The organism is Nocardia sp. NPDC004278, from assembly GCF_053602975.1.
Map to the genome: position 1 here is coordinate 8,816 of NZ_JBSGEQ010000018.1, position 57,671 is coordinate 66,486.

A 57,671-nucleotide genomic window follows, 5' to 3' on the forward strand; every position below is an offset into this window, starting at 1 on the left:
CCATTGACCGAACACGGACTCGACCCACACCAGACCGGGTCCATTGACCGAACACCGACTCGACCCACACCAGACCGGGTCCATTGACCGAACACCGACTCGACCCACACCAGACCGGGTCCATTGACCGAACACGAACTCAACTCACACCAGCCCCGGTTCTAACCGAACACTGACTCCATGCACACCCGGACTGGTCCGATACGTCGCCGCCCGTGGGAGTTCGGTGCGCTGACGCCTGGGGCGGAAGTCGTTACGGTGGAGATATGGAGTTCGCGACGTCTTCCTTCTCCGAGAGCCTGCGCCGATACGCCCCAGAACTCTTGCCCAGCAGCCATTTCGGCAATGCCACGGTGAACGGCCGGGACATCGCGCCACACGGCACCACGATTGTGGCCGTCGCCTACCGCGGCGGTGTGCTGCTCGCCGGTGATCGGCGCGGCACCATGGGAAATCTCCTGGCCAGCCGGGATATGGAGAAGGTGTTCATCACCGACACCTATTCGGCGGCGGGTTTCGCGGGCACGGTGGGCATGGCCATCGAGATGATCCGGCTGTTCGCCGTCGAGCTCGAACACTACGAGAAGATCGAGGGTGTCGGGCTGACATTCGAGGGCAAGGCGAACAAGCTGTCGAAGATGGTGCGCGACAATCTGCCTGCCGCACTGCAGGATATGGCGGTGGTCCCGGTTCTGGTCGGCTACGACCTGAGCGCCACCGATCCGGAGAAGGTCGGACGGATCTTCTCCTACGATGTCGTCGGCGGTCGCAGCGAGGAGCGGTTCGGCTACACCGCGGTGGGCTCCGGTTCGCTGTTCGCGAAGTCCTCGCTGAAGAAGACCTACCGCCGCGGTATCGATGAGGACGCGGCGCTGTGGATCACCGTCGAATCGCTCTTCGACGCCGCCGAGGACGACACCGCCACCGGCGGACCGGATCTCACCCGGGGCATCTATCCGACCGTGGTCGTCATCAATTCCGATGGCGCCGTGGAGGTTCCCGCGGACCGACTCGCCGAGATCACCCGCGCGCTGGTCGAGCGTCGTGCCGCGGCGGCACATGATTGAACGCCAGGGGTGGTATTCGGTCGTGGAAACGACCGAATACCACCCTGTCTCGTGCCTGCTCGAAGGCGACAGCTGATCTCGTCAGCACATGGGTAACTCATCGGGGACGGGCTAACCCAGCCACCGCCTGCCCGCCACCCGCCAACGCCACGGTCGTCGCACTCGAGTCTGGCGCCTAAATATTCGGGGAGGCGAGATCAGCGCTCCAGGATCGCGACGACGCCCTGGCCGCCCGCGGCACAGATGGAGATCAGCGCGCGGCCGGATCCCTTCTCCGCCAGCATCTTCGCCGTGGAGGCGACGATGCGACCGCCGGTCGCGGCGAACGGGTGACCCGCGGCGAGTGAGGAACCGTTGATATTGAGCTTGCTGCGATCGATCGAACCGAGCGCGCCGTCCAGGCCGAGGCGCTCCTTGCAGTACTGATCCGACTCCCACGCCTGCAGGGTGGCGAGCACGACCGAGGCGAAGGCCTCGTGGATCTCGTAGTAGTCGAAGTCCTGCAGGGTCAGGCCGTTTCGAGCCAGCATGCGCGGCACCGCGTAGGTGGGCGCCATCAGCAGCCCGTCGGGGCCGTGGATGTAATCGACCGCGGCGACCTCGGAGTCGACCAGATGTGCGAGCACCGGCAGGTTGTGCTCGGCGGCCCATTCGTCGCTGGACAGCAGTACCGCGGAGGCGCCGTCGGTGAGCGGGGTGGAGTTGCCGGCGGTCATGGTGGCACCGCCCGCCTTGACCCCGAAGACCGGCTTCAGGGTAGCCAGCTTTTCGATGGTCGAGCCGGGGCGCAGGTTGTCGTCGCGGGTCAGGCCGAGGAACGGGGTGATCAGGTCGTCGAAGAAGCCGCGGTCGTAGGCGGCGGCCATATTCTTGTGCGACAGGTAGGCCAGTTCGTCCTGGGCCTCGCGTGAAATGCCGAATTCCTTGGCGGTAATGGCGGCGTGCTCACCCATGGACAGCCCGGTGCGCGGTTCGGCATTGCGCGGGATTTCGATGCCGAGCATGCCGGGGCGCAGCTGGCCGACCAGCTTGAGGCGGTCCTTGGTGGTCTTGGCGCGGTTCGCGTCGAGCATCCACTCGCGCATCGCATCGCTGACCCCGATCGGGGCATCGCTGGTGGTGTCGGTGCCGCCGCCGATACCGACCTCGATGCGTCCGGCGGCGATCGCGTCACCGACGGTGACAACCGCCTGCAGGCCGGTACCGCAAGCCAATTGGAGGTCGTGGGCCGGGGTGTAGGGCGACAGCTTGCTGCCGAGCACGCTCTCGCGGACCATGCCGTGCTCGCCGACGCGCTTGAGCACCGCGCCGCCGACGACCATGCCGAGGCGTTCGCCCTGCAGGCCGAACCGGCTGACCAGCCCGTCCAACGCGGCGGTGAACATGTCCTGGTTCGAGGCGTGGGCATAGGCCTTATCGGAGCGGGCGAACGGAATCCGGTTGCCGCCCACGATGGCGATCGGGCGCGGGGCCTTCTTTGCCGTGCTCTTCGCTGAACGGGCTTTGGTTGTCACTCGAGTCTCCAAGGTCTCGTCGGGTGCCCGGTGGGCCGTTCGGCGCGGAAGTGTCCGCGCAGATCGGCGCCCCGTCGCGGTTGGTTTACTTTAAACTTACTCTGGAGTAAGTTTATTGTCGACACCGTACCCCCGGAAGTCTGCGTAAATTCGCGCCGGGGCATGTAGTGAGTGCGCAGACCATTCGGCAGGGCGCGAGCCGAAACCACGACACACGAGACACAGAAAAGGGAGAAACAGTGGCCGTCAGCAAGAGCAAGGGTGCTCCCAACCTCTACGGATCGTTCGTACACTCCGCTCCGGGCCAATTCCTGGCGAGCAAGCTCGGCTTGCCGCAGCCGGAGAACCTGCGCCGCTATCGGGCCGGTGAGCCGCCGCTGCCCGGTCCGGTACTGCTCGGCGGCAAGGGCCGGGTCGCCGAACCCGTGCGCACCCTGCTGTCGGACTACACCTTCGCCGATGCGCCCGCCGCCGGGCAGAAGTACGGCGCGCTGGTGTTCGACGCGACCGGCGTCGGCTCGATCGAGGATCTGTCGCAGCTGTTCGAATTCTTCCAACCTGCCATGCGCAGCGTTGCCGCATCCGGTCGCATCGTGGTCATCGGCACCACGCCCGAGCTGACCGCGAGCGTCGACGAGCAGATCGCCCAGCGCGCGCTCGAGGGCTTCACCCGCAGCGTCGCCAAGGAACTGCTGCGCGGCGCCACCGCCCAGCTGGTGTACCTGCATCCGGAGGCGTCCGCGACCGCGTCCGGACTGGAATCCACGCTCCGCTTCCTGCTTTCGGCCAAGTCGGCATTCGTCGACGGTCAGGTCATCCGGGTCGGCAAGGCCGATGCGGTGGCCCCGGCCGCCTGGGACAAGCCGCTCGACGGCAAGGTCGCCGTGGTCACCGGCGCCGCGCGCGGCATCGGCGCGACCATCGCCGAGGTATTCGCCCGCGACGGCGCGACCGTGATCGTCGCCGATATCCCGGCCGCCGGTGAGGCCCTGTCGGCCACCGCGAACAGGGTCGGCGGCACCGCGCTCGCACTCGACGTGACCGCGTCGGACGCCGCGGAGAAGTTGGCCGAATTCGCCACCGAGCGCTTCGGCGGCATCGATATCATCGTGCACAACGCGGGCATCACCCGTGACAAGCTGCTCGCCAATATGGACGAGGGCCGCTGGAAGTCGGTCATCAACGTGAATCTCGCCGCACCGCACCGCATTACCGAGGGGCTGGTGGCGCGTGGCGCGCTGCAGGAAGGCGGCCGCGTGATCGACGTTTCCTCCATCGCGGGCATCGCGGGCAACCGCGGCCAGACCAACTACGGCGCCTCCAAGGCCGGTGTCATCGGCATGGTCAATGCCGAGGCGCCGAAACTGGCCGAGAAGGGCATCACCATCAACGCGGTCGCGCCCGGCTTCATCGAAACCGCCATGACCGCAGCCATTCCGCTGGCCACCCGCGAGGCCGGTCGTCTGATGAGCTCGCTGCTGCAGGGCGGGCAGACCGTCGACGTCGCCGAGACCATCGCCTACTTCGCCAGCCCGGCGTCGAATGCGGTGAGCGGCAATGTGGTTCGGGTCTGCGGACAGAGCCTGATCGGAGCATGATGACGGAAATGATCACGCTCACCGAACCTCCCAAGAACAGCAGCCTGTTCGTCAAGGCCGCGCTGGGTGCGGTACCGGTGCCGCTGATCTCGGCACGCAAGTCGACCGTGCCCGATCGCGTCGTGCGGCTGGACGGGCTGCGGGTGGATCCGGATCACCTGGCCGCGTACTGCCGCGCGACCGGGCTGCGGTTCGGTGATTCGCTGCCGCTGACCTACCCGTTCATCCTCAGCTTCCCGCTGGCGATGCAACTGGTTGTGGCACGCGACTTTCCGTTCGTCGCGGTGGGTGCGGTGCACGCGCAGAACCTGATCGAGCGCACCCGCGAGATCTCGGTGAGCGAGCCGCTGGACTTCAAGACGCACATCGAGAACCTGCGTGAGCACCCGAAGGGGCTGCTCGTGGATGCGATCACCGAGGTGAGCGTCGGCCGGGAACTGGTGTGGCGTCAGGTCACCACCTTCCTGCACCAGCAGCGCACCTCGCTCTCCGGTGAGCCGAAGCCCGAGCCGAAGCCGGAAGAGGTTCCGCCGCCGCCGATGCGGACCATTCGGGTCGATCAGAAGACGATCACCCGGTACGCGGCCGCCTCCGGTGACCACAACCCGATCCATACCTCGGCCCTGGGCGCCAAGGCCTTCGGATTCCCGAGGGCGATCGCACACGGCATGTGGTCGGCCGCGAATATCCTCGCCAATGTCGAGGGGCGGATCCCGGAAAAGGCGACCTACGCGGTCAAATTCGGCAAGCCGATTCTGCTGCCGTCCACGGTGAACGTGTACGCTGATAAGGCCGAAGGTGGCTGGGATCTGGCCTTGCTGCACCCGCAGAAGGGGTACTCGCATCTGACGGCCACCCTGCGCTGAATTCGATCGCTCACGGAGCCGCATCCGATTTCGGATGCGGCTCTGCGCGTTTCACGATGCTCGAATTGCGACATGTCCGTATACGAGACGGTCCGCCGGTCGCCCCGACGGGTACCGCGAGTTCGCGGAGAGCTACTACGAAGTCGCGGTGGCTCTCGGCGCTGTCGCCCATATCTTCAGCCTCGGGCCATTGACGGACGAGATCGTCGCCGCGTCGAACCCGGATCTCGGTCTGGCCGACTTGGCCGCGGATATCGACGAAATCGACTATTCGACTACCCAGATGGGGTGATCAGCAGCCGCAATCGCAGCCGCAGTCGCCACAGTCGCAACCGCAGTCACAGCAATCGCAGCAGTCGCCGCAGTCGCAGCAGTCGCAGTCGCAGTTCTTGATCCAGGCATCCTTGCGTTGGCCATTGCAAGGGTTGGTGTGATCGGCGCAGCAGGCGTAGCCGGTGCAATAGACGCCGAGGACCAGTGCGAGGGCCTCGCCGATGCCGGGGCGGCGGACCGGTGGGCGCTTTTCGAAGTCGGGCGGCGGGGCCGGGTATTGCGCGGTGGCGGTGTGGCGGGACACGTTGCAGGCGTGGGCGGTTGCGCCGATGCCGCGGCCGACTCGGCGGACCAGGGCGTGCAGTGGGTCGAGCAGCATCCAGCGGATGGTGGGGATCTGGTCCAGTTGGACCTCGGCGACCGCCTTGCGCAGCTGCGAATCGGACTGCCGCAGAAGGTCGTAGGCCTCCGGCATGGTGGTTCCGGTGGCGGCGAGTGGGTTGAAGCGACCGCGCGTCCGATCCTCATCGAAGTCATCGACGGCATCCGTGAGGTGTGCGATTCGGCCGAAATGCCTACCGGCCTCTCGCAATGCGGCGATGTTCTCTGGACGATCGGCCAACACCGCGGTGTGGGCGAACAGTTCCGCAGCGCAGATCTGCGTCGGGGCGGTCAGATCGTCGAGAGAGATTGCGGGAGCCAGAGTTTCCAGGTGCGCCTGCGAATTGATCGCGGCAACAAGTGGTTCCACATCCAGGCCGATCAGCGACGCCTGCGATCGTGCGCGGTCCGCCCAGCGGCTCGACACCTTCGTCATCGGACGCCGGGTGAGCGCGGTGCCGTCACCGTCATCGACGTGATCGCGAATCTTGGCCGATCCCAACAACAGTGACGCGATGGAAGCCAGCAGCACCCCCGGTGAATCCGCCGCCGCCACCTCCGCCCGGCGCATCCCGCGCAGCGCACACGGTCCGGCCGTGGTCCGCGCCATCGGACCCGACAGCTGCGCCTCGGTCAGCACACTCAGCACAATCGCATCGGTATTGGTCGCCGCCCGCGCCAACTGCCCATGCCCATCCCGCAGCCCCAAACACAGCCCGCACATATGCGTGCGCCACTCGGCGGAATCGATCCCATACTTCTCGGCCCCATGCGAACACGGCCGCAACATCCCGAACAATTCCGCCCCGTTCCCCGGCCACTGCGCCGGTCCCTATCTTCGACCACCCGCACTCTCGCAGCCCACCAACACAGCCGCAAGCCGAGCCACCCCACCGGCTGCCACCAAGCGAGTCGCCCGGAGATTTACCCCGGCCACCTCAATACACCCGCTGGCTACGCGACCAACGATTTTCCTCACCCGGCCCCAGCGGCTCGTCTGCACCGTCCCCGCCGAACCCAGCGGCTGCTACTCGGCCTTCTTGCGGCCCGCAAGACCGCGCCAAGCCAAATCGTCGAGGAGGTCTACGGCCTCGGATACCTCGATGCGGCCGCTGGCTACTCGGTCGGCGATTGCTTCGCCAGCGCCGATGACGGCTACCGCGACTACGTCGAAGTTGGTGCCGGGTTCGGCGTGTTTTGCACTGGATTCGAGGAGTTTGGCGGTTAGTTCGATGACTCGTTCGCGGGCGTTCTCGATTTCCGAGGCGAAGGCTTGCTGGCCGATTGCCTGGCGGTAGAGGACCTGCCAGGAGTTGCGGTTGCGGTCGACGAAGCCGAGGAAACCCTCGAGGGCTGTGCGGACCTGCTCATGCGGGGACAGCTGGGGGTTGCCCGCCGGTGCTACCGATTCGATGAAGCGCAGCCCCTCCCGCTGGATGCAGGCACGGAACAATTCATCCTTGGAGCCGTAGTACAGGTACAGCATCGGCTTGGAGATCTTCGCCTCGGCGGCGATCGCGTCCATCGACGTGTCGTGGAACCCCCTACGCGAGAACACCTCGACCGCGGCGTCGAGCATCTGCTGCTCACGGACCGCCCGAGGAAGTCGCTTCGTCCCGCCCGCCATTCACTCTCCTACCATGGTGAAGCTTTTATATTACTCCAAGGTAAGTTCGGCGGGTCGGATTGCGCGTTCGCAACTTCACCACGCTGGGCGACGCTGAGCTCCTTCCTTAGGACCGCGATGTCCTTGGATTTGCTGACACAGCTGTGCAACCGTCCAGCAGAGCGATACTACGGGCATCCTCCGACAACGCGGCTGTACAACATACGACGACGGCCCGCAGCTTCTGCTCGCAGGTCGCCCGAAAGGGTCAGCAGCGATTGCTTGCCGTCACTCGAACGGGTCCGCGGCGGCTACTCGCCAGTCGCGCCAAAACGGCAGCTCAGCAGGTCTGCAGCGCACCCTTGTACCGCGCCATCCGCAGCACCGACTCGTCGACCCGAGCCGCGCTCAGCCGACCATTCGACACCGCCTGCTCCAGCCGGTCCAGCACCTGGGGCACCGCATCGGTGGTGATCCAGAGCGCGCTATCCGCACCGGCGACCAGCGCGGCCTCGACCGCATCCTCGATGCTCATCCGGCTGGTGATGGCGGCCATACCGCCGAGGTCATCGGTGAAAATCGGGCCCTGGAACGGGGCGGCGCCATAGCCGGTGCCGTCGCGCAGCAGCGACATCGCCTGCGGGCTGATGCTGGCGGGCACATCGGGGGTGGTCAGGTCGGGTACGTCGAGGTGGCCGACCATCACGGCGGCGCCGGAATCGATGAGATTGCGGAACGGAGCCAGGTCGACATTCTGCAGCTGGGACAGCGGCGGGGTGCGCACGGCACCGGTATGCGAATCGCCCGATCCGGAACCGTGCCCCGGGAAGTGCTTCATGACCGTGCCGACACCGACCTCCTTCATGGCGCGGATGTAGACGTCGGCGTACTCGGTGACCACTGCGGGGTCGTCGGAGAAGGAGCGGTCACCGATCACCGAATCGTCGGGCTGGCTGCTCACATCGACATCGGGTGCGAAGTCCACCGTCACGCCCAGATCCTTCAGCGCCCGGCCACGGGTCACGGTGGCATCGTGGAACTGCTGGGCGGTCATGGTCTGGGCGGTCGCCCGAGCCGATGGCGCCGCACCGATCAGGTCCTTGGCTCGGGAGACGCGGCCGCCCTCCTCATCGATGGTCACCATCAGCGGCACCTTGGCCACCGCCTTGACCTGTTCGATCAGACCACTGCCCAGCAGTGACTTATCGGTCCATCCGCCCACGAAAATGCCGCCGACCTGGGAGGTGCGCACCACATTCGTGGCATCGTCGGCGCCGGTGACACCGACTGTCAGGAGCTGGCCCAACTTCTCTCGCAACGTGAGTTTTGCGAGGTAGTCGGCATCGCAGCCGCGCTTCACCGGGCTGGTGGCGGGTGTGGTGGCACCGGTCGCAGCTCCGGTCGTGAGGCCGGGGGTCGCCGATGGCGACGGCGCGGAGCTGGAGTCGCCGCTGGAGCAGCCGGTCGCGACGGCGGCGAGGATTGCGAGCATGACGAGAGGCGTCTTTCGCATGTGTCCACGGTAGTCGGCGCGCTCGGGTCGATCCGACTCAGGTAGTGCTAGCGGCGAGTCGCTGGGTCCTGCGGGCCAGGTCGGATATGCGGCTGCCGTCGTAGCCGAAGACCGCACTGTGCAGCCGGTCGTGGAACGGGTCGGTCCAGTGCGCCGGGATGGCGGTGCCGACCAGGATTCCGGCGACCGAGCCCGCGGTGGCGCCGTTGGAGTCGGTATCGCAACCACCTTGTACGGTGAGCCCGATGGTGCGGGTGAAATCGCCTGCGCCCCAAAGCAATCCGGCGGTGACGAGGCAGGCGTTCGGAACGGCGTGCACCCAGTTGTAGTGGTCGTGGCGGCGGTGGATGGCCGCGACGGCCCGCTCCCAGGACATGCCGCTTTCCCGGTCCGCGATAACCTCCGCGACCGCGGCGGACAACCTCGAACCTTCCGGAATGCATTGTTGGGCAATGGAAAGCGCAGACGCTATGCCGTCGGCGGTGAAGGCGGCAGCGACCAGTGCGGCCGCCCACATCGCCGCGTAGACACCGTTGCCGGTATGTGAGAGTCCGGCGTCGCACGCGGCGAGTGCGGCAGCGCGCACCGGATCACCCGGACTGATATAGCCGAAGATATCGGCGCGAATCATCGCACCGATCCACTCGCGATACGGATTTCGATACCGAGCCACCCGCGGCGGGGCCAAGCCGTTGATCAAATTGCGGTAGGCGACCCGCTCCGCGGTGTAGGTCTGCAGGAACGGCAGATGCTCCAGCCACGCGTCCGCAACATCGGATCGGGTGAAATTCTTTCCGCACGTTTCCAATAGATGCAGTCCGAGCACGGTGTAATCGATATCGTCATCGCGCGGAGCTCCGTCGATACACCCCTGCACCGATACCGGCCAGCTCGGATTCAGCGGATACTCCGTCGACGGCGGTAATAATGCGGGCACATAGTCGGTCAGCGGATAGGCGCGGGCGCGTTCGAGATAGCCGCGTATTCGCGCAGGCGTCCAGACGAATCCATTCTCCAGCGGTTTACCGAGTGTGCAGCCCACACAGCGTCCGAGCCAGCCACCGTGAATCCGCTCGAACAGTTCGGCATCGGATAAATCCGAGACCACCGACTCGATTGCTTGCGACGCAGTCGGTTCGGGCAGATCCGACTCGTCATAACTCCAGCCGGGATCGCGCTCGGCGGTTTCGAGCCGGTCGAATAGCGTCCAGCACGCCGCAGGGTCGGCATGATCGGCGGTGGCAAGCGTGCGCACATCCGACTCGAACTCGGCCACCAGATAGCCCGATTCGAGCCGTTGCCGCCATTCGTAATACAGCAGCGTCCGTGGCTCGATCTCATGCCTGCCGAAGAACACCAGTTCGTTCGCATTGGACATATGCGCAGATTATCCGCGCGCGGCACACCGCGGGGCAGGCTGGTCCGGAGTAATGTTGTGGCGTAGCCATGTGACTCCCATCAGGAGGTCATCGTGCCGTGCGATCTAATGCTCATCGCCTATGACGGCTCCGAGAATGCCAAGCGGGCCATCGAATACGCAGGCCGATTTCTCTCGGCGAATAGAGCCGTGGTGCTCACCGCGTGGGAACCGATGGTGCGCCAGGCCGCTCGGCTGTCCGGACTCTCGGGTGTGATGCAGCCGGAGTGGGTCCCCGATGAGGAGATCGAGGACATCGCCTATGTCGACGCGCGCCATATCAATATCGAGGGCGTCCGCCTCGCCAAACTCGCCGGGCTCAATGCCGAGGCGCGCACCGCCGAATGCACTTCCACGATATGGAACGCCATTGTCGAAGCCGCCGACGACCTCGACGTCGACATCATCGTGGCGGGCACCCGCGGCGCCACCGGCATTCGCGCCCTGATACACAGCAGCGTCGCCGACGCCGTACTCAAGCACTGCCACCGTCCGGTGCTCATGGTGCCGCCCGGCAGGGAGCCGCGCCGCTGAGATTTGGATCGCTCGAGTGGCTTCGCGCGGGGTTTGCGGGGTTAGGGTCGAAGGATCATGAACGGTTTCTTGCTCGCCCAGCCCGGTGGAGTGGTCCGTGCCTCGGGGACCCGGGTCGCCTTCGAGGAGGTGGCGCGGGCGGTGGCGGCGCTACGAGACGGATCCGCGGAGCTGATCGTCGGGGCACTGCCGTTCGATCCGCGGAATCCGGCCGCGCTGAGCGTGCCCGAGCAGGCGCAACGCACCGTCGGGCCGTGGCGGCCCGCGGCGCTGCCCGAACTGCCCGCCGTTCGGGTCATCACCGAAATACCAAGTCCGGCCGAACATATCGCACGGGTGACGAAACTGGTCGAGCAGTTGCAGGATCCGGCGCAGCCGCTGCGCAAGGTCGTCGCCGCCCGCTCGGTACTGGCCGAAGCCGATAGTGCGCTGGATCCGGAGCTGGTCGCGGGACATCTGCTGACCAGGCATCCGCACGCGAATGTGTTCGCGGTCGATCTGACCGCCGCGGGTCGCCCCGGCGCGACACTGGTCGGCGCCACCCCGGAGGTTTTGGTCGCACGGCACGGCGCCACCGTCACGCTGCACCCGCTCGCTGGCACGCTGCCGCGCCTGGCCGATCCGGATGCCGATGCCGCACAGGCGCGAGAGTTGTTGTCCAGCACCAAGAATCGCGACGAGCACGCCTTCGTCATCGAATGGATCCGGGAGGTGCTCGCGCCGGTCTGCGCGGAACTGACCATCCCGGACGGCCCGCAGCTGATCAATACGCACGAGGTCTGGCATCTGGCCACCCCGATCACCGGCCGTCTGCGCGATCCCGCGACAACCGCACTCGACCTGGCCATCCGGCTGCACCCCACTCCCGCGGTGTGTGGCACGCCGACCGATCTCGCCCTCGACACGATCGCCCATATAGAAGAGGAGCGCGGCTTCTACGGTGGCGCGGTCGGCTGGTGCGATGCGCACGGCGACGGGGAATGGGTGGTCGCGATCCGAAGTGCGGAACTATCCGCCGACGGTCGTTCGATCCGCGCCTTCGCGGGCGGCGGGATCGTGGCCGCCTCGGATCCGCATGCCGAATTGGACGAGACCACCGCGAAGCTGCGCACCTTGCTGGGCAGTTTGCACTGCGCGATTCCGAGCGACTGAGGTCATTCGATTCGGCTATCGGCGGGTTGACCGTATGTGATCGAGCCCCGCCCTGCTAGGTTGGCCCGGAATGTGCCTGCATCGATGTATTGGAGTGCCGCGATGAAGTTTGCTGTCCCTGGTGTTGCGAGTGCGGTCGCTGGCGCCGTTCTGGGTGCGGTCGCGGTGTTCGTCATCACGATGGCAGTGCAGCAGAACACGCGGCCGAATATCGAGCGCTCCGACTCCAACTCCTCGCTACTCAACAACGTTGAGTACGGCAGCCGCTGATCCACAGCAGTTCGAACGACCGTCGCGGAGGCGATAGCACGACGCGTCGACTCGACGGTTCCCCGCTCGGCAGGCGCTGGTTCGTCGGGACCGTGGTCGCGGCGTTCCTGCTCACTTTTCTGCAGGCGCCCGGCCTGACGGTCGCCGACACCAAATACGATCTGGCGCAGAATCCGCTGGGCTTCCTCGAACGCGCCGCCCACCTGTGGAGCAGTCAGGCCCCGATGGGGCAGGTGCAGAACCAGGCCTACGGATACTTCTTTCCGCACGGCGCATTCTTCTCGGCCGGGCATGTGCTCGGTCTGCCCGCCTGGGTGACCCAGCGGATCTGGTGGGCGTTGCTGCTGCTCGCCGGGTTCTGGGGCATCGTCCGGCTCTGTGAAACGCTCGGCATCGGCCGTCGCGGGTCCCGGGTGGTGGCCGCGACCGCGTTCGCACTCTCACCGCGGGTGCTGACCACGCTCGGGTCGATCTCATCGGAGACGCTGCCGATGGTGCTCGCGCCATGGGTGTTGCTCGCGCCCGCCGCATTGGGCACCGCCTATCGCACGCACAAGCGCGGCGGTGCCGCCTCGCCCGCCGGGAGTGCGCTGGCGCTGGCGCTCATGGGCGCGGTGAATGCGGTGGCAACGGTCGCCGCATTTCTGCCCGCACTGCTGTGGTGGGCGTCGTATCGGCCGAACCGGCGCTGGTGGCGATTCACCCGGGCCTGGATTCCGCTGCTGGTGCTTGCCACCTTCTGGTGGGCGGTGCCGCTGCTCGTGCTCGGCAAGGTCAGCCCGCCGTTCCTGGACTACATCGAATCCTCGGGTGTGACCACGCAGTGGGCGTCCCTTGGTGAGGTGCTGCGCGGCACCGACAGCTGGACGCCGTTCGTCTCACCGGAGCGCATCGCGGGTGCGGTGCTGGTGACCCAGCCCGCGGCGGTGCTGGCCACCGGACTGCTCGCGGCGGCGGGTATGGCCGGGTTGGCGATGCGGTCCATGCCGTATCGGGGGCGGCTCGCGCTGATCCTGCTGGTCGGATTGGTCGGGATCTGCGCCGGATATGTCGGTGAGCTGAGTGGGCCGTTCGCGGATTCGGTGCGGGTATTCCTGGATGCCGGTGGCGCGCCGCTGCGCAATGTGCACAAGTTGGAGCCGCTGATCCGGATTCCCCTGGTGCTCGGCCTGGCTCAGCTGCTGACCAAGGTGCCATTGCCCGCGTCGGTTCCGATGCCGGTGTGGCGCAGCGCCTTCGCCCATCCCGAACGGGACAGGTCGGTCGCGGTCGCCGCATTGATCCTCACTGCGCTCGCACTGTCCACCTCATTGGCCTGGACCGGGAAACTGGCGCCGCGCGGGGCCTACGACGAGGTGCCCGGGTATTGGAAACAGACCGCGCAGTGGATGTCCGACCATGCCTCCGATACCCGGGCTCTGGTGGTGCCCGGCGCGCCCTTCGGCAGCCAGGTGTGGGGACTGACGCGTGATGAGCCGCTGCAGGCACTGGCGAGCACGCCGTGGGCGATCCGCGACGCGGTGCCGCTGAATCCGCCGGGCACCATCCGCGCGATGGATTCGGTGCAGCGGTTGATCGCCGACGGCAGGCCGTCGAGCGGTCTCGCGGCAACGCTGACCGAGCAGGGCATCGGAATCCTGGTGTTGCGCAATGATCTCGATCCGGATACCGCACGCTCGACCCGGCCGATACTGGCGCATCAGGCGATCGACGGTTCACCCGGATTGCACAAGGTCGCCGAATTCGGCAATCCGATCGGGACGGCCGTCATCTCCGACCATCTGGTCGTCGACGGTGATCTGCGGCCCGCCTATCCGGCGATCGAGATATACCGGGTCGAGGCACGGCCGCCGGGTACGCCCGTCGAAATACACAGCGGCACCGGCGCTCCGACGTCGTTCCCCGGCGCATACACGGTGCCGCTGGCCGAGGTCGAGACGATGCAGGGCGGGTCCGAGGTACTCGAACGGCTGCATCGTGATGCCGATACCGCGCCGAGGCTGCTCGCATCCGATGCAACCGCCGCCGGACTGCCGATCGGGCCATTGACCGTCACGGATACGCCGATGGCGCGGGAGGCCGATTTCGGCAAGGTGGACAACCACAATTCGGCGCTGCGCGCACCGGACGATGCGCGCCGCACCCATAATCTGGTGCCCGACTATTCCGTCCCAGGCGCGGAGTTGGTGCGCGGGGAATGGTCCGGCGCGACGATCACCGCATCGAGTTCGGCCGCCGACGCCACCCAGTTGGGCGGATCCGCGCCGGGCAGTTCGACCGCCGCCGTCGTCGATGGCGATCCGTCGACCGCGTGGATCAGCAATGGCGCCGAACACGCACTGGGACAGTGGCTTCGGCTCGATCTCGACCACCCGATCGGCACCGGACTGCTGCAACTGACCACCAGTGCGGCGGCCATCGGCGACCCGGTGAAATGGGTCGAGGTGCGCACCGCGCACGGCAGTGTCTCGGCCCGGATTCCCGAACCCGGTGCACCGGTGTCGATTTCCTTGCCAGCTGGGCAGACCGACTGGCTCAGCATTACCGCCATCCGTACCGCAGACGGCACGCGGGGTGGGCAATTCGGCATCAGCGAACTGACCCTGGACGATTACACCGTCCGCACCGCGCCGGTCCGGGTCGACATCCGGCATCGGACGGTATTGCCGCCCACCCCGGCGGGCGCGCAGGTCCATGCCTGGGATCTCGGACAGGAATTCCCTGGTCGCAGTGCTTGTTTCGATGCACCGGACCGGGTTCGGTGTAGTAAGGGACTCGCCCTGGCGCCAGAGGAGCCCGGTGCGTTCGAACGCACGCTGTCGGTTCCGGAACCGATGACCGTCACGCCGGAGCTGACGGTGCGAACTCGACAGAGCCCCGAACTGGAGGCGCTGCTGACCGACCAGTCGCGTCCCGTGGCGCGCGGCAAGGCCGATGTCGGCGATCTGCGCGGTTCGGCCTTCGCGGCCACCGATGGGGATCCGCGGACGAGTTGGACGGCGCCGGAGGATTCGGTGCGGAACCTGGCAGGCGGCAAACCAACGCTCGAGCTGGAACTGCCCGAACCCGCTTTGGTCACGGGGCTGGAATTGACACCGTCACTCGGTGAACTGCCCGCCGCACCGCTCGCGGTGGCGGTAAATCTCGGCAATGGCCCGCAGGTTCGCGAACTCGAGCCGGGCAAGCCGACTCGAATCTCATTGCAGCCCACGGTGACCGATCGCATCGAACTGAGCATCCAGAGTTGGCGGCCGGTACTCGATCGCACCGCGCTGGGCTTCGCCGTCACACAACCGCCCGGGCTCGCCGAGGTGTCGGTGCTCGGACCGGAGTATCCCGCGCCCGCCGGGCCCGATCGGTTGATCACCATCCCGTGCGCGCAGGGTCCCACGATTGCGCTCGGCGGACGGTTCGTGCATACCACCGTCACTGCGACGGCCGATGAATTGCGTTCCGGTGCACCGGTTCCCGCGCGGGTGTGCACGAATTCGGAACTTCCCACAGATTCGGTCGGCGCCGATGAGATCGCGGTACCCACCGGGCGAGCCGATGTGACGGTCGCGCCGACCTCACTCTTCTCCGTCGACCGACTTCGCCTGAACCGCACCGATTCCGCCGCCACCGGTATCGGCCGATCCGATCACGGGAAACAACTGCTCGTCCTGCCGCTCAGCACCAATGTCGGATGGCGGGCAAGCGCTGCCGACGGCAGTGCACTCGAACCGATCGTGGTCAACGGATGGCAGCAGGGCTGGCTGCTACCGGACTCGGGATCGAAACCATCCGGCCCGATCACCGTCTCCTTCCCCATCGACCGCTGGTACCGCCTCAGCATCTTCGGCGGTCTGCTGCTACTGATCCCGTTGGTCCTGCTGGCCATCCCCCGCCCCCGCCGGATCCCGACTGCTGGCGGCTCAGAGTCGAGATCCCGCACGAGCCCAGACGCCAACCGAAATGCGACTGATACACCCAGCCGTACCGACTCCACCATGCGAGTTGTCGACTCCAACGCGGACGCAGCCAACCCCGACGCAAACGTTGCCGACTCCAGTGCAAGCGCCGCCGACCCCGGCTCGAACGTTGCCGACTCTGGTGCGGACGCCGCCGACCCCAACGCGAATGTTGGCAACTCCAATACCGGTGCAGCCCCCCCCGGTCCGAACGCAGGCGACTCCGATGCGAACGCAACCAACCCGAGCGCGAACACCCACGCTCCCAACGCGAACAATGCCGACTCTGGTGCAAACGTTGCCGACTCCGGTACAGACGAAGCCCAACCCAAGGCACACACCGCGGAATCCAACGCGAACGTTGCCGATCTCGACCCGAACGCAGCTGACTCCAGTGGAGACGCAGCCAACTCCAGCGTGAATGCAATCGACCGGACTGTGGACAACGGGCCGACTCCGACCACATGGGGCAATCGCATCCTCGGCGCGATCGGAATCGGCGCTGTCGCAACGGTTATCGCCGGACCGGTCGGCACCGTGCTCACCGTGATCGCGCTCGCCGCGACTCGCTTCTCCGCACGGATAACGTCGAAAGTCCTTGCCGCCATTGCTGGCCTCGGCACCGCCACCGCCGCGGCAGCCCTATCCACCGGACCATGGCGCGCCGCAGGCGGATACATGGGTGGCTCCCTGTGGGTCCAACTGCCCGCACTACTGGCTGTGATCGCCGTCGGCGTCGCCGCACTCCCGCCACGACACAAAGACCCGTAACGCATCGAAAGCCCATGCCGCCGCTATCGACCTCGCCACCACCGCGGTCCACCCCACCCGACCACGACGCACCACAGACGGATACAACGAACACACAAACAGCTCCCTGGATGTGCAACTACCCGCACTCCTAGCTGCGATCGCCGACGGCATCAGCCATGCTCCCGCGCCCCTGAGCCCATGCTGCCGTTGCTGGCCTCGGCACCGCTGCGGCAGCCCGGACCGTGGCGCGCCGCAGGGCGGATACATGGGCAGGTCGCTGTGGGTCCAACTGCGCGCGCAGCTGGCCGTTATCGCCGTCAGCCGGGCTCCCGACATGACGCAAAGACCGTTCGCGGACGCCGGAAAACCCTCCGCGCACTGCTAGCGTCGGATGCGTGACGGCGTGCGTGGAGTGCGGATTCGACTACGAACCCGCGTTGGTTCCCGAGGTGTCGACGCTGGCCAGGGTGCACGCGGTGGAGTACGCGACACTGCTCGGTCAGGATGAACAGCGACTTCGGCGCCGACCTGCACCCGAGGTGTGGTCGCCACTGGAGTACGCCTGCCATGTGCGGGATGTCCTACTCGCACAACGGGAACGCGTGCTGCTCGCCCGCCGCGCCGACGCACCGGCGCTCCAGCCGATGGGTCGCGACGAACGCGTCGAACACGACGGCTACAACGACCAGCAGCCATCCGATGTCGCCCGCCAACTCGCCGATGCGGCCCTACTCTTCGCCAACGTCCTCGACCGCCTGACACCCCCGGACTGGAACCGCACAGTCATCTACAACTTCCCGGACCGCCAAGAGCGCCCCCTCCACTGGCTCGCCCTACACACCCTGCACGAACTCCGCCACCACCTACTCGACATCCGCCGCCAACTCGAGAGCTGACCGCCCCCACACCACCAGACCTCGCAGCCACCAGACCTCGCAGCCATCCGACCTCACCAACCGCCGGGTCCACAACTCCCCAGCCCGCCAACCACCCGGCCGCAACGTCGCCCCAGATGGACAAACGATCACCGTGCTTTGATGCAGTGCAAACACCGAGAGTGCCCCTGCATGAGCGCATCCTCGACGGCCGGGCGATCTCGGAGGGGCGAGGTGCGCAGCTACCTGGCCCGCCGCAGTCGCCCGGATCCCGCGGGCCACATTCTGCTGCCACCTAGTCCGGCAGCCCGATCTCGCAACACAAAGCCCAACTCGACGAACTCGCCATGTGGCGCGACACGCCCGCCCACCGCGCCATTTCCCCCAACTGGACAAGCGATCACCATGCGCTGACGCAGGCAAACACCGAGAGCGCCCCTGCATGAGCGCATTCTCGACGGGCGTGGAGGTTCAGGGGAGGGGCTTGGGGGGCGGTCCTTTGGGGAGGGCAGTGACTTTCGTGGTGGTCGTGGGCTGGGGGGGTATCGAGGTGAGGGCGGGCGCTGGGGGCTCGCCGAGCGGATTTGCTGTAGCGGCGTCGGCGGTGGATGGGTGGGAGGCAGCGGCTTTGGCGTGGTCGCGGTCTCGGGCGAAGCGGCGGGCTGGTTCTTCTATGAGGGCGTAGCTGGCGGCGGCGATCGGGAGGGTTAGTGCGATGGTCAGGATGAGGACTTCTTTGAAATCGCCGCTGAAGGGGAGGATTCCGAAGACCGGGAAGACCACGGATAGGACTGCGAGGTGCCAGAGGAAGATGCCGTAGGACCAGCGGCCGATGGTTGCGGCGACCGGGGATTCCAGCCAGCGATGGGGGCGGGCGCCGGGCGGGCGCAGTACCAGTGGGGCGAGCAGGGCGAATCCGATAATGGCGCCGAAGCCCATCTTGGCCGCGTACTGCCACGGCTCGGCGCGGGTCAACCCGGCGGGGCCGCCGAGATCGGTGGCGGAGAGCAGGAAGGCGATCAGCGCGACGGTCCACATCACCGGTTGATTGGCGAGCAACCGCAGCCGTGGTGATAGCTGATCCCTATTGTCAATGAGCTCGGCCAGCAGCATGCCCACCGCGAACCACGGCAGATATCCGGGCAGCCAATTGTCGGCGTGAATGGCGTCGGGCGTCGGTACCGGAATGAAATTCCAACTCAGGCTGATCGCCGCCAGCGCGAGGATCGCGGGTATGCGCCAGCGGGCGGCGTCGCCGCGCAGCCGCACCACCGCGAAGGCCAGCACGGGCAGCACCAGATAGAAGGCCACCTCGACGGACAGACTCCACATCTGGGTGAGTCCATCGGTCAGCGTCAGCGGCACGAAGACCTGCGTCAGGGCCAGATTCGAAACCCATACGCGCAGGCCAGCAGTGCCGGCCGCACTCGGAACCAAGATCAGAACCGCGGCCACCACAACCCAGTACGCGGGCAGAATGCGCGCCGCTCGGTGCCGCAGGTAGTAGCCGACCGAGGGCGCGGTCCCCAACCCGCGCGCCTTCGCGGCATGCGGACGCCACAGCAGGAAGCCCGACAGCGCGAAGAACACCGCGACCGCCATATCGAACCGTTCCCAGATCCGGCCCAGCACCGGCGTATTCGCGGCGCCGGTCTGGAACGCGACGTGGGTCAGCAGCACACCCAGCGCGGCCATGCCACGCATACCTTCCAGGGCAGGCACGAAACCCCGCGTGCGAGCGGGCGCGGCTTCGGTCGGTGTGGGAGGGGTAGCGGTCATCGGACTCCAGTCTGCAGGTCCGTTCGAGCGACCTGCAAGCAGTCGTACCTACCGGCTGGTAACCCAACGTTTCAGATTTCGCGTTAGACTCTGGCGATTTCTGGGTCGAATCCGGCCTCGACACCGCATAGTACGACAACGGACTGTTAGTGTCGGGGCTCACGAGTGCCGCGGCGCGCCCGCAGTACTTGCCGCACAGACCCGTGTTCTACGACGAGGAGAGTTTGCATGGCACTGAGTGCCGGAACCAGAAGGACGGTGGCCTGCCTGCTCGTGGGTCTGGGCGCGTTGTTGATCGTCGCCGCGGTGATGATCCCGACCTACACCGTCAGCAAACTGGCAAAAACTCCCCTCGACCTCGAGATCACCACGATTGCGACGAACCAGCCCGGCGAGGACAGCCTCGTCCTGGACGCCAAGTCGCTCACCGCACCCGAGGGCGCGGCCAAGGTCGACACCAATGTGCCGTTGGTCTCGCAGCGGTTCCTCACCGTCGAGGACCCCTCCGACGCCACCGAGATGACCGTCCAGGCCGGTCAGACGCTGCGGCGCATCGATAAGCAGGGCGACACCGGCCTGCTGACCGCGACCATCGACCGGGTCACCATCGACCGCAAGTCCGGCGAGCCGGTGGCCAAGGAGCCCAACGGCTCCATTGCCGTCACGGTGAACAAGGACCTACAGAGCATCGCCGACCCGGTGCAGCACACCGGCCTGCAGTACCGCTTCCCGATCGGCACCGAGAAGAAGACCTACCCGTACTTCGATCTCAACGTGCGCAAGACCTTCGACGCCAAGTTCATCGAAGAGACCGAGATCAACAGCACGAAGGTCTACCACTTCCAGATGTCGGTCCCGGCGACCAACCTGTGGGACGTGGTCCAGGCGCCGACCAATCGGCTGAGCCTGCCCGCCGCGAAGTGGGGCCTCGAAGGTGACGAGCCGGTCACCATGACCCGCTACTACACCAACACCCGCGACCTGTGGGTCGAGCCGAAGACCGGCACCGTGGTCAAGGGCGGCGAGCAGCTCAACCTGTTCTACGCACGCAGCGCCGACCACCCCGACGTCACCGCGCTGAAGTCGCACCTCGTCTTCGATGAGAACACCATCGAATCGCAGCTCTCGGTCGCCAAGGAGAACATCGACAAGCTGTCGCTGTACGGCCGGATCATGCCGATCGTGCTCGGCGTGCTCGGTGTCGCCGCCCTGGTCGGCGGTGCGATCCTGGGGATCCGCGGTGGATCCGCCGGTGCCAGCGTTGGTCGGCGCGGTGGTCCGGGCCGGGGCGGGGATGACGCTCCTACCCAGCAGTTCAGGATCCAGAAGAATCTCTGACGGCAGTTCCGATACTCGGCTCCCCGGCATTACGCCTGGGAGCCGAGTTCGTTTTGGGGGCAGTTCGATCAGGTGGCGGACGAACTCGAGGGATACGCGACGGGATGCGACGGCTGGTACAGCAGCATCAGCCCCGCGCCCGGGATCTTCATGTCGACGCAGCGCCCGAATCTCCGCTCGGCAATGTCGCCCTCGAATCGCGCTCCACGCCCGGCCAATTCCGCCATGGTCTGCTCGATGTCATCGCATATCAGCGAAATCTCGTGGCGCGGTGGGCCATCGGCGGGGTGTACCCCGAGTTCGCTCGGCCCGGTTCCGAAAATCAGCCACCCACCATGGGCGTCCACATTCGGCCAGCCGAGAACGTCGCGGAAGAACGCGCGAGCCGCATCCGGATCCTCCGCATAGACCAGTGTGTGCACAGCGGTGATCATGCTGGTGATCGTAGGCGAGCCGGTGCGGTCGGGTGGGTGATCGCGAGCCGGTGCGGTCGGGTGGGTGATCGCGAGCCGGTGCGCCCAGCAGGAGATCACCAGCGAACCGACCGCTCAGACAACCACAGGCGAACCGATATGCCCACGCAGCGATCGTTGGTGAAACAGCACACCAGACAGGCAGTCATCGCCGAACGGCGCACCCACGCGAGGGAACGTCAGCAAGCCGGTGCGCTCAGGCAGGTGATCGTGAGCCGGTGCGCTCAGGCAGGTGATCGTGAGCCGGTGTGCTCAGGCAGGTGGTCTTCAACGAACCCGCTCACCCGAACAGATAGTCGCCAGCCACGCGACCGCCGACGAACCGCCGCACCCGAGCAGCCGATCATCGACGAACCACTCACCCGAACGGACAATCGCCACCCAGCCACCCGACCGCCGACGAACCGCCGCACCCGAGCAGGCGATCGCTAGCGAACCTGCGGTCAGGCGGGTGATGGGGAGCGTTCGGCGGTTCGCAGGACGATGGCCGCGACCAGGATCGTGGTGGCGGCAGCGACGGCGACGGCAGTGGTGATCAGGGCGGGGACCGAGCGGGCGAAGGAGGCCATCAGGACCAGCTCGACCGCGAGGCCGAGCCACGTCAGTGCGGCAAGGGAGGTCCGGTCTACCGCGATCGCCGAGAGCAGTGCGCCCTGGAGCACCGCCAGGATGGCACCCTGCAGTGCGAACAGCCACAGCATGCCCTGGATCGGCGCATAGTCCTGTCCCGCGAACAGGGGCGCCAGCGGTGCCGTCACCGCCGCACCCACTACCGCAACGATCCCGATGCCGGACAGCACGGCGAGCGCATCCCGGATCGCCCGCGCCGAATGCGTCGGCTGCGCCATCCGCGGATACAACACCACCCCCACCGCCTGCGGCAGCCAGAACGCGATCTTCGTGGCAATCGCCCCGAGCGCATACCGACTCGCATCCGCCTCCGCCAACACAATTCGCGCAACAATCAAATCCGCTGACGACAACGCCATCAATGCCGCCTGCGCCTGCGCCGCCCGCAACACCGGCACTACCCCAACCGCTTGCGCTCCCCCGTCCGAGGCGCCGGATACACCCCAGGCCCATAACCGCGCCACCCACCGATTGGCGCCACGCACGCCTTCGGAGCGGACCGCACGTGTCGATCCATCGTGGCCAACTCCCTGTGTCGGTACCCCGCGCGTCACATCGCCGGAACCGCCGACCCCATATCCCGGTGCTTCGGACCCATCGCGGGGGGACGGTTCCGTTTCCGCATCGGCTGTGGGGCTGGTGCGAGGGGGTGTGGATGCGGTGTAGCGGGCGAATGCGGCGGCGGCGGTAATGCCGAGGGCGGCGGCCCAGAGGGCGGGCGCGGCGGAGCCGCCCAGTGCAAGGACTACCAGGGCGGGAGCTACGCGTGCGATTCCGGCCGTGCCGAGGACTATCGCCAATGCGCGAAAGCGTCTGCCGCCCTGCAGGATGCCCTGTTCGCCGGATAGCAGCACCAGGGCGGGGGCCGCGCCGAGTGCGGCGGCGCAGGCGACCACGCCGACATTCAGCACCGCGGTCACCAGCGGAACCAGCACCGCGGCGACAACCGCGACGATTACCGCACACCGCCACTGCAACCGACGCAGCGCCGAGACGCTCGCGCCCCGCACCAATTCCCGCGCGACCACATTCTGCAATGCCAGCGCGGGCACCGCGCACAACAACTGCACCGCGAGCAGACTCGCGAATTCGCTGTACCCGCTGACCCCCAACCACCGGCTGGCCAGCATCTGCAGCAGATACCCCGCCACATTCGCCGTCATCGCGCCAGCCGTCACCAACGTCAGATCCGCGACAACGGGTAGACGACGGACGGCAGGCACGCCGCAATCGTCCCACCCACCCCCCGAGCCCTATACACCCATCCCAACAAGCCCAGTCCACACCCCCCGACCGACCCACACCCCCCAATGCGATCACGCATTCGTCGAGAATGCGCTGATGCAGGCTGCTCTCGACGTTTACCTGCATGAGCGCATGGTGATCATCCGTCCAGGGGACGCGCAGATTCGCCCGCGCGGGCCCCGGGTTTCTCGGGTGCGAGAATTCGGGCGGCGAAACGCATTCGGATACGGCGTAGGCCCGGGGCCGCGGGTGGGCATGGCCCGGGGCCGCGGGTGGGCATGGCCCGGGGGCGCGGGTGGGTATGGCCCGGGGCTGGTGGGTTCGCATTCGGGACGTAGGGTGCACGCGTGAGTGACTGGCCGGCTGGGCGCGCACGGTGGGTGCGATTCGCACCGGCCGGGTACAGCGGGGGGTTATCGCTGCTCATTGCCGGTCCACTGCTCGGACCGGGCTATCTGCTGCTGCGCGATGCAGTGAGTACGCCGCGCTCCTATCCGACGGATTCGGCGCTGGGGCTCGGTGCCGCGGCCCCGCGCGCGGTGCCGCAGGACGCGCTGCTCGCGGCGCTGTCATCGATCATCGATGGCGGACTGATCGTCAAAGCGATCCTGGTCGTCGCGCTGTGGGCGGCCGGATATGGCGCGGCGGTGCTGGCCCGCGAATTGCTCCGGGTATCGACCGGACCGCAACTGGTCGCGGTCACCGTCGCTCTGTGGAATCCGTATGTGGCCGAACGTCTGCTGCAGGGCCATTGGAGTCTGCTGACGGGCTATGCCGCGCTGCCGTGGACCGCGCTGGCCGCATACCGAATTCGCCAGCGCAACGCGCCGGATGCCGCATTCCACGCGTTCGACGAGTCTGGTGTGGATCGGCGCATCGCTTCGACCGCCACCGACCGCGCCGATTCGACCGCTACTGCGGCACCTCAGAATCGCAGTCCAGCACAAGCTGCTGATCGCCGCCCGCGATTCCACCGTGCCACCAAGACGACAGGAAGTACGGCAGCCTCATGGGCCGCACTGGCCGCATGCTTCGCCGCCGCAGGACTCACCCCGACCGGCGCGCTGCTCGCGGGCGGTACCGCTGTCGTCCTGATCGGACGGCGAAACCTCCTCGGAACACTCGCACTGCTGCTGGTCGCATCCGCGCCGTGGTTGACCGCGACGGCACTGTCCGGCGCAGGCTCCGAACCCTCCGACCCAGCCGGAATCGCCGCCTTCGCCGCCCGCGCCGAACCCGCCCTCGGCACGCTCGGCAGCCTGGCCGGACTCGGCGGCATCTGGAACGCCGATTCGGTCCCGCACTCCCGCACCACCGCACTCGCCCTGATCGGCACCGCCCTCCTCCTGATCCTCGTGGCAACCGGCATCCGCGCTGCTTGGACCAAGAAGACATCCGCGACCGGCACTTTCCCGCCCCGCCCCACAGCCGCCACCTCCACGACTCACTCGACACCCGCCGCACCCAAGCCGAACACCACTGGTAGGACCGCAACGAGCGACAACACCCGAACCCGTTCCGCAGCCCCCACCGATATCGAACCCGGCACCACAGTCCCGACCGGCCGCACCGCCCATGTCGAATCCGATGCAGCCATTGCCCATTCGACAAAACTGGGGGCCGAGTCCACCGCGATCGATCGCGCGAGCATCCGTATTCGCCGCGTCCTACTGATGCTGGCCGCCGCCGCGGTCGTACTCCCCGCCTTGGGCGCGACAGCGTGGGGCATGAGCGCCATGGAATGGCTCGTCGCCAATGTGCCCGGCACCGGGCTGCTGCGTGACACGCAGAAGTACGTGGCACTGGCAATGCCCGCCTACGCGCTGTGCGCCGCGGCCGGGTGCCGGACCGCTGCCGGGTGGTTCACCACAGCCGCGTCGACCGAACCGCCCGCCCGCAACTCACGAACGACCGCAATGTCGCTGACCGCAGCGCTATTCATCGCACTGCTCGTACTGCCGCTGTTCGATCTCGCCTGGGGCGTTGGCAATCAACTGCGTCCGGTGCACTATCCGGTGAGCTGGCAGCAAGTCGCCAACCGGATCGATGGCCCGGGCGATATCGCGGTGCTGCCCGGAGGCATGTTCCGGAAATTTCCGTACAGCGGCAAAGTGCCGGTATTGGATCCGGCCCCTCGCATGCTGCCGCGTGACGTGCTGCAGACCGGCGAACTCCCGGTGCACGGCCGGACGGTCGCCGGTGAAGGCGCCAGCGCCCGGGAAGTGGAATCCGTACTGCTGCACGGAGGTTCGGCGCGGCAGCTGGCGGACCTCGGTGTCGGCTGGGTCCTGGTCGAGCGCACCACTCCCGGACCACTCGGCGAGTCGAAAGCGACACTCGCCCAATTGACGACGGTCTACACCGACTCCGAACTCGCACTGTACCGAGTCCCCGGCAGCACCGACCGGCCCGCCGAATCACACACCACCCTGCGGGTGATCGCCTATGCCGCCCACCTCATTTGGGCCGCACTGCTGATCGGTGGACTGCTACTGGCCGCACTATTGCGCCCTCCTGCCTGAAAACGCTTACACACAACTATCTGGTTGTGACAAATCTGTATCTGCCTATGGCGCAGCGGAATTCCGCCGCCGCCACAACGCCACCTTGTTCGCCGAACAGGGTGATCACACTGCGCACCCTGGGCACCGTCACGATCACCGAGATCGCGTACCAGGACCGATTCGTCGATATTCCGGCCGCTAGCACGCCCATCGAAGTCGAGGGCCGATCGGAATTCGTCCGCGCCGGTCCGATCGCCGCGATCGTGGACCGCAGCTGATCAGGGTCCGGGCGGCATGAGCCCCGCGGTGTACTCACCTCGGGCCGCCGCCGCGAGTACCTCGTAAACACCGTTTCCCGTTTGCTCCCAGGAGAATTCACGCGCACGGGCACGCGCCTTCTCGCCCATCACGGCACGCGCCTGGGTGTCGTCGAGCAGTTCGCCGACGGAGTCGCCGAGCTGGCCGATATCGTCGACGAGCACTCCGGTCACACCGTCGACAATGGAATCGGTGAGTCCGCGCGAACTGCGGTAGCCGATGGTCGGCACACCGTGCTGGGCCGCCTCGATCACCGCGAGTCCCCAGCCCTCTTTGCGCGAGGGCAGCAGATGCACCCAGGCGCGGGCGAGCAGTTCGTGTTTACGCCGCTCATCGACGTGGCCGTGGAAGGTGACCGCATCGGCGATGCCGAGGTCGCGGGCGTCGGCCTTCAGGTTGTCCGCCCACCAGCCGTCGCCGATCACATCCAGCCGCAGGCCGGGGATCCGCTGCCGCAATCGGGCCACGACATTCAGCGCGTCTTCGATCTGCTTGTGCGGCACCAGTCGCGACAGCACCACAATGCGCGGATCATCCGTGCGGGTCTCCGCACAGCCGGTCGGCGCGTCGGTGGGAACAGGTTCGGCGCCATTGCGGACCACCGCGATCCGCGACCCGTCCACGCCGAGCGTGGCCAGTTCCTCGGCCGAGGGCAGCGAAACGGTCAGGTACTGATTGTTCCGATGCACGCGGGGCGAGAGCCGCGATTCGATCCACCAGCCGATGCGCCCGACGAAACGTCCGGCGACCGGCCACTGCTCCCGATGTCCGTGATGCACAAGCACCACCGACGGCGCATCGGCAGCGATGCCAGCGAAGAAGGGAATGCCGTTCTGGGTGTCGATCACCGCATCCGGGCGCAGCCCGCGCAGCGGCCCGATACCGAGGCGACCGAGAGCGATCGCGATCAGCGCGCGCGGATAGACCGAGAATCGACCGCCCGCCCGGCTGATCTCGATGCCGTCGATCCGCTCCCGTTTCGGCGCACCCGGATAGCGGGCGGTGCGCAGGGTGACCTTGACCCCGCGGGCGGCGAGTTGGGCCCCGACCTGCTCCAGGTACCGCTCGCTGCCGCCGCCCTGCGGGTGCCCGGTGTCACGCCAGCACAGCAGGAGGACTTCGCGCACGGTGGAGCTTCTCTCGGTCGACGGGTCCCGGCCGGGACGACGGATATCGCCGTACACCCTAACCCGCGCACCCGTCCAACCAGCTCGCACCGCATCGACCCGCCGTGCGATGCGGAATTCCCACCCCGGGCAGCCGGGACGGCAGCGGCATATCAGCTCTGTGCGAGACTCTGCGCCGTGCCGAGAGCTGAAACCGAACCAGCCGAGGCCGTGGCGGCGCACGCCCCACGGCGCACCGGGCCGTCGCTGTCCCGGTTCGCGCGGCGCGCGACATTGCGCCGGTCGCTGCGGCTGCTCGGCAGTTTCCGGTTCGAGCAGACCGATCCGGCAGTCTTCTACGGCGGCATTGCCGCCGACAGCGCCGCGCTGATCGGCGATTTCTATGCCGATATCACCGGAAAGGGGCTCGACGGCGCGACGATCCTCGATGTGGGCGGCGGCCCCGGCTACTTCGCCGACGAATTCGTCAAGACCGGTGCGCGCTATATCCCGGTCGAGCCCGATCCGTCGGAGATGCATGCCGCGGGACTGTCGGTGCCCGGCGCGGTGCGCGGCTCGGGCATGGCACTGCCGTTCCGCGACAACGCCGTGGATATCTGCTTCTCCTCGAATGTCGCCGAGCACGTGCCGCACCCATGGGTCATGGCCGATGAGATGGTGCGGGTAACCCGCCCCGGCGGTTTGATCGTGTTGTCGTACACGGTGTGGCACGGCCCATTCGGCGGTCACGAAACCGGTCCGTGGCACTACCTCGGTGGGGAGTACGCCGCGCGCCGGTACCGCCGCAAGACCGGCCGGGAACCGAAGAATCGCTTCGGCAAATCGCTGTTCGCGGTCGGCGCCACCGATGGGTTGCGTTGGGCGGCAAGCACTTCCGCCGATGTGCGCACTGTCTTCCCGCGCTACCACCCGCGCTGGGCGTGGTGGGTGGTTCGGGTACCGATACTGCGAGAGGTATTGGTGAGCAATCTGGTGGTAGTGGCAACCAAGTAGGGTGCGACTACTTCTCCAGCCAGCCCCGTCGCCAGCTCCTGCGCCCGCATGCGTTGGCCGTTGCCGCCCAAGGCGATTCCTGAATCGCCAGGCCGACCGTCTCCAGCGTGGTTAGTCCGACTTGATCGGCTAGCAGTCCGACGACCGCCACTGCCTCGGCGGCCTGCATTGCTGCTGTTGCCTGCTCGATGGTCAGCGTCCGGCCCGGCAGGAAGGAGACCACCCACCCGCCCGCGCCAACACTTTTAGCCTGATGCTCGGTCTGATCACTGGTCATCAGCGACCGGCCGATTACTTGCACCGCCATGACTCGGACTCCCCAATTGCGTAACGAATCGAGCGAGCTGAACTGTTGCTAAAGCATGACCCTTGCAGCAACAGAACGCAATAGTGCGTTCTCTGAAAAGCGAACCGACAGGTTGGAATTCGCCCTGTTCAGAATGCTGTTCGAACAGAAAACTGAAACAGGTTACAGACAATCGGGCGGCAAAACTGTAACGTGTTCTCATGCATTACGACAGCTTGTTCATCGGCGGCCGCTGGACCGCGCCAGCCTCCACCGAGCGCCTCCAGGTCATCTCACCCGCGACGGTCGAGACGGTGGGCAGCGTCCCGGTGGTGGGTCGCGCCGACGTCGATGCGGCCGTCGCCGCCGCCAGGCACGCCTTCGACAACGGTCCGTGGCCGTCCACCCCGCCCGAGGAGCGTGCCCAGGTCCTGTCGCGTGCCGCGCGCCTGATCGAGGAGCGTTCGGCCGACCTGCTCGCCACGCTCACCGCGGAGATGGGCGCACCGCAGATGATCGCCATGACGCTCAACCAGATTCCGGCGGTGGCCGCGCTCGACTCGTATGCCGGACTGGCAAAGTCCTTCCCCTGGAACGAAACCCGCACCGGCATGTTCGGCACCTCGCGGGTCTCGCGGGAGCCGCGCGGTGTCGTCGCGGCCATTACCGCCTGGAACGTGCCGCTTTTCCTCGCGGCCAATAAGCTCGCGCCCGCCTTGCTCGCCGGGTGCACGATCGTGCTCAAGCCCGCGCCGCTGACCCCGTTGACCGCCAATAAGATCGCCGACATCTTCACCGACGCCGGCCTGCCCGAGGGTGTGCTGTCGATCCTGCCCGCCGAGGCCGACGCCGCCGAGTACCTCGTCTCCCATCCGGGGGTCGACAAGATCACCTTCACCGGCAGCACCGCGGTCGGCCGCAAGATCGGCGCGATTGCGACCGGTCAGCTCAAGAGCGTATCGCTCGAACTCGGTGGCAAATCTGCGGCAATCCTGTTGCCCGATATGGATATCGCCGCCAACATTCCGGTGCTCGCCTTCTCCGGCCTGATGAACAGCGGCCAGGGCTGTGTCGCGCAGACCCGCATCCTCGCGCCGCGCAGCCGCTACGACGAAATCCTGGACGCGCTGGTCGAACACGTGAAGACGCTGAAGACCGGCGATCCCACCGACCCGGCGACCACCTTCGGCCCACTGATCTCCGAACGTCAGCGCGATCGCGTCGAGGGTTACATCGCCAAAGGCAAGGAGGAGGGCGCGCGGCTGGTGCTCGGCGGCGGCCGGCCGGCGGATGTGGATCGCGGCTGGTTCGTCGAGCCGACCATTTTCGCCGATGTCGACAATAAGTCGACGATCGCACAGGAAGAGATCTTCGGCCCGGTCCTCTCGGTCATCCCCTACGAGACCGAGGACGAGGCGGTGGCCATCGCGAACGACTCCGTCTATGGCCTGGCCGGTTCGGTCTGGACCACCGATATCGAGCACGGTGCGGAGATCGCGGCGCGGGTGCGCACCGGCACCTACGCGATCAACTGGTACGCGTTCGATCCCGGCTCCCCGTTCGGCGGGTACAAGACCTCCGGCCTCGGCCGGGAGAACGGACCGGAGGGTCTGGACGCCTTCTGCGAGCAGAAGTCGCTGCTGATGCCGCTGGGGTGGACGGGGTAATTACTACTCCGGCATGACCACCCGGAGAACGGGCTGGCGACGATGGCTACCCAGTGCACTCTGGGTGCCACGTGCACGGGGCGCGTCGATGATTTCGACGCGCCAGCCGGGCGGCAGCGCCGCCTGCAACCGGCCAGCGGCGCGCTGCAGCGGCGTGCTCGCCGTCGGCGGCTCGATTCCGGCTACCTGGGGCGTTACAAATGGGCCGATGTCCAGATCGGTCATTGCTCCAACCACCTCTCGCGCGTCGATCTCATCATTGGCCGCGACGACGCGGGTTCACGAGTCGAAAAGGGAAGTAGTTCAGTCGATCTCAAGTCACGCAGTTAACGTCAAGCAATCGGACTGGTCGATTATGAGACGGAGTACTCCCAAAGCATAAGCCAGTGCCTGGCACACACCGCATGCCTGGCATCGACCCCAAAGCACTGTTCGGGCAAATCCACGGTAGCGCACCCGCGCCCCCAGGTCCTGTGATCTGGAACACTGCCCGGTCGCAGCACCGCAAGTGCGCGCACGCACCAACGATCGCCCGCCCGCGCTAGCGCCGCATCCAGCTAGCGCCTGCCGCCTCCCGCCCTGGGGCCAGGTCGTCGAATGGTGGTCACCAAGGCCGCATTCGACCGCCGGATGACTATGCTCGGCGAGCAGTCGGAGGGGGAGGGCAGCGGCGCAGCGAGCGGCGGTATCCGGCGGGCGTCGTTCCGGTGGCCGCGCGAAGATGCACCCGCAGGGCCGTGATGCTGCCGAACCCGGACTGCGCCGCAACGACTTCGACGGGCAGTTCGGTGGTCTCCAGCAATTCCCGAGCGCGCACCGTCCGCTGCGCCTCCAGCCAACGCCGCGGCGTGCTGCCGACCTCGGCCTTGAAGCGGCGAATGAAGGTGCGCTCACTCATCAGCGCATGCCCGGCGAGCGCCGAAACATCCGGTGCCTGTGCCGGATTCGCCACCGCCCAGGCCATGGTGGCGGCAAGCGTGCCGGGGAAGTCATTGCCGCCCAGGGCATCCGGAATGTACTGCGCCTGGCCGCCCTCGCGGTGCGGCGGCGTCACATTCCAGCGAGCCAGCTCCGCTGCCGCGCCCGCACCGAGTTCGCGGCGCACGATGTGCAGGCACAGATCCATCCCCGCGGACAGACCGGCCGAGGTGAGCACATCGCCGTCGTCCACATACAGCGCTGCGGGGTCGAGCTTGACCGCCGGGAACAGCTCGGCGAATTCATCGCAATACGCCCAGTGGGTGGTGGCAGGGCGTCCGTCCAGCAGACCGGCCCGCGCCAAAATGAATGCGCCGGTGCAGATGCTGACCATTGTCGCGCCCCGGGCCGCGGCGGCCCGCAGCGCATCCAGCACCTCCTCGGGCGGCGGCCAGGTGGGCAATCCGATCCCCGGCACCACCACGATATCGGCGCTCTCGAGCGCCTCGAGTCCGTCGTCCACCTCGAGCCCGAAACCATTCGGCGTCCACACCGCCCCCGGCCGCACCCCGCAGGTCCGCATCTCGAACCCCACCGGTTCACCGGTCTTACCCGGTCCGTGCCGAAACGCCTGCACCGCACACGCCAGGTCATAGGTCATGACCCCGTCCAGCGCCAACGCAACAACCTGCTTCACCCCCTCAGTCTGGCACGAATCCGAGTATTGCCGCTATTCCCGCCAGACGCCCTTGCGCCGTACCTGCCAGCCCCTCGGCGTCGAATCGGCCTGCAGCGGTGCGGAGTTCGGTGAGGTAGGCAATGCCCCGGCGTTTGCGCTGGTCGCCCGCATGGTGGGCAGCGAAATCCGGGTCGCCACCGCCACCGCGGCGGCGCCACGCCCTGGCGACCAAGGCGGGCATCCGGTCAGCAACCACGGGGTGCACGCTGGCTGCTATGCGGCGCTTGCACAGTGGTCAACACAGAACCTGCGGGTGTGGCCGCTCATCGCAATACGGCTCGGCAACCACGAAAGTTACTCCGACAGAACCGAATTCGCGAGACCACTGCCCCGTCCATGCCGTATCGCCCCTAGCTCCAAGGGACAGTCGAAGGTAGTCGGATGGTGGTTGCCCGGGCATATTCGATCGCCGTATAACTACGCTCGGCGAGCAGTCGGAGGGGGGTGGGGCAGCAAGCTATCTGGGCGGGGCGCTGGCGCTTTGGCGGTCGTGGCGGCTCTGGGCGGCCATGACCTCGACGGTGTTCTCGCGGATCCAACCCAGGAACTGTTGCAGGGACTCGGTGAGGCCCTGACCGAGTGCGGTCAGTTCGTAGCTGACGCGGGGCGGGGTGGTCGGCTCGACGGTGCGCGCGATCAGGCCGTCCCGCACCAGCGTGCGCAGCGTTTGTGACAGCATCTTCTCGCTGATCCCGCCGATCATGGCGTTCAACTCCGAAAACCGCAGCCGCCCATTGCCGAGGGCGGTCAGGATCAGCATGCCCCAGCGGCTCGTGATGTGGTCGAGCACCTCGCGGGCCGGGCAATCACTGTTGAATGCGTCACTCATGTCCCGCCAGGCAGGGTGCCGAACCTGCGAACGTACCGTCATTTCCGGAGCTTACCTGAAGGTATGTCCTTTCTAGAAGTAAGTTCATCGGCCTACGCTGCCGCCATGGTCACAGTAATTTTCGGAGCCAGGGGCAATGTCGGCCGGCACGTCGCGGCGGGACTGATTTCACTGGGCGAGCAGGTCCGTCTGACGAGCAGGGAACCCGCCACCGCGGACTTCCCGCCGCACGCGCAGGTCGTCGCGGCCGATCTCGAACACCCGGAGACGCTGCCCGCCGCACTCGAAGGCGCGGAGCGGGTATTCCTCTATGCCAAACCCGACGGCATCGACGGTTTCGTCGCGGCGGCCGAATCCGCCGGAGTGCGGCATGTGGTATTTCTGTCGTCCGGGGCCGTTGTGCTGGCCGGTGCCGCGGACAACCCGATTGCCCGGATGCACGCCGTCATCGAGTCCGCCATCGAAAAGTCCGCCTTGGACTGGACATTCATCCGACCCGGCATGTTCGCCACCAACGCACTGTGGTGGTGGCAGCGGTCCATTCGCGACGAAGGCGTCGTCCGGATGCCCTATGCCGACGCCCGCACGGCACCCATCCACGAGAAGGATCTGGCCGCGCTCGCGGTGACCGCGCTGACCGAACCGGGGCACGAAGGCCACGCCTATCCCGTATGGGGCCCGGAGGCACTGACCCTGCGCGAACAGGTCCAGCACATCGGTGCGGCCATCGGCCGCGAGATCAGCCTCGAGGTGATCCCCGTCGAACAGGCGCGCGCGGAACTCGGCAGGACCATGCCATCGATCGGCGTCGATGCCGTCCTGGCCGGATGGGAGGCCGGACTCACCACGGCACCGCAGGTCTCGACCATTATCGAGGAGGTCACCGGTCACCCTGCGCATTCGTTCGCGCAGTGGGCAAGAGACCACGTGAGCGACTTCAGTTGAGCAGTCGACTCGGCCGCTAGGTAAAGCCCGGTACGACTCGGCAACCTGTCGTTCGGGCTGCTGCCGCTCCTGTCGTTCGGGCTTGCAGCCCATTGGAGAATCGGATGCACCAGGTAAAGTACGCTTCCGCCCTCGGATTGGCGTGAATCCGAGCATTACTGGCATATCCGCCACTCGTCGCCGATCGACCAGGGCGCTTCACTGAACAGCGAGCAGCGTTCGAGAGAAGGAGAACGACGTGGGTGCGCCTGCTGGCATCGATTGGGAATGGGCGACGCGGACCGGAGGGACGCTCTCTGGCGCACAGCACCGGCAACTGGCGGTCGAGGTCGGGCGCACGCTGCCGAAACTGGGTGGCGCGCAGCTCAAACGGATGCTCGGCAGACATGGCACCGGGCGCCTGGAGTTCGCAGGACTGCGCGTGCCCGATTCGAAACTCGCCAAGGCGGCGGAAACCGAAGCCCGCGAATCGCTGTCGATCCATATGCTCGAGCATTCATATCGCACCTATTTCTTCGGCCGGGTGCTCGCCGAACTCGACGGTGTTCGCTACGACGACGAATTGGTCTATGTCGCCTGCCTGCTACATGATCTGCAGCTCGAAAGCCCCACCCCGGGAAGATGTTTCGCGGTGGCCGGTGGCGAACGGGCGGCGGCTTTCGCGGTGCGCGAGGGTGCGGAACCGGAACGCGCACAGGCGATCGGGGCCGCGATCGCCGCGCACATCACCCCCGGCGTTGCCGATGATCTGAGCGATCCCGGCGGATTCGTATCGGCGGGCGCATCGGTGGATGTGATCGGTGCGCGCTATCCGGAACTGGACCCGGAGTGGGTCGCGCAACTGTTGCAGCGCCATCCGCGCCACCAGGTCAAGCGGCATCTGATCGCCGCGTTCAAGGCCGAGGCCGAGGCGGTACCGAAGGGCCGCGCCGCCCTGCTGAACAGTGTCGGCTTTCTGCAACTCGTCCGGATGGCCCCGTACTCCGAATAACCTGCTGAATAAACGAATTCGCCCGCACCATTTCGGAAAATGGTGCGGGCGAATAAGTTTCCGGGCGCTATCAGCCCAGGCGCTCCTTCAGCGCCTCGAACTCGTCGCGCACTCCGGAGGGCAGCTTATCGCCGACGAATTCGAACCACTCCTCGATGAGCGGGATCTCCTTACGCCACTCGCCGGCGTCGACGGCCAGCGCCTCGTCGACATCGGCGGGGTCTACCTTCAGACCCTCGAGGTCGAGCTGCGCGGCGGTGGGCACATTGCCGATCGCGGTCGGCTCGGCCTGCGCCGAACCCTCGATCCGGCCGACGATCCACTCCAGCACGCGGGAGTTCTCACCGAATCCGGGCCACAGGAAGCGGCCGTCGCCACCGCGCCGGAACCAGTTGACGTAGAAGATCTTCGGCAGCTTGTTCGCATCCGCGTTCTTGCCGACATTGATCCAGTGGTTCAGGTAGTCACCGACGTGGTAGCCCATGAACGGCAGCATGGCCATCGGGTCGCGACGCACGGTGCCGACCTTGCCCTCGGCCGCGGCGGTCTGCTCGGACGACAGGGTGGCGCCCATGAAAACGCCGTGCTGCCAGTCGAAGGACTCGGTCACGAGTGGGACCGTGGTCTTGCGGCGGCCGCCGAACAGGATCGCCGAAATCGGCACGCCCTGCGGGTCGTCCCATTCCGGAGCCAGGATCGGGCACTGCGACATCGGCGTGCAGTAGCGCGAGTTCGGGTGCGCGGCAAGCGTTTCGGTCTCCCGCAGGTACCAGTCGTTGCCCTTCCAGTCGATCAGGTGATCGGGCTCGCCCTCCAGGCCCTCCCACCAGACATCGCCGTTATCGGTGAGCGCGACATTGGTGTAGACGGTATTGCCCGCCTCGACGGTCGCCATGGCGTTGGGGTTGGAGCTGCGGTTGGTGCCCGGCGCGACGCCGAAGAACCCGAACTCCGGGTTCACCGCGTACAGGCGGCCGTCCTTGCCGAAACGCATCCAGGCAATGTCATCGCCGAGGGTCTCCGCGCGCCAGCCGGGAACCGTCGGCTGGATCATCGCGAGGTTGGTCTTACCGCACGCGCTCGGAAAGGCCGCGGCGATGTAGTACGCCTTGTTCTCCGGGGAGATCAGCTTGAGGATCAGCATGTGCTCGGCCAGCCAGCCCTCGTCATGGGCCATGGCCGAGGCGATGCGCAGCGAGTAGCACTTCTTGCCGAGCAGCGCGTTGCCGCCGTAGCCGGAGCCGTAGCTCCAGATCTCGCGGTCCTCGGGGAAGTGGGTGATGTACTTGGTGTCGTTGCACGGCCACGGCACATCGGCCTGGCCGTCGGCCAGCGGCGCGCCGACGGAGTGCAGCGCCCTCACGAACGGCTTATCGGTGCCGAGCTTCTCCAGCGCGGCGGTGCCCATCCGGGTCATCACGCGCATCGACACCACGACGTATTCGGAGTCGGTGATCTCCACACCCAGCTTGGGGTCCTCGGCACCGAGCGGGCCCATGCAGAACGGCACCACGTACATGGTGCGGCCCTTCATCGAGCCGCGGAACAGCTCGGTCATGGTGGCGCGCATCTCGGTGGGGTCGACCCAGTTGTTGGTGGGGCCCGCGTCGGCCTCGGTCTTGGAACAGATGTAGGTGCGGGATTCGACACGCGCCACATCGGAGGGATCGGAGAGGGCGAGGAAGGAGTTCGGCTTCTTCTCCTCGTTGAGCTTCTTGAAGGTGCCCGCCGCGACGAGTTGGGTGGTCAGCCGATCCCACTCCTCATCGGAACCGTCCGCCCAGACCACTCGCTCTGGCTGAGTGAGTTCTGCGACGTCCTGTACCCAGGCGAGTAGTTCGCTGTGCTCGGTCGGCTGCTTGCCGTCGGAATCGCGAAGACCAGGAATGGTCGCTGAGGTCATGAAATCTCTCCTGAGATGGGCGGCTTCGGTGTCGCCGCCTGGGCTGACCATTTCGAGCGACCTGCGAGCAGTCGCTACGGTATGGCCCATGACCAGCGCGAACACACCGAGCGCCACCGTTGGCGGGAAGGCACCCGCTACGACCAGTCGAAAGCGCGCCATGGCTGGACCGCGTACAAGGACGAAGCGGACGCCCAGGTTCCTGCTCTAGAGGTTAACGCGATGTGACGGCCAGTACGGAATCGGGTTCCCCCAGGAGTACCCACTAATTACCTAATCAAAAGATGTTCTGTACCGATCGAGGATGGCAATATCACGTTCGCAGGCGGCAAGCTGTCCGGGTTGCTCCGCCGCGGCCCGGCGCAGTTTGCCCTCCAATTCGGCCACCTGACGGTCGATTTCGACGATTCGCTCGGTGCTCGCGCGCATTACCCGATCCGATAGCGCGGTCTCCGATTCCACCAGCGCGGTGGCCACGCGCTGCTCCAACTGGGCCTTCACATTCACCAATGCGTCAGAGACCCATTGACGCAGATGGGCGCGATCGGCCACCTGACCGCGGGCACGCACCACCCAGGCCGCCGCACCCGCTCCGAGCAGCAGTGTCACCGGAACGGTCGCGAAATCCAGCGCCTGCACGAGCGAGAACGGGGCGACCAGTAGACGTCCGATGCCGACCCCGGCGGACGCACCGAGCGCGATCATGAGGTGATCTTCGACACCCCGGTGCCTCGGCTCCGGATCCGGGCCGACGCGGGGTGCCGGATCGCGCCAGCGCGGTGGCAGACCGCGGTCCTGTTCGGATGCCGCGCCCAGTCGGGAGGTGAGTTCCGTGAGCCGCTGGTCGATGGTTCCGTCCAGCGCGGCGGTCAGCTCGTTGACCGCCTGCTGCAGCCGTTCCGGATAGTCGCCGAATTCGGCGCGGCGCAGCCGATCGAGTTCGCCGCGGGCGGCGGTGTGCAGTGCCCGCACCCTGGCCCCGACGTCGGTCATCAGATCGACCCGAGCCAGGTGCAGCTGGCTGCGCAAGCTGGACATGGCCGTGGCCCGGCCGCCGTCGCGCCCGGCGAGCAGGACCGCGCGCTCCTCGCGCCACTGGATCGGCGCCGCACCCGAGCGCAGCACCGCGACCTGCTCCGCGACCCGCCTGCGGGTATCGGCCAGCACCCGTGCGGTGACGGCGGCGACCCGGTCGTCGGATTCGGTGCCCGCCGTCGCGGCGGCCAGTTCCGCGTGCAGTGCGCCGAGTCCGGAGCGATCGAGCAGACTCGCATCTCCCGCCGTGCGGCCCGCCACCGCGAGCCGAGCGGAAACCGGCACGACCTCGAGCTCAGCGATGCCCTGTGCGCGGAGCAGCTCGAGGTTGTGCGCATGCACAGCCCGCCAGTCCTGATAGGCGTGAATGCCGTTCATGGCGAGCAGGATTCGGGTGCCGTCGGCCCGCAGGCGGTCCACCAGGTGGAGCGTGTCCGCGCCGAGGGCGCTACCGGCGTCCAACAGAATGAGTGTGACCGCCGATGGCGCGGTGCCCGACGGCGAGGTGGTTTCGACCGCGGCAGTGGCGTCGGGTACCGGATCCGACAATGCGATCTGCGGCTCGAAGCGCGCCAACTCCGTGCGCAACAAGCTGGTATTCGCGTCATCGGGCCCGATCAGGGTGACCGCCGAGGCCACCCCCGTCCCCTGCACCGCTCGCAACAGCGCCGTCCCCTGCGGATTCCATCGCGCGACGACCGCCTCGACCTCCGGTGTCAGCATCGGATCTTTGGCGTCGGGCGGTGTCACTGCCGCGGGCGCACCCGCGGCAGGTTGTTCAGAGTCCGGCACTGCTCATCCGTTCCCATAGGCGGATATAGCCGTTGTGGACGCGCAGGGCGGCGCGGCGGGCGGCGGGTGACATATCGCTGGAGACCACGGCACGCCAGCGGGCAGCGCGGGCCAGGGCGTCATCGGCGTCGGCCGGTGCCGGTGTGCGATATCCGGCGGCGAGGTGGGCGACCTCCGGATAGGCCAGACCCGCGCAGAGGCCGAGCCAGCGGGCGTCATCGCCGAAGAGGTAGTCCTCCAGCACGTCCCGGGTGTTGGCGCCGTCGACCGGGACGGCACGCGCGGCCAGCCGGGTCAGTTCGTCGAGGAGTTCGCCGCCGCGCAGCGCGGAGAGCTGTTCGTAGCGGCGGTGCAGCAGGCGGTGCAGCGGATCGATACCGCTGGCCGCATGCATGGTCTGCAGCAGTGCGTGTGGGCCGAGATCGGGGTCCCGGCGCAGCGCGGCGAGCGCACAGGTGATGCCGTAGAGGTCCCAGCGCTGCAGCAGCTCCTCGCGCTCGGCGACATCGGGTCCGGCCGAGGCCGCGACGAACAGATCGGGCGAGAGCGTCAGCGCGGGATCCGCGGTCTCGGCGAGGCGGCGCAGCGTGACCATATCGGCCTCGGTCAGCGCACCGGCCCTGGTGCGCACGGCCAGCGAGGCAACCACCGGCAGTGTGACGGTCCCGAGGCCGCCGCTGTACTGCTCGGCGGCGGCCACCGCATCGCCCCACCGGGATCCGATCGCATCGGCCTTGTTCAATACCGCGACCGTGCGCTCCGGCGGCAGTTGGGCGAGTATCCGCCGGTCCGCGGGCTGCGGCGCGCCCGAGAGGACGTAGACGATGATGTCGGCGTCGAGTTCGGGATCGGCCACTCCCGGCTCGTCCACCGGCGCGGTTTCCACCGCCGACATCAGCGCGAGCGCATGCAGCACGGTGGTCCGGCCGGTGTGCGCGCGGCCGGACACCTGAATTCGTGGCGGCCGCCGCCACCGCGCGATGGCGGCCCCCACCTGGCCCACGATCCGCGGATCCGCACCCGAACGCAGCGTGGCGAGCAGGTGGTCGAGTTGGTCGAGTTCCCGCGCAGGTCCGCCCGGTCGGATCCGGGGCCCGTCGGATTCGGTGGCTGTCGGCAAAGCTGCACACCCCCTTTTCGGTGCGCAATTCTTGCAGACTTCGGGCCGAGGTATCGGCCGGACGCAGCGACTGCTCGCAGGTCGCTCGAAAGGGTCGGCACACCCTCGCGGATGGCTCGAAAGGATCAGCTGCCGCTGAAGTATTTATTCGCGGTGCGCACGGCCCAGTTCGGCGCGTATTTGGCGGCGGTCGCCAGTACCTTTGCCTGCGTACCGATTTCGTAGTGCACGCGCGGCAGCCGACCGCGCTTGCGGGTCGCATCCCAGATGCCGTTCGCGACATCGGTGGCGGTCAGGCGCACACCGAGCGATTTGGTCGAGGCGGTCTCCACCCCGTCCACCATGGCGGTCGACACGAACAGCGGCCACACCGCGATCACCCGGATATCGTGCTGCTCCCATTCCAGATCCAGCGCCTCGGTGAGGCTTTTGACCGCCGATTTGGTCGCGCCGTAGCTGGCCAGTTCGGGCTGACCGTAGATCGCCGAGGCCGAGCACAGATTCACCACCTGTGCACCCGGCGTATCGCGCAGATAGGTGAACGCCGCATGCGTGCCCGCGATCACCCCGCCGAGATTGACATCGACAATCGCCTGGTGGGTGGCGAGGTCGATCGATTCGAACGGACCCGCACGCAGGATGCCAGCGTTATTGATGAGGATGTCGAGCCGCTGCTCATCGGCGTGGAACTCGGCGAGACGTTCGGTCCAGTGCGTGTCGTTCGTCACATCCAGCACTCCGGTCCGCACGCTGCCGTCGGTGGCGTGGATATCGGCGGCGAGCCTGGTCAGGCCCACCTCATCGATGTCGTAGGCGCCGACGTGGTACCCCTGTGCAGCGAAAAGTACGGCCGTGGCCCGGCCGATACCCGCCGCCGCACCGGTAATGAACACAGTCGGTCTGCTCATGCGCGCAGTCTAGTGCGACGGCAAGCCCCCTACCTCGGGGTTCCCACAGATACCCGCGGTCACCTAATCTGACCTGACGGTCAGCACCATAGTCGCTGCGCGGCTTAACTTTTCGAGCCCGCAGCACGAACGACGGTCCGTAAGAAAAAAACTTACATAACCACGCGAGGCCCCAGGGGGCTCCGCGAGTCGGTTAGCCTGCCGACCTGAACGGAACGCGTTCCGTGCAGGTCTGATGAGGAGGTTGCCGTGGCCATCGATGTCATCGGTGCTGGCGAGCCGGATGCGTCCGGCGATGGTGAACCACTGCTACCCAGTGCCGACCCGTTCCTGCGGCCGCCGAAGGGCTTCGCGTCCCGTCCGCCCGGCACCATCCTGCGCAGCCGCCGCGTCGAACTCGCACTGTTCGGCCTTGTGCCGCAGCAGGTCTCGGCATGGCAGCTGCTCTACCGCAGCTGCGATCTGCACGGCACACCGGAGGCGGCGATCACCACGGTGCTGTTGCCGCTGGACGCCGAGCCGGACGAGGACCGCCCGCTGCTGGCCTTCCAGACCGCCATGGACGCGGTCGCCGAACGGTGTTCGCCGTCCTACGCATTGCGTCGCGGTTCCCATGCGCTCGGCTCGGTCACCCAGTTCGAATGGATGCTGGTGGCCAATGCCCTGCGCCGGGGTTGGGCGGTGAGCATCGCCGATCACGAGGGTCCGCACGGGAACTTCGGCGCGCCGCGCGAGCCCGGCTACCGCGGACTCGACGGGATCCGCGCGGCACTGCGCTTCGCCCCGCTCGGTCTGCGGCCCGACACCCGGGTCGGGGTGTGGGGTTATTCCGGTGGTGGCATGGCCAGTTCCTGGCTGGTCGAGATGGCGCCGACCTACGCACCGGAGATCGATATCGTCGGCGCCGTGCTCGGTGCGCCGGTCGGCGATCCCGGACAGGTCTTCACCCGGCTGAACGGCGGACATTACGCCGGACTGCCCGCAATCGTGGTCGCGGCGCTGCGCCGGTTGTATCCGGCGCTGGCCGCGGTATTCGACAGCGACTGCGATGCCGAGGGGCATCGGCTGATCGAACGCGCCGCACGGGCGACACCGCTCTCGGCGATACTCGGCTTCATCAATAGAGATGTCGGCCACCATCTGACCCGACCGCTCGATGAGGTGCTCGCCGCACCCGATTTGCAGGCCATGCTCGCCGATCTGCGGCTCGGCCACTCCACCCCGACCTGTCCGCTGCTCATCGTGCAGCCGGTGCACGACCAGATCATTCATATGGATGGCGTGGACGGCCAGGTCGAGCGGTATCGGCGGGGCGGTGCGCAGGTCACCTATGTGCGTGATCGGCTCAGCGAACACTTCTCGCTGCTTCCGCTGGCCACCCCGATCAGTCTGGACTGGCTCAGTGATCGACTGGCCGGGCAGCCGGTGCACGAGAAGAGCGACAGCACGGTGTGGTCGGTCGCGGCCTCACCCGCCGGGGTGCGCGGGCTGTTGGAGATGCTCGGGACCGCGCTCAAAGTGACACTGGGCAAGCCGCTGCGTCAGGAGACCGCGCCGACGAAGCGAATCCGCCGCGTACGCGCCGCCTGAGCGGGGCGAGCGGGCCAGCCGCGAGCAGCCGGCTGACCCATGCGACCAGGTCGCCAACCGCCCCTTTCGAGCGACCCACAGGCAATCGCCAGCGGCCGATTGCCGCCCTGATCATCCGATGCTGGACAATGGACCGCGTGAACGACGCCGCGAACCACACTGCCGAGTCAGTTCCCGGACCGCCGTCCACAGCTTCGGCTCCGGCGGACGGTGGATCCCGAAAGGGCTCGGGCTCCCGCCTGTACCCCCGAGTAACGAGCTTCCGCTCGCGCCGGGGCGCACTAACCGCGACCCAGCAGCAATCCTGGGATCGCACCTGGCCGCGCATCGGCCGCGATGTGGCCGACGAGCCATTGGACGCCACGGCCTGGTTCGGGCGGGAGGCCCCGCTGGTCATCGAGATCGGTTGTGGCACAGGCACCGCCACCGCCGCGATGGCACAGGCCGAACCCCATTTGAACCTGATCGGCATCGAGGTCTACCAGCCCGGCCTCGCCCAACTGGTGCAGCGCATCGAGCGCGAGCACATCGACAACATCCGCCTGCTGCGCGGTGATGCCGTCGACGTGCTGGAAAATATGATTGCTGAGCAGTCACTCACCGGCGTACGAGTCTTCTTTCCCGACCCATGGCCGAAGGCCAGACACCACAAGCGGCGGCTGCTGCAGCCATCGACGGTGGCGCTGATCGCGAATCGCCTACGGCCGGGCGGGGTATTGCACGTCGCGACCGACCACGCCGACTACGCGGAATTCATCGCCGAAGTAGGCGCGGCGGAACCGCAGCTCATCGGCTTGAACGAGACCACGGGTGGACACAGCGCGGAACATCGCGACAGCGCGCCCATCGGCTTCGAAAGGCCGATCACCAAATTCGAAGGCAAGGCACATCGCGCAGGAAGCGCCATCAACGAGTTCATATGGGGGAAGATCGGATGATGAGCGAGCCCAGCGAGCGAGTGATTAGCTCAGCCGTCATGACGGCCATGTCGGAGCCGAGCGCCAGCGAGGCGAAAGCATGAGCATCAGTGACGTCGTAGAGGTTGCCGGGGAGATGCACGGCACCGGAACCGAGGTGATCGGTGCCACCGGGCCCGATGTGCGTCGGGTGCTGCTGGTCTGGGACGCCCCGAACCTCGATATGGGACTCGGCGCCATCCTCGGCGGGCGTCCGACGGCTGCCTATCGACCGCGCTTCGACGCGCTCGGCCGCTGGCTGCTCGCACGCACCGCCGAGCTATCGGTGGGCAGCGTGACCCGGGTCGAGCCGGAAGCCACCGTCTTCACCAATATCGCCCCGGGCACCGCGGATGTGGTGCGGCCGTGGGTGGAGGCGCTGCGCAATGTCGGCTACGCGGTCTTCGCCAAGCCCAAGATCGACGAGGACTCCGATGTGGACGCGGATATGCTCGCGCACATCGAGCTGCGCAGTCGCGGCGCCGGACTGGCGGGCATCATGGTCGCCTCCGCCGACGGCCAGGCGTTTCGCGAACCACTCGAACAATTGGCCGCCAACGGAATCCCTGTTCAGATACTCGGCTTCCGTGAGCATGCGAGTTGGGCCGTCACATCCGATACCCTCGAATTCATCGACCTCGAGGACATCCCGGGCGTGTTCCGTGAACCGCTGCCCAGGGTCAGCCTCGACTCGCTGCCCGACGAGGGCGCCTGGCTGCAGCCGTTCCGGCCGCTGTCGGCGCTGCTCACCTCTCGCCCTGCCCAAGGAGTCGCTTAGTGTTCACACGCTGGGGCGATCTGGTCTACCGACTGCGCTTCGCCGTCATCGGCATTGTCGCGGCCGGACTCTTGGCGCTTGGCGGCTATGGCCTCGGCCTGGAGGACCATCTCAGTTCCAGCGGATGGGATGACCCGACGTCGGAGTCGGCCAAAGCCGCGAAGCTGTCCGACGAGGCCTTCGGTCGCGATCACACCAGCGATGTCATCGTGCTGTACACCGCGCCGGACGGTAAGACGATCGACGATCCTGCATTCCGGCAGCAGGTCGTCGACAGCCTGAACAAGCTGCCGCGCGAGCATCCGGACGAGATCACCAAGGTCAACGGCGCCTACTGGCAGACCGAAACCGGTCCGGCCTCACCATTGACGTTCGGTTCGAAGGATAAGAAGTACACCTTCGCCTCGATCGCCATCAAGGGCGATAACGACACCGCCATGGTGCGCAACTTCCGGAAGGTGAAGGACGCCTTCGCCATTCCGGGCGTCGATGTGCAGGTCGCTGGTCTGCAGGCGGTGGCGGGCACGCTGAACGACACCATGGCCGCCGACCAGAAGCGGATGGAGATCCTGGCCATCCCCGCGGTCGCGGTGCTGCTGTTCTTCATCTTCGGCGGTGTGGTCGCCGCGGCGCTGCCGCTGATCGTCGGTGGTCTCACGGTGATCGGCGCCTGGGGCATCGTGCGCTTCGCCACCGAGTTCACCGAGGTCAACTCGTTTGTCTCGCCGGTCGTTTCGATGATCGGTCTCGGTCTGGCCATCGACTACGGCCTATTCATCGTGAGCCGGTTCCGCGAGGAACTCGCCGAGGGCTATGACACGCGCGCGGCCGTGCGCCGGTCGGTGATGACCGCGGGTCGTACCGTTGTGTTCTCCGCGACCATGATCATCGCCAGCCTCGGCGGCATGCTGCTGTTCCCGCAGGGCTTCCTCAAATCGATTGCCTACGGCTCCATCGCGACCGTCTCGCTGGCCGCGCTGACCGCCATCACCATCCTGCCCGCGATGCTCAGCATCCTGGGGTCGCGGGTGGATATGCTCGGGTTCAAGCGATTCCGCAAGACCAAGACCGCCGAGGAAGTCGAGAACGGCTTCTGGGGCAAGTCGACCCGCTGGGTGATGCAGCATCCGCTCAAGATCGCCATCCCGATCTGCATCCTGTTGCTGCTGTTGATCATTCCGGTCAAGAATCTGGCATTCGGCGGTATCAACGAGCGGTATCTGCCGCCGGACAATACGACTCGACTGGCGCAGGCGAAGTTCGACTCGATCTTCCCGCTGCGCAAATCCGATCCGATCCAGCTGGTCTTCGTCTCGGGTAACAGCAATGACGTCGGCAAGGTGTGGGCCGCGGCCAAACAGGCGCCCGGCTTGAACGGCACCTTCAATGTGCCGTCGCGCTCGACCTCCGACCCGGATGTCTACAGCACCAGCGCGACGCTCGAGGACTCCGAAAACTCGGATCCGACCATCGACTATCTGCGCTCCCTGGACGTGCCCGACGACGTGCAGATGTATGTCGGCGGTCAGCCCGCTATCCAGAAGGACAGCATCGATGCGCTGCTGCATCGGATGCCGTTGATGATCGCGCTGGTCCTGTTCGTGACCACGCTGCTGATGTTCCTCACCTTCGGCTCACTGGTGCTGCCGATCAAGGCCGCATTGATGAGCGCGCTCGGATTGGGTTCCACGCTCGGCATTTTGACGTGGATCTTCGTCGACGGGCACGCCGCGAGCCTGCTGAACTTCACCCCGCAGCCGATCATGTCGCCGGTGCTGGTGCTGATCATCGCGGTCATCTATGGTCTGTCGACCGACTATGAGGTATTCCTCCTGTCGCGCATGGTCGAGGCGCGCGCCCAGGGGGCATCGACCACCGAGGCGGTGCGCATCGGTACCGCGCAGACCGGACGGATCATCACCGCCGCCGCGCTCATCCTGCTCGTGGTCACCGGCGCGTTCGCGTTCTCCGATCTGGTGATGATGCAGTACCTGGCCTACGGCATGATCGCGGCGCTGTTCATCGACGCCACCATCCTGCGCATGCTGCTCGTCCCGGCCACCATGAAACTGCTCGGTGACGACTGCTGGTGGGCACCGACGTGGATGAAGAAGGTGCAGCAGAAGGTCGGACTCGGCGAGCCGATTCTCGATGATGAGCGGCCCGGTGGCGGTGAGCTCGTCGACCTGGTCAAGACCACCCCGATCACCGATCCGCCGACCATGCAGATGCCCGCGCTCTCCGATAATGCCGCGACCCGGTCCCGCAGCCCGCGCCGTCCGCGCACGGTCGAGGAGATCGAGGCCGGTGCGCCGACGCAGCATCTGGCCAAGATCCCGGCGGATCCGCCGGTGCCGCCGCGACCGGCTGCCGCGCCGCATGATCCGACGCGGCCGCGGGCGAATCCGTCTGCGCCTCCCATACCTTCCGTGCAGCCCGCGCCGCCGGTACGCCGGGTGCCCGAACCCGTCGTTCGGCCACGTCCGCTGCCGGGGATTCCAGGGGCGTCCGAGCCGACGTATCCGATTCCGCCGACGCCTACGCCGATGCCGCCACCGCCGAACCAGCCCACACCGTTGCCGACGGCTTCGTCGGACCACCCGGCCCACCACGCGGCGCCCGAACAACCCGCCACCCCGCCATCGAATGACGAAGTCCCGGACCAGAACCGGAGCAGCATCGAAAACTGGATGGCCGAATTGCGCTCCAACCGCCGCGGCATCGGCAAACCCGATGGGGGCCGCCACCACAGCGCCGATGGCCGCACCGTCAGCGTGAACGAACTGCTGCGTCGCAAGGGGAACGAGTAGCCGACGTTCGGTGCGTCGAGAGGACCGAGCGCCACGTGACCGTCGAGAGGTAAAGCGGCCAGTGGTAGCCGACAGAAATGACTGTGCGGCCGCAACTTTGGGTTGTGGCCGTGCAGCTGTGGCAGCGGAGGGTAATGCCGACCGGATTCCGGGCGTGGATGCACGATTCAGCGACTGGGTAGCCGGGAGGCCGCCGCCATGAGAAGGCGCGGATGCGGTGGGCGTCAGTTGGCTGGGGCGTCGTCTGAATTTCGTTTCGAGGCACCGGCTTCGGCGAAGGCTCGGGCGTAGCGGGTACCCGCGAGCAGGAGCAGGACGCCGACTATCAGGAAGGCGGCCACTCGGACGAGGCCGTCGAGGGTGGCGAGGTCGAACAGGAACAGTTTGGCCAATGCCGCGGCCGTGACGAGGAGTCCGGAGCCGAGGGCGAGTTTCGCCACCGCGGCCGAGCGGGATAGGTTGCGCAGACCGAACAGCAGCGCGGCGGTGGCCGCGGCCATCCAGATAATGGTGGCGGCGCTGTGGCCGATGATGAAGCCGTCGGCGGCACCGGATGCGATGCCGATCGAGACCGTCGCGGCGGTTACGGAATACAGGCCCGCGATGCTCGCGACGACGAATAGCGTCGATTCATCGGTGCCGCCCCTGATCATGCCGGGGAGTCTCCGGGCACACCAGACGCCCGCGGCGATTACGGCCAGTGCGAGGACTGCCCCCGATGCGGTGGAGATGCCCATGCGCTCCTGCGCGATCCGTTGTGTCGCAAGCGCTTCCGGCGTCACAGTGATGAAGTACGCCAGGGCGCCGACCATCGTGTAGGCCGCACCGAAGGCGGCGGTGACGCGCGAGCATTGCTGACCTGCCACGCCAAGGAAGCCCAGCGCGACCAGGAACAGCGCGATCGGCAGGGTCGACACCCGGGTGATCCCGACACAGGCTTCGAGCAGTGCGAAGGAACCGGCTATCGCGGCGACGAGTGCGATCGAACCCGGAATACGCACCAGCTCACGCAGTTTCGGCGCCATTGACAATGCCGCCACGGCCAAGAGCACCGCCGCGTAGATCCCGGCGACCAAGGCAGCCGAGTGCCGCTCGAACAGCGCGGGTGCCGCCAAGAGCGGAACCGTCGACAGGGCGAAGGCCAGCGCGGCGAGAATATCCCCGGATCGTTTGCGCACCACCAGGAAACCGCCGACCAGCCCGATCGATGCGATCGCCACCGCGGCGGTGAGCAGCCAGTAGGTCCGGCCAGGTGCCGGATCGCCAACGGCGGCCACCGCAATGGCGACCAAGGTCGCCGACGTCACCGGCACCGTGCGCACCGCATGCAGGAACGGCCAATCGCGCGCCAATTGCACCGGCACACAGGTCAACTGCAGCACGATCAGGAAGGCGAGCAGTACCAATTCCGAGGTCACGAACGGCGACAACACCGCCGCACCCGCGACCACCAGCACCGCGAGCGGCTGCGACTGCCAGCGCAGCGCCAGCCCGACCCCACCCGCGGCAATGGCCAACGCCACCCCGAGCCCGACCACCGGATGTAGCCACCCATAGATCGCGGTCACCGCAACCACATCCAGATATGCCCCCGCAATACCCGTGGCCGCCAACGAAATTCCGCCGACCGGTCCACCGGCTCGCCTGAACACCCGCACACCGACCCCAACCAATGCCGCCGAGAACACCACCCCTGCAACAACTCTCGGCACCGGACCGAAGAATCCGGCCTGCGCCGCGAGCACCAACAGCATCACCACCCCGATCAGCGTCACCCCCACCCCGGCCACCGCCAATATCCGACTGATCATCCCCTCCTGCTGCCACCACGGCGTCCGCGGCGCACCTGCCCCACCCCGCACCGGCGGCCCCGGCGGCCGCATCCGCGGCGGAACCACCCCCGTCCGCCGCGGCACACCCATCGGCCGGTACCCACCGTGAGCTCCCGTTGCTCCCGGCGGCACACCCACCAGCCCGTACCCACCGTGAGCTCCCGTTGCTCCCGGCGGCACACCCACCAGCCCATACCCACCGTGAGCTCCCGTTGCTCCCGGCGGCACACCCACCAGCCCATACCCACCGTGAGCTCCCGTTGCTCCCGGCGGCACACCCACCGGCCCGTACCCACCCGGAACTCCCGCCATCCCAGCAGGATCTGTCACGGCCGCCCAACCGGACACCGCAGTAGCGGCCGGTGGCATATAGCCGACCCCATACGCGGGCACCGGCTGTGCCCAACCCGAAGACATAGCAGGCGGCACCGGAATCCGCCCCATCCCCGTGACAGGACCCGATCCGGCCCCCTCCGCAGGTGTGCCAGGCACCGCCCCCTGAGCAAGCATGGCTGGAGCGCCGTGGTCCGCACCTACTGCAGGCTCACCAGGCACCTGACCGGCGGCAGGTACGGCTGGAGCATCAGGCATCGCACCCATCCCGGATGCTCCCGGCGGCACGGCCTCTGACAACTGCTTCCGGCGACCCACCGGGTCTCCTGAGACTGCGCCTTCGAAACCGAGCTGCGCTGACGGCGCCGACGCAGGAACAGACGAACCGGATGGCACGGCAACGGAATCGAGCGGCGCATCCACGGCAGCCGGTGCATCTGCTGCATATTTCGAAACCTCAGATGCCGCAACCGAACTCGCCTCGATCTGGCAGCGCAGCAAATCCAGGTCTCGGCCCAGAACGCCCATTTGCGTTCCCAAGGCCGTGAACTCCCCTGACAACCGCGAAATCAGCGCGGGATCGATAGACGTAGTCATACCCCAATGCTGATTCGCACACCACGCCGACACATGAGTAGAAATCCTCGGGGGACCCCAGATATCTACCCGACTTGCGGCGCCGCGTCGGTCGAAGGGTCCTACAGATCTACCCGGCGGGTCGTGCGACCGGCACCACCGTCAACAGCCGCTCCAAGCCGACGAAATCATTGGGATTGATAGTGAACAGCGGTAATTCATTGGCAATCGCCGTCGAGGCGATCATCAAGTCGGCAAGACGCCTGCGCGGCTTGCGCCCGACGGCAACAACCGCAGCCGACACCGGGCCGTATACGCGGGCCCCTACCGCTTCGGTAGCACGAGGTGCTACAGCGTGACACCCCGACCGACCCGCACCAGGACTGCAGGTGGGGTCAGTCGGGGCGCAACGGTCATTTGGTCGGGGCCCGCATTGTGGTGACCTGGTGGACCGCGTTGATCACCGCTGAACGCGGTGGCATCCGCAGGACGCCGGGAGCCGGTTCGCCTGCCCAGTGCCAGCCGAGTTGGGAGTCGGTGGTGGGGAGCATGACGTAGCGGCCGCCGGGGATGACGGTCACGTGGTGTCCGGCCAGGCAGCGGCGCACGCTGATATCGACGGGGCTCGACGAGCCCGGGGGTGCGACGAGGAAGGTCCAGGTGCGCTCGCCGGGATCGGCGACCACGGGGGCCGTGTAGCCCCGCTCCAAGGTGGCGAGGACCTTGCGGCCCAGGTCCGGTGGCATCACCAGGGCGCCGAGGATGGAGCCGGTGGTGATCATCGGGCGACCTGCCAGCAGCTGAACCGGCAACCCGTACCGATGTCGCAGCATATGCGCGACTTCATTGGGAGAGTGACAGCGCTCGAACATGGCCTACCCCTCACCTCGCCAGCAGACCGGGCAGCCCCCTGCGCGTAGCGGGCCGTGCTGTTCGCGCACGCGCTGGATGTGGCGCGCGGATCGATTGGTGTGTGCACCCGGCTCGAGCGCGCGATCGGCGCGGAGAGCTCGCACGGTGGTAATCGGCATGGTGATCATTGCCGCCGCCCTTTGCATTCTCAAAGTTGCAGAAAGGCAACGGTATTCCAACTGAGCGTGCACGAGTCGTACGTAATGTCCCACTTTGGGTGAGCGCAATCACTTAACGTCGTACGCTGAAACAAGGATGTAACAAAGGACTTGGCTAGATGGACGATTCCTCGATCGGCGTGCGGATTCGGCTGTTCCGCGGCAAGGCGCTGACCCAGCGCCAACTCGCCGACCAAGCCGGTGTCAGCGTGGACCTGGTGCGCAAACTGGAACAGGGTGGCCGCCAGACCGCGTCCATAGCCAGCCTGCAAAAGCTCGCGCGCGCACTGGATGTCGACATCTCCGACCTGGTGGGCAAGCGGCACGGCATACCCTCCGGCAATCCGGATGCGGGCATCGTCGCGATCCGGCGCGCACTGACCCCGGTCGACGATCTACTCGGCGAGATGCCCCACGAGGACGCGATCGGCCTCGACGAGGCAAGTCGCGCAGTCGATTACGCATGGGGCGCCTACTGGACGGGCCGCTACGAACTGCTGACCACGATCCTGCCGTCGGGGCTCACCCAACTGCGGGCTACGGTGCACGCCGCCCACAACGGCACGGTCGCCCCGGCGAATGAACTACTCGCCCGGATGTATTGGGTCACCGGCTGCACACTGGTGCACCTCGGCCAGACCGATCCGGCATTCCTGGCGATCCGGCAGGCACTGGCCGCGGCCGAACTCGGCAACGATCCGCTGCTGCTGGCCACCATCCGCGGCTCGGTCGCCTGGCAGCTGCTGGTGCAGGGCCGCTATGACGAATCGCGCAAGGTCGCGCTGCGTGCGGCGGCGAGCCTGGAACCCGAGGGCGACGAAACCCTGGCGCATCTGTCCGCGTACGGGTCACTGGTGTTGCAGGGCGCGACCGCGGCGGGCCGCGCGCAGGATGTGCCCGAAGCGCTATCGCTGGTCCAAGCGGCCGGTGAGGTCGCACTGCGCATCGGCAGCGATCGGCACGACTACGAAACCTATTTCGGCCCTTCACAAGTCGTCATGCAGACCGTCGATGTGAATGTGAGCTCCGAACGCTATCCGGAGGCGCTGGCCGCCGCGAAGGATATGCCCGCGAATTGCGGTCTCCCGCAGGCCTCCCGGGCCCGCCACCTCACCGACACCGCCGTCGCCCTGACCCGAACCGGCCAGCACAAGCGCGCACTCGACGCACTACTCAATGCCGAACGCGTCGGCGGCGCCGACTGGATCAAATACCAGACCCTGCCGAGGCATATCGTCTCCGAACTGCTCGACCATGACCGCCGAGTCCCGCTGCGCGCCTTCGCCCGCCGCATCGGCGTCAACGACTAGTCCGGCGTTCAGCTGCCCATCAACTTGCGCCATTGGGCGCGCAGGGTGTGTTTGGCGGTCACCGAGCCGAAGCGGATCCGGCCCTGGACGACCAGGTGCAGCGGGCCGAAGGGTGGGCCGGTGCGAACCTTGTTGTTGACACTGGAGCCGATCAGGTCGACGCCATTGAGGTCGACGGTGGCCTCGGCGGGGACGATCAGGGTGAGCGAACTCAGATAGTCGTCAACATTCACCTCGACGACCTGCGTGGACATGATCGCCTCGGTGAAATCGAGGGTGACGCCGGAGAGCCAGTTGTTCAGGTGCAGCGATGGCGCGACCTGCCATGGACCGCGGCGATGGACGTTGGACAGGCGGCTGCGGATCACATTGCCGGGCGTGGCCTGCGCCGGAACCGACGGCGGCGGCGATACCGGCCGCTTCGCGACGCCGGGCGCGGCATTGACGAATGTGGACGGCGGTGCGGCGGGCTGGCCGATGAGCCGGACACCGGGCAGATCGACCAGTACCGCATTGAGCTCACCGCGGGTCTTGGCGGCGAGCGCGGTATCCATCCGCTCGGTGAACTCCCCGAGCGAGAGCATGCCGAGCCCGACGGCCCGCTGCAGCAGTTGACCGACGTGCTCGCGTTCGGCGTCGGAGACGCGCAGTGCACGGTCGCCGACGACGTCGCCGGAGCCGACACCATTGGATACCGAATCGGGGCCACCCATGAATTCGAGATTACCGAGCCCCGGACGCTCGGTGCATCAGGGCAAACCCCGATTCCAGCGCGGCCCCGAACCGAATCCCCGCCCCCTCTTGCACCGGTGCACGTCACGTCACGGGGAATTCATCGTCCTCGTCGGCCCATCGGCTGCTCGGACGATGAGCAGCCATGAGCGCCCGGCAACCGCCGCGGCCCCACCTCCGGGTCGGCCGATCCCACCGCGCGTCTCAGCAGCCGAATGCCTCGCCCTGGTCCTCCCCTCTCGGCTGTCGAGCCTCAGCAGCCTGCGCCGCACGCCAACAGACTCCGACCGCCCAGCCTCCGACCCCGCACGGGCATCCGCCGCCCGATGCCGACGGTCCGCGGCTCGAGCAGTTCCGGTTCCAGCACCAGGGATCGCCGCAGTGGTGACCAAGAAATCGGTGGCCGACCCGAGCCGATATCGCGCTATTCGAGCCCTTGCTCGATCGCATAACGGGTCAGCTCGACGCGATTGGCCAACTGCAACTTGCGCAATGTCGCCTGCACATGGTTCTCCACCGTCCGATGACTGAGCCCGAGCCGGACGGCGATCTGTTTGGCGGACAAGCCCTTCGCCACCATCCGCAACACCTCGGTCTCGCGCTCGGTCAGTGCGGGCCGATGCGGTTCATCCGGTTGCGCGGGCGCGGTCGCCATCCGCCGATACTCACCGAGCACCAACCCGGCCAGTCCGGGTGTGAACACCGGCTGTCCCGCCGCGGTGGCCCGCACGGCCTCGATCAGCTCATTGACCGACGCGCTCTTCACCAGATATCCGCAGGCCCCCGCCTTGATCGCGTCCAGCACATCATCGCGCTCGGCCGAGGCGGACAAGACGAGCACCCGACTCTGCGGCGATACCCGCAGCACCTCCGCGGTGGCCTGCGCCCCGTTCCCATCGGGCAACTGCATATCCATCAGCACCACCGCGGGCCGCGCCGCCGCCGCCCGCCGGGTGGCCGATCCGACCCCGTCCGCGGTGGCGGCCACCTCGAATCCGGCCTCGGCCAGATCCCGCGAGACACCGTCCCGCCACATCGGATGGTCATCGACCACCATGACCGAAATCGCCTCGGCCGCACCGCCATCGGTCACACCGCACCTCCTGTACGTGGTACCCGGAACTCCCATTCGGTGCCGAATCCGACACCGCCCGCCGCCTCGGTCAGCAGCACCGCCGTCCCGCCCAACGTTTCGATCCGGCCGATAATGGAGCGCGAAACACCCATGCGCCCTTCGGCTTCCGCCTCCGCCAGGCGACCCGGCGCAATGCCGACGCCGTCATCGCGCACGCTGATGATCAGCTCGTCGCCGGTATCCTCCAGCAGCACATAGGCTTTCGCCTCCGGTCCGGCATGCAGCGCGACATTCGACAGTGCGTTCGCCACCGCCGCCGCGATCTCCCCCGCCGTCCAGCGCCCCACCCGGACGGGCCCACCCGGTGTCGAAACGAATACCGATGGCGTCGCGTACGCGGTCAGCAGCGGTCGCAGATCGACATCGGCGCCACCGCTATCCCCGTGTTTGCCCTGTTCGGAGATCAGTACCCGCAGCGCCACTTCCTGTTCCGCGGCGCGCTGGGCCAATTCCTCGGTGGAACCACCGATCTCGTTGCCGCGCCGGGTGATGTAGCTGAGCACCTGTAGTACACCGTCGTGCACCTCACGGGCCAGCCGCTCCCGCTCCTCGGCGGCTGCGGTCAACCGCACGGCCCGTTCCAGCTGGCCTTGGGCGCGCCGCGCGGTATCGGCCGCGAGTCCGAGCGCGAGACCGATGGAGACGAGCACCGGCGCGGTCGCATCGGCCCACACATCCTGCCCCCATTGTTGGCGCACCGTCATGATCACCGCCGCGATGAGCACCCCGGAGAGCACACCGGTCAGCGGCCCGCGCAGGATCGCTGCCGAGACAACGGCATTGGCGACCCACAGCGTGGTCGGCAGCGTCTGATGCCCGTGGTACCAGCCGTAATCGGCGACCAGTCGGGTCGAGGCGATGAGTGCGACAACCACCACGTGGTCGCCGATCACCACCCACCACCGCAACCGCGCCACATCGGGAAAGTGCCACTGCGACAACATGAATGCCGAGGTGCCCGACCACACCGCCATTACCGCGATCAGCACCCAGCTCAGCTGCTGGTGCTGGTAGTACTGCACCGAGGCGATCTGCTGGCCGACCGCATAGAGCAGCGTGACCAGCCGCAACGCCTGTACGGCCCGCCACAGCGGCGCGGTTGCCGCATCGGCCGCGCTCAGTTCGGCAGGTCGGACCTCAGTCTGGTCCGGCCGCGTCATCGGTCTCGTCCCCACCCGGGTGCTCCCTGGCCGCCTCCCGCGCCAATGTCGCGTCCACATCGAACCGGCCGGGTTCCGGTTTATCCGGCTCCGCCGAATACATTCTGTGCCCTTCGCCGGTGTGCAGTTCCTCGAACGCCTCCTCCGGGCTTTCGGACAGCAGTGAGCGGATAGCGGTATTCATCACCGCGACGAACGGCACCGCCAGCAAACCGCCAGCGATCCCGCCGAGCACGATGCCAGCCGCAATCGCCAGCACCACCGCCAGCGGATGGATGCTCACGGCCCGCCCGAGCAGCAACGGCTGCAGCACATGGCTCTCCAGCTGCATCACCGCGATGATGATGCCGAGCACGATCAGTGCGGTCACCCAGCCCTTGGTCACCAGCGCGATGAAGACCGCGATGGTCCCGGCCAGAAAAGCACCGACGATCGGAATGAACGCGCTGATGAACACCAGCGAGGCCAGCGGCAGCGCCAGTGGCACCCCGAGAATCGCCAGGCCAGCACCGATACCGATGGCATCGACGAGCGCGACGACGACGGTGGCGCGGACGAATCCGACCAACGTGCCGAAGCCGAGTTGCCCTGCGGTGCGCACCTTTTCCCGATGCGGCGTCGGCACGATCCGGGTGACGAAGTGCCAGATCTGATCGCCGCTGTAGAGGAAGAAGATCAGAATGAACAGCGTCAGGAATGCGCCGGTGAGCATGTGCCCGATCACCGTCGCGGTGGTCAGCGCCCCGCTGGTGAGACCCTCTCGGTTCGATTGGATCGTCTTGACGATCGTGTCGCCCGCATTGCGGATCTGTTCATTGCTCAGATGCGGCGGACCATTGATCAGCCAGTCCTGAATCTCGTGAATGCTGTGGGTGATCTCATCGGACAGCTGTGGCACACCCTCGACGAACTGTTCGACGACAAAGGTCATGATGCCCGCGACCACGCCGATCGATCCGACGAGCGCGACGAAGACCCCCACCGCCCTCGGCACCCCTAGCCCTTGCAACCAATCCACCAGCGGCGCCAGCAGTGCGGCGGCCAGCAATCCGATGGCGAGCGGGATCACCACCGTCGCCAACCGCTGCACCACCGTCGAGAGCGCGAGCAGCGCGGCGAACATCACCAGCAGCCGCCACGACCACTCCGCGGAAATCCGGACAAACGGGTGGACGGAATCAGCAGCCGACCGCACAGCAGTGGCTTTCCCCGTAGCACTTACCTTCTGGTCGGTCACCTCCGCGAGCCTAATCGGCGCGGACCGCCGCGGATATGCTCACATGATCGAAACGCTAGATTGGTCACGTGTCAGCGCCTTTGGAAGCGGTCAAACAGACCATGCGAACGCGCTGGCCGCTGTACCTGACATCGATGCTGTTGGCCAATGCCTTCGGTGCGGTCCTGGTGTGGGCGTTCATCCAATATGGACTCCCGGTTCCCGAGGGTGAGGCGGCCGGTGCGCGACGCACTGGCCTGGTGATTCCCGGTCTGGTATTCACGACCGGCGGTTTGCTGAGCCTTGCCGCGTCGGCACTGATGCTGCGGCCGGTCATGCGCTGGCAGATGCGCGGCGGGCCGCCGAGCCGGCAGGAGCAGATGGCCGCACTGCACGCGCCGCTGCGACAGGCGATCCTGCATCTGGTGCTGTGGTTGATCGGCGGCGCCATCCTGGCGGCGACCATCATTGTGGACGCGCCGGAACTGGCGGGCGCGGTCATCGTCACCGAATGTATGGCCGCGACGATCGTCTTCGGCTTCACCTATATGCTCGGCGAACGGATTCTGCGCCCGGTCGCCGCCGAGGCACTGACCGAGGGTTCGTTCGACCGCTCGCTGACCCCGGGCGTCGGCACCAGAATGGCGATGACCTGGGGTATGGGCACATTCGCCCCCACCATCGCCATTGTGCTGCTGTGCGTCACCCAGATCTCGTCGGATGTGAAGTTCTCGGCGCAGTCGCTGGCCATCTCCATCCTGCTGCTGTGCGGTGTGGTGATCATGCAGGCACTCGCGCTGTCCATGCTGACCGGATCGAGCATCACCGATCCGGTGCGCCAGCTCAGCCAGGCCATCGAACGGGTGCAGGAGGGCGCCCGTGACGTGCAGGTCGAGGTGTTCGACGGCAGTGAGATCGGACTGCTGCAGGTCGGCTTCAACCGCATGATGGAAGAGGCCGCCAAGCGCCGCGAGCTGCAGGAACTCTTCGGCCAGCATGTCGGCGAGGAGGTGGCGCAGCGCGCACTCGACTACGGCACCGAACTCGGCGGGGAGACCCGATTCGTGGCCGTGCTGTTCGTCGATATGGTCGGGTCCACCGCGACCGCGGCCGAGCGCCCGCCGACCGAGGTGGTCAGCCTGCTCAATGAGTTCTTCCGCATCGTCGTCGATGTCATCGACCGGCACCACGGGTTCGTCAATAAATTCGTCGGCGATGCCGCGCTGGCGATCTTCGGCGCTCCGCTGGACCGGCCGGACGCACCGACCGCCGCCCTGGCCGCCGCCCGTGAATTGCGCGAAGCCCTGCGCGAGGTGCCCGGACTCGATATCGGTATCGGGGTATCGGCGGGTCTGGCGGTCGCCGGAAATATCGGCGCCGCAAACCGTTTCGAATACACCGTGATCGGCGATCCGGTGAACGAGGCGTCGCGGCTGACCGAGCTGGCAAAGGATCGTCCCGGCCGCGTACTCGCCTCCGGCAGCGCGCTGTATTTCGCCGATGAAAGTGAGCAGGACCTTTGGCTGACCGGGGACGAAGTCCAGTTGCGCGGGCGGCGGCGCAAGACCAGGTTGGCCTGGCCGCAGGAGAGCACCGCGGTGCGGGCGACCGAACCGGACGAGCCGGCCTGGGTTGTGCCGGAGAGCTCCGGCGATTGAATCCCGGCCCCGCACGTCGATGCAGACAGCCGAACGATCGGTTAGTTAGGCTGACCGCGTGACGGCCAACGGGGAACTAGCAGGCGATCCGGCACCGCCGCCGCCCGAGGACCCGACCGACAGACCAGCGAAGCGGGGCCAGCGGGGAAGATTCTGGTGGGTCAAATGGGTCGCCGGTATGGCATTGCTGGCATTGCTCATCGGCG

General features: G+C 67.0%; 49 protein-coding genes (1 of these 49 cut by a window edge). 24 read left to right on the forward strand and 25 right to left on the reverse strand.

What is annotated here, in order from left to right:
* Positions 1-266 precede the first annotated feature (266 nt).
* The gene (gene prcB / locus ACWEO2_RS25425) at positions 267-1,067 is read left to right on the forward strand and encodes a proteasome subunit beta (protein ID WP_452407596.1); all 801 of its coding nucleotides are present in this window, start codon (positions 267-269) and stop codon (positions 1,065-1,067) included.
* A gap of 197 nt (positions 1,068-1,264) precedes the next feature.
* Here prcB and ACWEO2_RS25430 read toward each other — a convergent pair whose 3' ends face one another.
* Entirely contained in the window at positions 1,265-2,581 is a 1,317-nt protein-coding gene (locus ACWEO2_RS25430; RefSeq protein ID WP_452407597.1) for an acetyl-CoA C-acetyltransferase, read from the reverse strand.
* A 239-nt stretch (positions 2,582-2,820) separates the two neighbouring features.
* On the opposite strand from ACWEO2_RS25430, the gene ACWEO2_RS25435 reads away from it, so the two are divergent.
* The 3 genes from ACWEO2_RS25435 to ACWEO2_RS25445 all read left to right on the forward strand — a co-directional run bounded on the left by ACWEO2_RS25435 (position 2,821) and on the right by ACWEO2_RS25445 (position 5,337).
* The gene (locus tag ACWEO2_RS25435) at positions 2,821-4,179 is read left to right on the forward strand and encodes a 3-oxoacyl-ACP reductase (protein ID WP_452407598.1); all 1,359 of its coding nucleotides are present in this window, start codon (positions 2,821-2,823) and stop codon (positions 4,177-4,179) included.
* The gene (locus ACWEO2_RS25440) at positions 4,179-5,045 is read left to right on the forward strand and encodes a MaoC/PaaZ C-terminal domain-containing protein (RefSeq protein ID WP_452407599.1); all 867 of its coding nucleotides are present in this window, start codon (positions 4,179-4,181) and stop codon (positions 5,043-5,045) included. The genes ACWEO2_RS25435 and ACWEO2_RS25440 overlap by 1 nt, the downstream gene beginning before the upstream one ends.
* 148 nt (positions 5,046-5,193) lie before the next feature.
* Positions 5,194-5,337, forward strand: a complete 144-nt coding sequence (locus ACWEO2_RS25445; RefSeq protein ID WP_452407600.1) for a hypothetical protein — start codon at positions 5,194-5,196, stop codon at positions 5,335-5,337.
* On the opposite strand, the gene ACWEO2_RS25450 is transcribed toward ACWEO2_RS25445, so the two are convergent.
* The 4 genes from ACWEO2_RS25450 to ACWEO2_RS25465 all read right to left on the reverse strand — a co-directional run bounded on the left by ACWEO2_RS25450 (position 5,338) and on the right by ACWEO2_RS25465 (position 10,196).
* Positions 5,338-6,489 carry a DUF5685 family protein gene (locus ACWEO2_RS25450; RefSeq protein ID WP_452407601.1) on the reverse strand — a complete coding sequence of 384 codons (1,152 nt, stop codon included), beginning with the start codon at positions 6,487-6,489 and terminating at the stop codon, positions 5,338-5,340.
* Positions 6,490-6,726: 237 nt separating this feature from the next.
* On the reverse strand, positions 6,727-7,326 hold the full coding sequence (locus ACWEO2_RS25455) for a TetR/AcrR family transcriptional regulator (protein WP_354956604.1): 600 nt from the start codon (positions 7,324-7,326) through the stop codon (positions 6,727-6,729).
* A gap of 319 nt (positions 7,327-7,645) precedes the next feature.
* Positions 7,646-8,818, reverse strand: coding sequence for a glycoside hydrolase family 3 N-terminal domain-containing protein (locus ACWEO2_RS25460; protein ID WP_452407602.1), 1,173 nt, complete (start codon positions 8,816-8,818; stop codon positions 7,646-7,648).
* 37 nt (positions 8,819-8,855) lie between these two features.
* A complete protein-coding gene (locus ACWEO2_RS25465) occupies positions 8,856-10,196 on the reverse strand; it encodes an ADP-ribosylglycohydrolase family protein (RefSeq protein ID WP_452407603.1) in 1,341 nt (446 codons plus the stop codon).
* A 93-nt stretch (positions 10,197-10,289) separates the two neighbouring features.
* Between ACWEO2_RS25465 and ACWEO2_RS25470 the strand changes: the two genes are divergently transcribed.
* The 5 genes from ACWEO2_RS25470 to ACWEO2_RS25490 all read left to right on the forward strand — a co-directional run bounded on the left by ACWEO2_RS25470 (position 10,290) and on the right by ACWEO2_RS25490 (position 17,790).
* On the forward strand, positions 10,290-10,769 hold the full coding sequence (locus ACWEO2_RS25470) for a universal stress protein (protein WP_452407604.1): 480 nt from the start codon (positions 10,290-10,292) through the stop codon (positions 10,767-10,769).
* A 57-nt stretch (positions 10,770-10,826) separates the two neighbouring features.
* Complete coding sequence (locus ACWEO2_RS25475; RefSeq protein WP_452407605.1) at positions 10,827-11,921, forward strand: isochorismate synthase; 1,095 nt, start codon at positions 10,827-10,829, stop codon at positions 11,919-11,921.
* 102 nt (positions 11,922-12,023) lie between these two features.
* Positions 12,024-12,191, forward strand: coding sequence for a DUF2613 domain-containing protein (locus ACWEO2_RS25480; RefSeq protein ID WP_354956594.1), 168 nt, complete (start codon positions 12,024-12,026; stop codon positions 12,189-12,191).
* Positions 12,192-12,283: 92 nt separating this feature from the next.
* Positions 12,284-16,912, forward strand: a complete 4,629-nt coding sequence (locus ACWEO2_RS25485; protein ID WP_452407606.1) for an alpha-(1->3)-arabinofuranosyltransferase domain-containing protein — start codon at positions 12,284-12,286, stop codon at positions 16,910-16,912.
* A 377-nt stretch (positions 16,913-17,289) separates the two neighbouring features.
* A complete protein-coding gene (locus ACWEO2_RS25490) occupies positions 17,290-17,790 on the forward strand; it encodes a DinB family protein (protein WP_452407607.1) in 501 nt (166 codons plus the stop codon).
* A gap of 450 nt (positions 17,791-18,240) precedes the next feature.
* On the opposite strand, the gene ACWEO2_RS25495 is transcribed toward ACWEO2_RS25490, so the two are convergent.
* Positions 18,241-19,548: an acyltransferase family protein gene (locus tag ACWEO2_RS25495; protein WP_452407608.1), complete on the reverse strand. Its 1,308-nt coding sequence runs from the start codon at positions 19,546-19,548 to the stop codon at positions 18,241-18,243.
* Positions 19,549-19,776: 228 nt separating this feature from the next.
* Between ACWEO2_RS25495 and ACWEO2_RS25500 the strand changes: the two genes are divergently transcribed.
* Positions 19,777-20,886 carry a DUF3068 domain-containing protein gene (locus ACWEO2_RS25500; RefSeq protein ID WP_452407609.1) on the forward strand — a complete coding sequence of 370 codons (1,110 nt, stop codon included), beginning with the start codon at positions 19,777-19,779 and terminating at the stop codon, positions 20,884-20,886.
* Between the two features lie 68 nt (positions 20,887-20,954).
* On the opposite strand, the gene ACWEO2_RS25505 is transcribed toward ACWEO2_RS25500, so the two are convergent.
* Positions 20,955-21,320 (reverse strand): VOC family protein, encoded by a 366-nt coding sequence (locus ACWEO2_RS25505; RefSeq protein ID WP_452407610.1) that lies wholly within the window; start codon positions 21,318-21,320, stop codon positions 20,955-20,957.
* A 482-nt stretch (positions 21,321-21,802) separates the two neighbouring features.
* Positions 21,803-23,212 (reverse strand): polysaccharide biosynthesis protein, encoded by a 1,410-nt coding sequence (locus ACWEO2_RS25510; protein ID WP_452407611.1) that lies wholly within the window; start codon positions 23,210-23,212, stop codon positions 21,803-21,805.
* A 369-nt stretch (positions 23,213-23,581) separates the two neighbouring features.
* Here ACWEO2_RS25510 and ACWEO2_RS25515 point away from each other — a divergent pair, with 369 nt between their 5' ends.
* Both ACWEO2_RS25515 and ACWEO2_RS25520 read left to right on the forward strand, forming a co-directional pair.
* Positions 23,582-25,756 (forward strand): hypothetical protein, encoded by a 2,175-nt coding sequence (locus tag ACWEO2_RS25515; protein ID WP_452407612.1) that lies wholly within the window; start codon positions 23,582-23,584, stop codon positions 25,754-25,756.
* Between the two features lie 26 nt (positions 25,757-25,782).
* On the forward strand, positions 25,783-26,016 hold the full coding sequence (locus ACWEO2_RS25520) for a hypothetical protein (protein ID WP_452407613.1): 234 nt from the start codon (positions 25,783-25,785) through the stop codon (positions 26,014-26,016).
* Here ACWEO2_RS25520 and ACWEO2_RS25525 read toward each other — a convergent pair whose 3' ends face one another.
* Positions 26,017-27,183: a glycosyltransferase family 4 protein gene (locus ACWEO2_RS25525; RefSeq protein ID WP_452407614.1), complete on the reverse strand. Its 1,167-nt coding sequence runs from the start codon at positions 27,181-27,183 to the stop codon at positions 26,017-26,019.
* Positions 27,184-27,360: 177 nt separating this feature from the next.
* Here ACWEO2_RS25525 and ACWEO2_RS25530 point away from each other — a divergent pair, with 177 nt between their 5' ends.
* Positions 27,361-28,176, forward strand: a complete 816-nt coding sequence (locus ACWEO2_RS25530; protein WP_452407615.1) for a class I SAM-dependent methyltransferase — start codon at positions 27,361-27,363, stop codon at positions 28,174-28,176.
* Positions 28,177-28,183: 7 nt separating this feature from the next.
* Here the strand turns inward: ACWEO2_RS25530 and ACWEO2_RS25535 are convergent, their stop codons facing one another.
* Positions 28,184-28,483: a hypothetical protein gene (locus ACWEO2_RS25535; protein ID WP_354956578.1), complete on the reverse strand. Its 300-nt coding sequence runs from the start codon at positions 28,481-28,483 to the stop codon at positions 28,184-28,186.
* A 200-nt stretch (positions 28,484-28,683) separates the two neighbouring features.
* Here ACWEO2_RS25535 and ACWEO2_RS25540 point away from each other — a divergent pair, with 200 nt between their 5' ends.
* Positions 28,684-30,129 (forward strand): aldehyde dehydrogenase, encoded by a 1,446-nt coding sequence (locus ACWEO2_RS25540; protein ID WP_355183131.1) that lies wholly within the window; start codon positions 28,684-28,686, stop codon positions 30,127-30,129.
* A gap of 3 nt (positions 30,130-30,132) precedes the next feature.
* Here the strand turns inward: ACWEO2_RS25540 and ACWEO2_RS25545 are convergent, their stop codons facing one another.
* From ACWEO2_RS25545 to ACWEO2_RS25560, 4 genes are all read right to left on the reverse strand, one after another.
* Positions 30,133-30,354, reverse strand: coding sequence for a hypothetical protein (locus ACWEO2_RS25545; protein WP_452407616.1), 222 nt, complete (start codon positions 30,352-30,354; stop codon positions 30,133-30,135).
* Positions 30,355-30,763: 409 nt separating this feature from the next.
* Positions 30,764-31,744, reverse strand: coding sequence for a GlxA family transcriptional regulator (locus ACWEO2_RS25550; protein ID WP_452407617.1), 981 nt, complete (start codon positions 31,742-31,744; stop codon positions 30,764-30,766).
* Between the two features lie 4 nt (positions 31,745-31,748).
* Complete coding sequence (locus tag ACWEO2_RS25555) at positions 31,749-31,982, reverse strand: hypothetical protein (RefSeq protein ID WP_452407618.1); 234 nt, start codon at positions 31,980-31,982, stop codon at positions 31,749-31,751.
* 261 nt (positions 31,983-32,243) lie between these two features.
* Positions 32,244-32,615: a winged helix-turn-helix transcriptional regulator gene (locus tag ACWEO2_RS25560; protein WP_452407619.1), complete on the reverse strand. Its 372-nt coding sequence runs from the start codon at positions 32,613-32,615 to the stop codon at positions 32,244-32,246.
* Positions 32,616-32,720: 105 nt separating this feature from the next.
* On the opposite strand from ACWEO2_RS25560, the gene ACWEO2_RS25565 reads away from it, so the two are divergent.
* Together ACWEO2_RS25565 and ACWEO2_RS25570 are read left to right on the forward strand one after the other, a co-directional pair.
* Positions 32,721-33,560 carry an NAD(P)H-binding protein gene (locus ACWEO2_RS25565; protein WP_452407620.1) on the forward strand — a complete coding sequence of 280 codons (840 nt, stop codon included), beginning with the start codon at positions 32,721-32,723 and terminating at the stop codon, positions 33,558-33,560.
* Positions 33,561-33,798: 238 nt separating this feature from the next.
* Positions 33,799-34,551 (forward strand): HD domain-containing protein, encoded by a 753-nt coding sequence (locus tag ACWEO2_RS25570; RefSeq protein ID WP_452407621.1) that lies wholly within the window; start codon positions 33,799-33,801, stop codon positions 34,549-34,551.
* A 70-nt stretch (positions 34,552-34,621) separates the two neighbouring features.
* Here the strand turns inward: ACWEO2_RS25570 and ACWEO2_RS25575 are convergent, their stop codons facing one another.
* Positions 34,622-36,454, reverse strand: coding sequence for a phosphoenolpyruvate carboxykinase (GTP) (locus tag ACWEO2_RS25575; protein ID WP_452407622.1), 1,833 nt, complete (start codon positions 36,452-36,454; stop codon positions 34,622-34,624).
* 15 nt (positions 36,455-36,469) lie between these two features.
* On the opposite strand from ACWEO2_RS25575, the gene ACWEO2_RS25580 reads away from it, so the two are divergent.
* Positions 36,470-36,682, forward strand: a complete 213-nt coding sequence (locus ACWEO2_RS25580) for a hypothetical protein (protein ID WP_355183147.1) — start codon at positions 36,470-36,472, stop codon at positions 36,680-36,682.
* Between the two features lie 45 nt (positions 36,683-36,727).
* Here the strand turns inward: ACWEO2_RS25580 and ACWEO2_RS25585 are convergent, their stop codons facing one another.
* The 3 genes from ACWEO2_RS25585 to ACWEO2_RS25595 all read right to left on the reverse strand — a co-directional run bounded on the left by ACWEO2_RS25585 (position 36,728) and on the right by ACWEO2_RS25595 (position 40,309).
* On the reverse strand, positions 36,728-38,281 hold the full coding sequence (locus tag ACWEO2_RS25585) for a hypothetical protein (protein ID WP_452407623.1): 1,554 nt from the start codon (positions 38,279-38,281) through the stop codon (positions 36,728-36,730).
* The gene (locus ACWEO2_RS25590) at positions 38,268-39,401 is read right to left on the reverse strand and encodes a hypothetical protein (RefSeq protein ID WP_452407624.1); all 1,134 of its coding nucleotides are present in this window, start codon (positions 39,399-39,401) and stop codon (positions 38,268-38,270) included. Before ACWEO2_RS25590 ends, ACWEO2_RS25585 begins: the two co-directional genes overlap by 14 nt.
* Positions 39,402-39,526: 125 nt before the next feature.
* Positions 39,527-40,309, reverse strand: coding sequence for an SDR family oxidoreductase (locus ACWEO2_RS25595; RefSeq protein WP_452407625.1), 783 nt, complete (start codon positions 40,307-40,309; stop codon positions 39,527-39,529).
* A gap of 249 nt (positions 40,310-40,558) precedes the next feature.
* Between ACWEO2_RS25595 and ACWEO2_RS25600 the strand changes: the two genes are divergently transcribed.
* From ACWEO2_RS25600 to ACWEO2_RS25615, 4 genes are all read left to right on the forward strand, one after another.
* A complete protein-coding gene (locus ACWEO2_RS25600; protein ID WP_452407626.1) occupies positions 40,559-41,899 on the forward strand; it encodes a lipase family protein in 1,341 nt (446 codons plus the stop codon).
* 128 nt (positions 41,900-42,027) lie between these two features.
* On the forward strand, positions 42,028-42,837 hold the full coding sequence (gene trmB / locus ACWEO2_RS25605; protein ID WP_452407627.1) for a tRNA (guanosine(46)-N7)-methyltransferase TrmB: 810 nt from the start codon (positions 42,028-42,030) through the stop codon (positions 42,835-42,837).
* A gap of 79 nt (positions 42,838-42,916) precedes the next feature.
* The gene (locus tag ACWEO2_RS25610) at positions 42,917-43,633 is read left to right on the forward strand and encodes an NYN domain-containing protein (protein ID WP_452407628.1); all 717 of its coding nucleotides are present in this window, start codon (positions 42,917-42,919) and stop codon (positions 43,631-43,633) included.
* The gene (locus ACWEO2_RS25615; RefSeq protein ID WP_452407629.1) at positions 43,633-46,443 is read left to right on the forward strand and encodes an MMPL family transporter; all 2,811 of its coding nucleotides are present in this window, start codon (positions 43,633-43,635) and stop codon (positions 46,441-46,443) included. Before ACWEO2_RS25610 ends, ACWEO2_RS25615 begins: the two co-directional genes overlap by 1 nt.
* A gap of 224 nt (positions 46,444-46,667) precedes the next feature.
* On the opposite strand, the gene ACWEO2_RS25620 is transcribed toward ACWEO2_RS25615, so the two are convergent.
* The 3 genes from ACWEO2_RS25620 to ACWEO2_RS25630 form a co-directional block, all read right to left on the reverse strand.
* Positions 46,668-48,254 (reverse strand): DUF2339 domain-containing protein, encoded by a 1,587-nt coding sequence (locus ACWEO2_RS25620; RefSeq protein WP_452407630.1) that lies wholly within the window; start codon positions 48,252-48,254, stop codon positions 46,668-46,670.
* 1,060 nt (positions 48,255-49,314) lie between these two features.
* Positions 49,315-49,488: a cytotoxic translational repressor of toxin-antitoxin stability system, toxin of TAS system gene (locus ACWEO2_RS25625; RefSeq protein ID WP_452407631.1), complete on the reverse strand. Its 174-nt coding sequence runs from the start codon at positions 49,486-49,488 to the stop codon at positions 49,315-49,317.
* Between the two features lie 109 nt (positions 49,489-49,597).
* Complete coding sequence (locus ACWEO2_RS25630; RefSeq protein WP_355183163.1) at positions 49,598-50,017, reverse strand: hypothetical protein; 420 nt, start codon at positions 50,015-50,017, stop codon at positions 49,598-49,600.
* 356 nt (positions 50,018-50,373) lie between these two features.
* Here ACWEO2_RS25630 and ACWEO2_RS25635 point away from each other — a divergent pair, with 356 nt between their 5' ends.
* Positions 50,374-51,564: a helix-turn-helix domain-containing protein gene (locus ACWEO2_RS25635; protein WP_355183165.1), complete on the forward strand. Its 1,191-nt coding sequence runs from the start codon at positions 50,374-50,376 to the stop codon at positions 51,562-51,564.
* Positions 51,565-51,572: 8 nt separating this feature from the next.
* Here ACWEO2_RS25635 and ACWEO2_RS25640 read toward each other — a convergent pair whose 3' ends face one another.
* From ACWEO2_RS25640 to ACWEO2_RS25655, 4 genes are all read right to left on the reverse strand, one after another.
* Positions 51,573-52,277: a DUF1707 SHOCT-like domain-containing protein gene (locus tag ACWEO2_RS25640; RefSeq protein ID WP_452407632.1), complete on the reverse strand. Its 705-nt coding sequence runs from the start codon at positions 52,275-52,277 to the stop codon at positions 51,573-51,575.
* A gap of 443 nt (positions 52,278-52,720) precedes the next feature.
* Complete coding sequence (locus ACWEO2_RS25645; protein ID WP_452407728.1) at positions 52,721-53,353, reverse strand: response regulator; 633 nt, start codon at positions 53,351-53,353, stop codon at positions 52,721-52,723.
* 32 nt (positions 53,354-53,385) lie between these two features.
* A complete protein-coding gene (gene macS, locus ACWEO2_RS25650; protein WP_452407633.1) occupies positions 53,386-54,591 on the reverse strand; it encodes a MacS family sensor histidine kinase in 1,206 nt (401 codons plus the stop codon).
* Positions 54,569-55,828 carry an AI-2E family transporter gene (locus tag ACWEO2_RS25655; RefSeq protein WP_452407634.1) on the reverse strand — a complete coding sequence of 420 codons (1,260 nt, stop codon included), beginning with the start codon at positions 55,826-55,828 and terminating at the stop codon, positions 54,569-54,571. The genes macS and ACWEO2_RS25655 overlap by 23 nt, the downstream gene beginning before the upstream one ends.
* Before the next feature lie 101 nt (positions 55,829-55,929).
* On the opposite strand from ACWEO2_RS25655, the gene ACWEO2_RS25660 reads away from it, so the two are divergent.
* Complete coding sequence (locus ACWEO2_RS25660; RefSeq protein WP_452407729.1) at positions 55,930-57,465, forward strand: adenylate/guanylate cyclase domain-containing protein; 1,536 nt, start codon at positions 55,930-55,932, stop codon at positions 57,463-57,465.
* Positions 57,466-57,523: 58 nt separating this feature from the next.
* A protein-coding gene (locus ACWEO2_RS25665; protein WP_452407635.1) for a lysylphosphatidylglycerol synthase transmembrane domain-containing protein crosses the window boundary here: on the forward strand, positions 57,524-57,671 show its start. It continues 968 nt past the right edge of the window; only the first 148 of its 1,116 coding nucleotides appear in the window; the start codon lies at positions 57,524-57,526; its stop codon lies beyond the right edge, outside the window.

Bases quoted from the DNA above. Each gene is read 5' to 3' on its own strand.
- prcB (WP_452407596.1), top strand. From the start codon at position 267: ATGGAGTTCGCGACGTCTTCCTTCTCCGAGAGCCTGCGCCGATACGCC.
- ACWEO2_RS25440 (WP_452407599.1), top strand. From the start codon at position 4,179: ATGACGGAAATGATCACGCTCACCGAACCTCCCAAGAACAGCAGCCTG.
- ACWEO2_RS25450 (WP_452407601.1), bottom strand. From the start codon at position 6,489: ATGTTGCGGCCGTGTTCGCATGGGGCCGAGAAGTATGGGATCGATTCC.
- ACWEO2_RS25455 (WP_354956604.1), bottom strand. From the start codon at position 7,326: ATGGCGGGCGGGACGAAGCGACTTCCTCGGGCGGTCCGTGAGCAGCAG.
- ACWEO2_RS25460 (WP_452407602.1), bottom strand. From the start codon at position 8,818: ATGCGAAAGACGCCTCTCGTCATGCTCGCAATCCTCGCCGCCGTCGCG.
- ACWEO2_RS25465 (WP_452407603.1), bottom strand. From the start codon at position 10,196: ATGTCCAATGCGAACGAACTGGTGTTCTTCGGCAGGCATGAGATCGAG.
- ACWEO2_RS25475 (WP_452407605.1), top strand. From the start codon at position 10,827: ATGAACGGTTTCTTGCTCGCCCAGCCCGGTGGAGTGGTCCGTGCCTCG.
- ACWEO2_RS25480 (WP_354956594.1), top strand. From the start codon at position 12,024: ATGAAGTTTGCTGTCCCTGGTGTTGCGAGTGCGGTCGCTGGCGCCGTT.
- ACWEO2_RS25495 (WP_452407608.1), bottom strand. From the start codon at position 19,548: ATGACCGCTACCCCTCCCACACCGACCGAAGCCGCGCCCGCTCGCACG.
- ACWEO2_RS25500 (WP_452407609.1), top strand. From the start codon at position 19,777: ATGGCACTGAGTGCCGGAACCAGAAGGACGGTGGCCTGCCTGCTCGTG.
- ACWEO2_RS25505 (WP_452407610.1), bottom strand. From the start codon at position 21,320: ATGATCACCGCTGTGCACACACTGGTCTATGCGGAGGATCCGGATGCG.
- ACWEO2_RS25535 (WP_354956578.1), bottom strand. From the start codon at position 28,483: ATGGCGGTGCAAGTAATCGGCCGGTCGCTGATGACCAGTGATCAGACC.
- ACWEO2_RS25540 (WP_355183131.1), top strand. From the start codon at position 28,684: ATGCATTACGACAGCTTGTTCATCGGCGGCCGCTGGACCGCGCCAGCC.
- ACWEO2_RS25545 (WP_452407616.1), bottom strand. From the start codon at position 30,354: ATGACCGATCTGGACATCGGCCCATTTGTAACGCCCCAGGTAGCCGGA.
- ACWEO2_RS25560 (WP_452407619.1), bottom strand. From the start codon at position 32,615: ATGAGTGACGCATTCAACAGTGATTGCCCGGCCCGCGAGGTGCTCGAC.
- ACWEO2_RS25565 (WP_452407620.1), top strand. From the start codon at position 32,721: ATGGTCACAGTAATTTTCGGAGCCAGGGGCAATGTCGGCCGGCACGTC.
- ACWEO2_RS25575 (WP_452407622.1), bottom strand. From the start codon at position 36,454: ATGACCTCAGCGACCATTCCTGGTCTTCGCGATTCCGACGGCAAGCAG.
- ACWEO2_RS25580 (WP_355183147.1), top strand. From the start codon at position 36,470: ATGGGCGGCTTCGGTGTCGCCGCCTGGGCTGACCATTTCGAGCGACCT.
- ACWEO2_RS25595 (WP_452407625.1), bottom strand. From the start codon at position 40,309: ATGAGCAGACCGACTGTGTTCATTACCGGTGCGGCGGCGGGTATCGGC.
- trmB (WP_452407627.1), top strand. From the start codon at position 42,028: ATGGACCGCGTGAACGACGCCGCGAACCACACTGCCGAGTCAGTTCCC.
- ACWEO2_RS25610 (WP_452407628.1), top strand. From the start codon at position 42,917: ATGAGCATCAGTGACGTCGTAGAGGTTGCCGGGGAGATGCACGGCACC.
- ACWEO2_RS25620 (WP_452407630.1), bottom strand. From the start codon at position 48,254: ATGATCAGTCGGATATTGGCGGTGGCCGGGGTGGGGGTGACGCTGATC.
- ACWEO2_RS25630 (WP_355183163.1), bottom strand. From the start codon at position 50,017: ATGCTGCGACATCGGTACGGGTTGCCGGTTCAGCTGCTGGCAGGTCGC.
- ACWEO2_RS25635 (WP_355183165.1), top strand. From the start codon at position 50,374: ATGGACGATTCCTCGATCGGCGTGCGGATTCGGCTGTTCCGCGGCAAG.
- ACWEO2_RS25640 (WP_452407632.1), bottom strand. From the start codon at position 52,277: ATGGGTGGCCCCGATTCGGTATCCAATGGTGTCGGCTCCGGCGACGTC.
- ACWEO2_RS25645 (WP_452407728.1), bottom strand. From the start codon at position 53,353: ATGGTGGTCGATGACCATCCGATGTGGCGGGACGGTGTCTCGCGGGAT.
- macS (WP_452407633.1), bottom strand. From the start codon at position 54,591: ATGACGCGGCCGGACCAGACTGAGGTCCGACCTGCCGAACTGAGCGCG.
- ACWEO2_RS25660 (WP_452407729.1), top strand. From the start codon at position 55,930: ATGCGAACGCGCTGGCCGCTGTACCTGACATCGATGCTGTTGGCCAAT.